We start from the raw sequence: 55530 nt of genomic DNA, 5'->3' as shown, positions 1-55530 counted from the left end.
GGTCCGCGGTCTGTCGTACGCCGACCTGAAGCACGGCCCGATCGCGGTCGTCGACGCGGACCTCGTCACCATCCTGGTCACCGCCAGCGAAGGGCCGGCCCTGCCCGGCATGACCGAGCTGGCCGGCATCGTCCGCGAGAAGGGCAGCAAGATCCTCGGCATCGGCGGCGACCCCACCTTCGCCTCCCGCTGCGACGTCAACCTGGCCGGCCCCGATCTCCCCGAGACCCTCGCGCCGCTGGCCCTCGTGATCCCCGCCCAACGAGCCATCGAGTCCCTGGCCCGCAAGCTCGGCCTCAACCCCGACGCCCCCCGAGGCCTCCGCAAGGTCACCCAGACCGACTGACCTACTCGCAACCCCAGCCCATAACTAGCGGCTCCGGAAGTCGCCGGACAAAGTGCTCATTCCGTGAGCACTTTGGCTGGAATCGTGGTGGTCATCAACCGGGAAGACCAAGGAAAGGCCACCGAGATGTTGCGAGGGTTTGCGACCGTCAGTTTCTACGCCGCCGACATGAGCGCCGTGCGGGAGTGGTACACGAAGGTGCTGGGGATCGAGCCGTACTTCGCGGTGCCGAACCAGGACGACCCGGCGTACCTCGAGTGGAGGTTCGGCGACTTCCAGTGTGAGCTCGGGATCATCGACGCGAAGTATGCGCACCACTCGGTCGCGAACGGGCCGGCCGGCGCGATCATCCACTGGCACGTCGACGACCTCGAGGGCACGCTCGACCGCCTCCTCGGTCTCGGCGCGACCCTGATCGAAGGCATCACCGAGCGAGGCGCGAACACCGGCTTCCGGACGGCGTCGGTCACCGACCCGTTCGGCAACGTCATCGGGATCATGAACAACCCGCATTACCTGGAGATCCTCGCCGACTTGCAGAGCTGAGTCCCAGCCCCGCCCCTCAAGACAGCTACCCGCAGCCACCTGCAGGTAGCTGTTTTCAGTACTCAGCACCCGGTCGCCACACGACCGCGGGTGGCCGGGCGGTGGCGGGGGGTTAGAGGTGGCCGCGGTGGGTTAGGGCGGTGGTGATTTGGGTGGCGGTGGATTGGAGGTGGGGGAGGACTTCGGTGCAGAGGGAGGTGGGGGTGGAGCGGGAGGCATGGGCGGAGACGTTGAGGGCGGCGATGGTGCGGCCGCGGGAGTTGTGGATCGGGGCGGCGATGGAGCGGAGGCCGAGCTCGAGCTCCTGGTCGACGAGGGCGTAGCCGTCAGTGCGGGCACGCGTGATGACATCGCGCAGCTCGTCGGGCGAGGTGATGGTCCGGTCAGTGAGCGGCTCGGGCTCGACGGACGACAGGTAGGCGGTCAGCTCGTCGTCGGGCAGACCTGCCAGGAGGACCCGGCCCATCGAGGTCGCGTACGCCGGTAGCCGCGCACCGACCCCGAGCGCGACCGTCATGATGCGGCTGGTCGGCACGCGGGCGACGTACACGATGTCCGGCAGGTCGAGGGTCGCGATGGAGCAGGACTCGCGCGTCGTCGCGCTGAGCTCCTCCATGAATGGGCCGGCGAGCTCGCCGAAGTCCAGCGATGACAGGTAGGCCCAGCCGAGCGCGAGCACGCGCGGTGTCAGCGAGAACCGCCGGCCGTCGCTGCTGACGTACCCGAGCTCCACCAGCGTGAGCAGGATCCGCCGCGCCGTTGCAGGCGTGATCCCGACGTCACGCGCCACCTCGCTGAGCGTCAGCGACGGCGCGTCCGCCGAGAACGCGCGGATCACCGCAAGACCGCGCTCCAGGCCTTGCAGGAACGTACCTGTGGACGCCTCACCGGCCATCGGCTAGCCTTTTCGTTGAAAGAAGAATTTTTCGCTCAGCGAAATCGTAGCGGAGCAGCGCATGCCAAGTCCAGTTCCACTCGGCGAAGCGATCGCCGCCCACGTGCACGACGGCGACACCGTGGCGCTCGAAGGCTTCACCCACCTGATCCCGTTCGCGGCCGCCCACGAGATCGCCCGGCAGGGCCGCCGGCACCTGACGCTCGTCCGGATGACGCCCGACCTCATCTACGACCAGCTGATCGGGCTGGGCGTCGCGGACGAGTTGGTGTTCTCGTACGGCGGCAACCCGGGCGTCGGCTCACTCCACCGACTCCGGGACGCGGTCGAGAAGCACTGGCCGCACCGGCTGGTCGTGCACGAGCACAGCCACGCCGGGCTCGCCAACGCGTACGTCGCCGGCGCGGCTCGACTGCCGTTCGCCGTACTGCGGGGATATCGCGGGACGGATCTGGAGGAGCAGCGGGACATCATCAGCCGGGTCACCTGCCCGTTCACGGGTGAGGAACTGGCCGCGGTGAAGGCGGTGAACCCCGACGTCGCCGTCATCCACGCGCAACTGGCGGACCGCGACGGCAACGTCATGCTCTGGGGCATCACCGGCGTCCAGCGTGAGGCCGTACTGGCGGCGAAGCGGGCAATCGTCACCGTCGAAGAGGTCGTGGCCGAGTTCCCGGAGCACACCGGCGCGGTCGTGCTGCCGAACTGGGTGCTGTCGGCCGTCAGCGTCGTACCGGGTGGAGCCTGGCCGTCGTACGCCGCCGGGTACTCCGTTCGCGACAACGACTTCTATCAGCAGTGGGACGCGATCTCCCGGGACCGTACGGCGTTCCTGGAGTGGGCGCGGGCCAATGGACTTCCGGCCGCGCAGGAGGTGGTTGCAAATGCCTGACAGCTGGGACAGCGCCGACATGATGAACGTGGCGGCTGCGCGGGAGTTGCTGGACGGCGACGTCTGCCTGGTGGGGGTCGGGCCGCCCAACCTCGCGGCGAACCTGGCTCGGCGGACGCATGCGCCCAGCTGCCGGCTGGTGTACGAGTCGGGTGCCATCGATGCGAAGCCGCGGCGGTTGCCGTTGTCGATCGGGGACGACGATCTGGCGGCGACGGCGACCGCGGTGGTGTCCGTGCCCGAAATGTTCAACTACTGGGTCGGCGCCGGGCGGATCGACGTCGGATTCCTCGGGGCGGCGCAGATCGACCGGTTCGGGAACATCAACACGACCGTGATCGGCGCGCACGAGAACCCCAAGACCCGGCTGCCGGGCGCGGGTGGTGCGCCGGAGATCGCGGCCGCGGCCGGGCGGGTGATCGTGATCGTGAAGCAGTCGCCGCGGACGTTCGTCGAGCAGGTCGACTTCGTGACGTCCGTCGGCTACGGGCCGACCGGGCGCGAGCGGCAGGCGCCCGGTGCCGGTCCCACGCTGGTCATCACCGATCACGGCGTACTCGAACCGGATCCGGAGACCAACGAGCTCACGCTCACCAGGCTGCATCCGGGGGTGACCGTCGAGCAGGCCCGCGCCGCGACCGGCTGGCCGCTCAAGGTTGCCGACAGCATCAAACAGGTCGATCCCCCGACCGACGTCGAGTTGGCCGCCCTGCGCCGGCTCCGCAACCGGGAGGAGCTCGATGCCTGAGACGGCGGATGGATTTGAGCACACGTTCCTGCCAGGGCGAGTGGTCCTCGGCGCCGGAGCGCTCGACCGAGTGGCCGCTGAGGTCGAGACGCTCGCAGTACGGCGGGTGTTGCTGATCGCCACCCGGTCGGCGCGGGACGCGGCGGACGTGGTCGAGGTCGAGCTGAAGGACCGCTTCGCCGGCCGGATCGACGGGGTCACGCAGCACGTGCCGACCGAGGTCGCCGAGAACGCCCGCGCCAAGGCACGAGAGGTCAACGCCGACGGGGTTGTCGCGATCGGCGGCGGATCGGCGATCGGGCTGGCCAAGGCGATCGCGTTGGCGACCGGAGCACCGATCGTGGCAGTTCCGACGACCTATGCAGGGTCGGAGATGACGCCGGTCTGGGGACTGACGTCGAGCGCAGGTAAAACCACCGGCACGGATCCGAAGGTGCTGCCACGTACCGTCGTCTACGACCCGGTCCTCACTCTGCACCTACCGAAGAACGTCACGGCCGCGAGCACAGCCAACGCGCTCGCCCACTGCGTCGAGGCGGTCTGGACGCCGAAGGCCGACCCGATCACCGAGACGCTCGCGGTCGAAGCAGCCCGCGCACTCACCACCGGACTCCGAGCAGTCCTCCAAGAACCAACCGACGTCGAGGCCCGAAGCAACCTCCTGTACGGCGCCTGCCTGGCCGGCCAGGCGTTCGCGAACTCGGGCTCGGACCTTCACCACAAGCTGTGTCACTACCTCGGCGGCACCTTCAACCTTCCGCACGCCGAGACCCACGCGGTAGTCCTCCCCCAGGTCACCAGAGCCAAGGCGCCGACCGTCCCCAGGGCGAAAGCCCGACTGGAAGAGGCCTTGCAGACAAGCGATCTGGCCACTGGCCTGTTCGACCTGTTCGCCGAGGCCGGTATCCCGACCAGCCTGAAGCAGCTCGGCCTCACCCAGGACCAGGCACAGGATGCCGCCAAGGCCTTCGACGCCGACGACATCGTCACCCGCGCCTGGGAGGGCACCAGGCCTGAAGGAGCAGTCAGATGAGATCCGCCTACATCCTGGACGCGGTCCGCACCCCGGTCGGCAAGCTCGGCGGCGCCCTCGCGTCCGCCCGCCCCGACGACCTCGCCGCCGCCACCCTCAAGGAGCTCGCGGCCCGCAAGCAGCTCGACCCGCAAGAGCTGGACGACATCTTCCTCGGCAACGCGAACGGCGCCGGCGAGGAGAACCGTGACGTCGCGCGCATGGCCGCGCTGCTCGCCGGCTTCCCCACCTCCGTTCCCGGTACGACGGTCAACCGCCTCTGCGGCTCCGGACTCGAAGCGGCGATCCAGGCGGCCCGGGCGATCGAGACGGACGACGCCGACCTGGTGATCGGCGGCGGCGTGGAGTCGATGAGCCGAGCGCCCTGGGTGCTGCCGAAGCCGGACCGCGCGTACCCGCACGGCAGTCTGACGGCCGAGTCGACGTCGCTCGGCTGGCGACTGGTCAACCCGAAGATGCCGAAGGACTGGACGATCTCGCTCGGCGAAGCGACCGAGCGGTTGGCGGAGAAGCACAACATCACCCGCGAAGCGCAGGACGTCTTCGCGCTCGAGAGTCACGAGAAGGCCGCCAAAGCGTGGGCCGCCGGGACCTTCGAGGCCGAGCTCGTGCCCTGGGACCGCCTTGACGTGGCCGGACCGCCGCTGACCAGGGACGAGTCGATCCGCGACGGCGGCACCCCCGAGACGATGGCCAGACTCAAGCCGGCGTTCCGACCCGATGGCACCGTGACTGCCGGCAACGCCTCGACGTTGAACGACGGCGCATCGGCTGTGCTGATCGGCAGTCGGCAAACAGCTGACCGGCTCGGCATCACGCCGATGGCGCGGATCGTCAGCAGGGCGGTCCACGCGGTCGATCCGCAGTACTTCGGGATCGGGCCGGTCGAGGCGTCCAACAAGGCTCTGCGGAAAGCAGGCATCGGCTGGGACGACCTGACGCTGGTCGAGCTCAACGAGGCCTATGCGGCCCAGAGCCTTGCGTGCCTGCAGCAATGGCCCGAGCTGGACCGCGACAAGGTGAACGTGAACGGCGGAGCGATCGCTCTCGGCCATCCGCTCGGCAGTTCCGGCACCCGCATTCTGACCACCCTCGCGCACGAGTTGGTCCGCCGCGGCGGTGGCTTCGGCCTGGCCACGCTGTGCATCGGCGTCGGCCAGGGCCTGGCGATGGTGATCGAAGCGTGAGGAGCAACCAGATGGACCTGCAAGGCGACGACCTGACCGAGGCGGTGGTCGCGAGCTTCGACCAGAGCGTCGATCCGCGCACCAAGACCGTGATGAGCGCGCTGGTGCGGCACCTGCACGCGTTCGCCCGGGAGGTGGAGCTGACCGAGGAGGAGTACTTCACCGCGATCGACTTCCTCACCCGGACCGGCCAGATCTCGACCGGCACCAGACAGGAGTTCGTGCTGCTGGCCGACGTACTCGGGTTGTCGATGCTGACCGTCGGCCTGGAGAACCGCAAGCCGCCGGAGGCCACCCAGTCGACCGTGTTCGGGCCGTTCTTCGTCGAAGGATCGCCGGAGGTCGAGCTCGGCGGCGACATCGCGAACGGCGCCCCCGGACAGCCCTGCCTGGTGAGTGGGCGCGTCCTGAACACCAAGGGCGAGCCGGTCGCCAAGGCGAAGGTGGAGACCTGGCAGGCCGACGAGGAAGGCTTCTACGACGTCCAGAAGGACCTCGACGGACCGCAGAACCGCGGCCACCTGGCGACCGATGCCGACGGCAACTACGCGTTCTGGGCGGTGAAGCCGGTCGCCTACCCGATCCCGGACGACGGCCCGGTCGGCGAGCTGCTCCGGGCCGGCGGCCGCGGGCCGATGCGGCCGGCCCACATCCACTTCATGGTCACCGCCCCCGGGTACGCCCGGCTGATCACCCACGTGTTCGCGGCCGGTGACGAGTACCTCGCGAACGACGCGGTGTTCGGCGTCAAGGACTCGCTGATCGCCGACTTCACCGAGCATCCGGCCGGCTCCCCCGCGCCGGACGGCACGACGCCCGACGAGCCCTACTTCACCGTCCACTACGACTTGGTGCTCGCCACCACCGAGGAGACGCAGTGATCACCACGGATGTCCTGATCGTCGGCAGTGGCCCGGCCGGCGGCGCCGCGTCGCTGTTCCTGTCCACGTACGGCGTCGACAACGTCGTCCTCACCCGGTACGGCTGGACCGCCAACACGCCGCGCGCGCACATCACCAACCAGCGCACGATCGAGCTGATGCGGGACATGGGCATCGAGGACAAGGTGATGGACAACGGCACCGAGCACGCGCTGATGGGTCAGACCGCGTTCTGCACCAGCCTCGCCGGCGAGGAGATCGGCCGGATCCGCACCTGGGGCACGCATCCGCGCCGGCTGGCCGACTACACCGAGGCGAGTCCGACGCTCCCCTGCGACCTGCCGCAGACGCTGTTCGAGCCGATTCTGCTCAGTACTGCGGCCAGCCGGGGAGCCCGACTGCGATTCAACACGGAGTATCTGAGCCTCGAGCAGGACGACGACGGTGTCACTGCGACGGTCCGCGATCGGCTGAGCGACACGACGTACCAGATCCGCGCCAAGTACCTGATCGGCGCGGACGGTGGCCGGAGCAAGGTGGCGCAGGACGTCGGCCTGCCGATGGCCGGCGCGATGGACATCGAGGGCTCGATGAACATCGTCTTCGAGGCCGACCTGTCCAGGTACGTCGCCCATCGCCCGAGCGTCCTGTACTGGGTGCTGCAACCGGGCGCGCAGATCGGCGGGATCGGCGCCGGGCTGATCCGGATGGTCCGGCCGTGGAACGAGTGGCTGATCGTCTGGGGGTACGACATCAACCAGCCGGCGCCCGTGGTCGACGAAGCGATGGCGACCGAGATCGTGCACAACCTGGTCGGCGACGACACCATCGACGTGAAGCTGAAGAGCACGTCGGTCTGGAGCGTCAACCACATGTACGCTGAGCAGGCGACGGTCGGCCGGGTGTTCTGCATGGGTGACGCGATCCACCGGCACCCGCCGAGCAACGGCCTCGGCTCGAACACCTCGATCCAGGACGCGTACAACCTGGCCTGGAAGCTCTCGCTGGTGCTCAAGGGGCACGCCTCACCGGGCCTGCTGACGACGTACGACGAGGAACGCGTGCCGATCGCCCGGCAGATCGTGGAGCGGGCGAACAAGAGCCGCACCCAGTTCGGCCAGATCTTCCGGGCCCTCGGGATGACGCCGGACGCGCCGGCCGGGCGGACGATCGAGTCTCGCAAGGACGACACCCCGGAGGGCGCCGCCCAGCGCGAGGAGCTGCGGACGGCGATCGAGCTGAAGGACTACGAGTTCAACGCCCACGGGGTCGAGCTCGGCCAGCGGTATCGGTCGGCTGCGGTGATCGCCGACGGTACGGCGGAACCGTCGTACGAGCGTGATCCGGAGCTGTACTACCACCCGACGACCTGGCCGGGCGCCCGGATTCCGCACTGCTGGCTGACCCGCGGCTCGGAGACCGTGAGCACCCTCGACGTCGTCGGCAAGGGCCGGTTCACGCTGCTCACCGGGATCGGCGGCGGCGCGTGGGTGAAAGCGGCACAGTCCGTCTCGGAGCGCCTCGGCGTACCGATCGAGCCGTTCGTGGTCGGCCCGGGTCACGAGTTGGACGACCTGTACGGCGACTGGGCCCGGGCGCGGGAGATCCCGGACGAGGGCTGTCTCCTGGTCCGCCCGGACGCGCACATCGCCTACCGCGCGTTCGACCTCCCCGAGGACGCCACCGACGTACTCGAACAGGTGATGAACACACTGCTAGGCGGCCTAGGCCGCTGAGGTTGCTTGGGCCTCCCGGAGGATTCGGTCGAGGATCGCCGCGATCTCGGCGGTCTCGGCGTCGAGCAGGGTGATCAGGGCCACCCGCGAGGTTTCCGTGCGCGCCTCCAGCGCCGCTGCGCTCAGGGCGCGCACGGTCCCGAGCTCATGGATCAGTTCGTCCCACAGAGAACTCATCAACTACCCCCTTTTCCCGTCACAAACCCAGTACGGCATGCACGATGCACGCCGCCCCGCCCGAGTTGGGGCTGACTTTGGTCGAGAAGCCTCACTTCCACCTCAACAACGTGGAACGAGCCGCCGGGATTACGGCTTCTGGTCGAAGGTGTGGCGGCGGATCCAGGCGTGCAGGGCGATCGCGGCGGCGGCACTGGCATTGATGGAGCGGGTGGAGCCGAACTGGGCGATGGACAGTACGGCGCTGCAGATCGCGTGCGCCTCGTCCGTCAGCCCCGGGCCTTCCTGGCCGAACAGCAGGATGCAGGCCGCCGGGAGCTCGTAGGTCTCCAGCGGGACCGAGCCGGGCAGGTTGTCGATGCCGATCACGGGCAGCCGATGCTCGGCGGCGTACGACGCGAGGTCCCCGAGGCGCGGGTGGTGCCTGACGTGCTGGTAGCGGTCGGTGACCATCGCGCCGCGGCGGTTCCACTTGCGGTTGCCGACAATATGGACCTCGGCGGCCAGGAAGGCGTTCGCAGTCCGGACGACCGAGCCGATGTTCAGGTCGTGCTGCCAGTTCTCGATCGCGACGTGGAACGGATTCCGCTGCGTGTCCAGGTCCGCGACGATCGCCTCGAGCGTCCAGTACCGGTACTTGTCGACCACGTTCCGTCGATCGCCGTGTGCGAGCAGTTCCGGGTCGAACCGTGGATCGTCAGGCAGATCGCCCTGCCACGGGCCCACGCCGACCTCGTTCGGGCCGACCATGTCGGATACCTTCCCCGCCCCACCGCCCCGGTCGTCTGCACCGATCAGGTCCCGCTTTGAGTCTCCAGGAAGCTCATGCACAGGTTGGGACGCTACCCTGTCCGCGTGCTTTCTCTTGTCGCGATGCTGATGCCGAACTGGATGGACCCGGAGTACCTGCTGACCTGGCTGGGTGACTGGTCCCTCTGGGGCACGGCTGCGGTCGTGTTCATCGAGTGCGGGTTGCTGTTCCCGATCCTGCCCGGTGACTCGCTGCTGTTCGCCGTCGGCCTGTTCATCGCGCACGGCACGATCGACGTGCCGCTGTGGCTGGCCTGCGTGATCCTGACCGTCGCGGCCTTCCTCGGCAACGTGTCCGGCTACTACATCGGCCGGGTGCTCGGCACCACGCTGTTCACCAACCCGAACGCGCGGTTCCTGAAGCCGAAGTACATCGAGGAGACGCACGCGTTCTTCGAGAAGTACGGCCCGCGGGCGCTGGTGCTGGCCCGGTTCGTCCCGATCGTGCGCACCTTCATCACGGTCGTGGCCGGCGCCGGCAAGATGGACCCGCGGAAGTTCTTCGTCTGGACCGGCGTCGGCGCCGTCCTCTGGGCCACCGGCCTGACCCTGCTCGGCCACGCCCTCGGCCAGGTCAAGTTCATCCACGAGCACCTCGAGTCGGCGATCCTGCTGATCGTCCTGGTCTCCGTGGTCCCGATGTTCGTCGAGTGGTTCCTCGCCAAGCGCCGCGCCCGCAACGCCCCCGCCGAGCCGGCCGCCGACGCCCCCAAGCACGCGGCGAACAACGTCAGCGAGTGATCTCGCGCCACCGCGCCAGACACAACTCCAGCGGCACCGACGGCACTCCCTGGCCAAGCGCCTCGAACGGCTCTCCGGCCAGTAGCCGCTGGACGTCGTCCGGCCTGATCCGGGCGTGCTTGCTGACGAACTGCCGCTCGGACACGTCGATCCGTACGTCGAGCTCCCTCAGCTGAGCCTGGATCCGCGAGACGCCGTAGAACTCGGGCTTCGCGCCCTTCTCCAGCCAGCGCCCGTACCCGAGCACCGTGGTCTCGATGGGCACCTCGCGCATGGCAGCGCTGACCAGGCCGAGCTCCTCGCGCAGCTCGCGCTCCATCCCGGCCGCCACAACGTCGGTCAGCCGATCGCGACCCTCGACGTCCAGCGGCTCCAGGCTCCCGGAACCGCTCGGGGCGACCAGGCCCGCGGACGATCGCGACCCGACGCCCTGGTGCACCAGCACCATCCAGCCGTCCGAGGTCAGCGCGACCGTGGAGACACCGACCTGGTTGCCGAGCTCCGTCGCGGTCAGCGGGATCAGCCGGCCGTCGTCGGCGATCAGGTGCCGGGTGATGTCCGCGACGGACCGCCCGAGCCGCCGGCTCATCCACTGGTGCCCGGCCAGGTAGTTCGACGCCATCATGTCGAAGTACCGGACCGGCTGCAGGTGGACGGCGCCGCCGGCCGGATCGGGATCCTCGCCGAGGCCGATGTTCAGTCCGTCGAACGGCGGAGCCGCCGTACGCGACCGCTGGGACCGGGCCAGCGCGATCACGGCCGGCTTGATCGCCGCCAGGTCGGGCGGAAGCGAGTACTGCCGCGGATCGAGCACGACCGGCCGGTCCAGGCTGCGGTCGACCGACGGGCTGGTGACCACGCGACCCTGCGAACAACGGACCAGCTGCCAGTCACCTTGCAGGACGACGTCCGGAATCGGCTGGTCGATCGTGTACAGGTCGTTGAGCTCCTTGCGTACGTCGATCCAGTCGCTGACCAGCGGGATCAGACCCAGCACGGCCAGCACGATCGCGATCACGCCGGTCCCGAGGCTGTCGACGCCCAGCGCAAGCACACCGGCCAACGACAACGCCGTACCGGCCATCACCGCCCAGTTCTTCGCCAGCAGCAGTCGCGCCCAGCCCCACGAGGCCGAGAACCGATGCCGCAACCACAGTCGCGTCCCGTGCCGGATCGGCTGAACCGGAGCAGAACCGGCCGTCTCGATGTCTCCCACGAGGCGCAATTATCAGGGCTGTCAGTGCGCGAAGGGGAAGTGGGGGTGGGACCAGACCCAGTCGGTGGTGAGGGTGGTCAAGAGGGCTACTTCGACTGCGGGGCGGAGGAGGGGGCCTACCACCTGGCCGGAGTCGAGTGAGCAGGCCACTCGGATCCGGTCTGCCGCCTGGTACCAGACCAGCGCCCCCCGTGGCGCCGCGCCCTCTTCGAGGAGGGCATGGTGGCCGAGCCAGCGCACCGCGTCGGCGGGATCGTGCCAGCCGCTGTCCTGGGCGTAGCCGAAGGCCATCCGCTGGAACTTGAGCGGCCAGTCCTGCCAGGCCGTCGATCCCACCCGCTCCAGCTGCCAGTTCAGTGCGGCCTCGGTGTCCCGCGGGTTCGCCACCCGCCGTTCCACGACAACCTCCCCCCAGGCCATAGCCAAGTTCCTTCCCCCGCGCCCCCGAACCCGCCGGCCTGTGTTGCCGTGGTGGGACAGATCCTGGTCGACGGGGATACACCCGCCGTACATTCAGCCGGCCGCGGTTGTGGTGTCGAAGGTGGCGAGCTCGCGCCGGCACTCGGCGGCGCGGATGTCGTTGCCGGCCTGCTGCCAGACCCGTGCGGCCCGGTCGAGCGTACGGCGGGCTGCGTCGAGGTTGCCCGTGGACAGGTACAGCTGCCCGAGGTGCTGCGCCGCCTGGCCCTCGACGCTGCGGTCGCCGAGCCGATGCCCGATGTCGATCGAGTCGAGCAGCATCTTCCGCGCGGCCGCCACCTCACCGCGTTCCATGAGCGTCTGCCCGAGGTCGGCCCGGGTGTACGCGGCGCAGTGGTCGTCGCCCATGCCGTTGAAGATCTTCAGCGCCACCCGCAGTTGCCGGACGGCCTCGTCGTACTTGCCCTGGCGCGCCCGCACTGCCGCGATCCGACGCCGTACCTTGGCCTCGCGGTGGCTGTCGACCCGTCGTACGGCGATCAGGAAAGCCTGGGCCAGGTAGCGCCCGGCCGTCACGGTGTCGTCGCGGGCCAGCCAGATGTTCGCGATCGCGGTCCGGGCCAGGGCTTCGGCGTTCGCGTTGCCGACCTCGACGAACGCCTCGACCGCGCTCTCGTACTGCGTGAGCGCTTCGTCCCGCCGGCCGCGTTCGCGCAGCCAGGTCCCGAGGCCGACCTTCGCGATGCCCTCGCCGAGCCGGTCGCCGACCTCGGTGGACAGCTGCGCGGCCCTATCGAGGTGTTGCCAGGCGGTGTCCCAGTCGTCCTGGTACAGCGCGAGCTGGCCGAGGTTGCGGTGCATGATCGACTCGCCTCGCCGGTCCCCGCAGGCGCTCGCGCTGAGCAGACCCTGCTGGTGCGACCCGTTCCAGTCGTCGAAGCCGGCCCGCATGTCCAGGTACGGCGCCCATGCCGAGGCGATCCGCCACGCCTGGTCGTGCAACCCGTTCTGCGCGGCCGCCCGGATCGCCGGCACGAACGTGCTGCGCTCGCTGTCGAACCACGCGATCGCGTCGGTCTCGGTGAACGGCGACGGGTCCGGTCCGGTCACCGGCCCGGTGTGCTCCAGGACGCCGAAGTACACGAAGGCGAGCGCGGCGTTGGCCCGGCGGATCTTGTTCAGGATCGCGTCCAGCACGGTCGTGACGTCCCGGACTGCCTGCGCCTTCTGCTCCTCGTCACCGACCCCGATCGCGTGCAGCCGGAGCAGGTCGTGGACCCGGTAGCGCGCCGTACCGCGGTGGTCGACCGAGCTGATCCGGACCAGGTTGACCTCGATCAGCCGGTCCAGACTGCGCCGTACGGCGGCCTCCGACGCGACCGCCTCGAGCGCACGAGCCGAGAACACCCCGACCGCGAAGTGGCCGATCAGCCGGTAGAGCCGGGCCTCCCCCGGGTTCAGCGCGTCGTAGCTGAGATCCGCACTGGTCCGTACGGCGAGCTCGCCGATGCTGAGCTCGTCGAGCCGGGACGTCTCGTCGCGCAACCGCCGGGCCAGCTCACGCGGACTCAGGTCCGGTCGCTGAGCCAGCCGGCTGCCGACGATCCGGATCGCCAGCGGCAGGTTCGCGCAGGCAGCCAGGATCTCCTCGGCCGCGGGCGACGTCCGGTCGACGCGGCCGGCGCCGGCCACCAGGTCGAGCAGCGCGGCCGCCTCGGCGTCGTCGAACGTGTCCAGCGGCATGCTGTCCGCACCGGCCAGGTCCATCAGCCGGTTCCGGCTGGTGACGACGACCGCGGACGCGCCGGTACCGGGCATCAGCGGCGTCACCTGACTCGCCGTGGCAACGTCGTCGAGGATGATCAGCACCCGGCGGCTGGCCAGCTCGGACCGCAGCATCGCCGACCGCCGCTCGGGGTCGGTGGGGATCGCGTAATCGGGCAGGTTGAGGCTGAGCAGCAGATCGGTGAGCGCTGCCGCCGGATCCCGCGGCTGCGTCGCGCCGTGCATGTCCAGGTAGATCTGCCCGTCCGGGAAGTACTCCCGGACCAGATGGCCGAGCCGAACGGCCAACGAGGTCTTCCCGGTCCCGGGAGCACCAGAGATGACCGCAATCGGCGGACGGACCGGGTCACGGCCACAGACCAGGTCGCGCAGCTGGTCCAGCTGGTCCTGGCGACCACTGAAGTCGGGCAGGTCGAGCGGGAGCTGACTCGGCGGTCGCTGCGGGTCGGTCAGCTCCGGCGCCGCCATCGGGCCTGGCTGTGTGGCGTCCGGCTGGCCGCGTTCCGTCGTACGCGCGGCTGGGATGCCGGGGTTGGGCCAGTTGGCGGAGCGGCCGTTCTGGGCGCGGGCACCGGCGGCCTCGAGCTCCGGACCGGGCTTGATGTCGAGCTCGTCCGCGAGAGTCTGCAGAGCCTTGGCGTACGCCGCCCGCGCTTCACCGACCCGTCCTGCGGCCAGGAGCGCGTCGACGAGTCGCCGCCAGAGTTGCTCGTCATACGGGTCGTCTGTGAGGCGTGCGCTGAGCAGGACGGCCGCACCACTCGCGTCGCCAAGCTCCAGGCGCAGATCCAGGAGCGAGTCGACCAGACCGCGGTGCTGCGCCTCCAGACGGGCCAGCGAGCCCTCCCACGCGGCCGGAATCGACAGGTCCTCGAGTGGACGGCCACGCCAGAGCGCGTAGGCCCGCGACAGCACCTGCATGGCCTGGCGGCCCTCACCGGCGTCGCGGAGGTGACCGCCCTCGGCCAGCAGCGACTCGAACAGGCTGGCGTCGAGCTCGTCGACACCGACCTCGATGCTGTAGCCGGCGGCCGACGTGTCGATCGGGGCGGGCAGCCCGGCATCCTGCAGGACACCACGCAGCGCCCGGACGTAGGTGCGGATGTTCGCCGTCGCAGAGCGCGGCGGAGTGTTCTCCCAGAGCGCGTCGGCGATCAGATCGGTCGAGACGAACCGGTTAGGGTGCAGCAGCAACGTTGCCAGCAGTTGCCGCGGCTTGGCCGCCCGGAGCGGCTGGCCCTGGACGTGGACGAGGCGCAGAGGTCCGAGGATTCCGTACCTCAGACTGTCCACTCGCCTGCCCTCTCCGCTCGAACCGGCCCATTTTGGCATCCCGCCGTACCCGCCGGAAAGGCCGATGTACGCCGGATGTATCTCAGTGCGGCACTGTTGACACAGGTACCGGGGGGAGGGCAGGCCCGGGTGTGACGACTGACCGCCGTCGCTCCCGGGTCCGGCACTGGGCGAGAGTTCGGGTTCGGGGGACCCGGACCACGGGGAACCGGTGCCTACCGGTCACCGGTGAACGGCGGCTGTCCGTCCTGCGGCGCGGGGGAACCCGCAGGCGGGCCGCCCACCGGTGGCTGGCCCTGGTACCCCGGCTGGCCCTGGTACCCCGGCTGGCCCGGCTGCTCGTAGCCCGGGAACTGCGGCTGCGCCTGGTAGTTGCCCTGGTCACCCGGAATCTGCGGGTGGATCTGGCCGGACGACTGCGGCCCTGGCTGCATCTGCGGCGGCGCCTGCTCACCGGCGACCGAGCCGATGGTGCCGAACGAGACCTGCGGGACCGAGCGCACCTGCTCGTCCTTGACCTCGAAGTAGCCGGCCTTCTCGAACTTGAAGCCGTTCGCGATCAGGTTCGACGGGAACGCCTCGACCCGGGTGTTGTAGTCGCCCACGTTGGCGTTGAAGAACCGCCGGCCGGCCGCGATCCGGTCCTCGGTGTCGGTCAGCTCGCGCTGCAGGTTGAGGAAGTTCTGGTTCGACTGCAGCTGCGGGTAGGCCTCGACCGAGACCATCAGCTGACGCAGCGCACCGGACAGCTCGCTCTCCGCCGCAGCCCGCTGCTCCGGCGGCGCGCCCTGCACGTTCACCGCCTGGGTGCGCAGCCGGGCGACCTCCTCGAACACGTGCCGCTCGTGCGCGGCGTACGCCCGGACCGTCTCGACCAGGTTCGGGATCAGGTCGTAGCGCCGGTGCAGCTCGACGTCGATCTGCCGCCAGGACTCCTGGATCAGGTTCCGCTGCTTGACGAACCGGTTGTACGACACGATCAGCGCGAGTCCCACAATCACGACGACCGCAACGATCGCGATGATGACGAAGGTCAGCATTCCCCTGCTCCCGAGTGTTGGCGATGCACAGGAGCGACTCTACGGCTGATCCGTGTCAGGAAGAGGGCGTCGCAGGGTTCTCAGACGCCCTCTATGTCTGCGGCGGCTGCGGAGCGCGCGGGTCCACGCCGGCGTAGTCGCGCCAGACGTACGGCGGGACCTGCTCGAGAACCTGCTGCAGCAGCGACAGCCGGTTCATCACCTCGGCCGGGTTGTGCGCGCCCTGGTCCCAGCCGACCAGGGAGTTGCCCTCCACCCGCCAGCCGATCTCGCCGCGGGCCAGCAGCAGCTCCATCATCCGCGGTGTCACCACCGCGTGCCCGAACCGCTCGTCGTCCGCCTTCACCCGGAACGCCCGGTTGAACTGGTCGCTCTCGAACTGGATGTCGCGGAACCCGAACGCGTTCGCCACCGCCCCGCCGAAGATCCCCTCGTGGGTGACCTCCAGGTGCGGCAGCACACCGGGCAGCTGGAGCACGACGACGCCGAACTTGTGCGTCGTCGTACGGCGATGGCCCTTCGAGTTCCTGGTGTGGGTCTGGTAGCTGTAGTCGAAGGCAACCATCTGGTGCCCGTTGAAGGCGCCGGACAGCACGTTCGTCGCGCGCCGGTTGTCACCGGCCTGGAACGGCGTGCCCGCCCACTGGTTGGCCAGCCCGTTGTTGGCCGGCACGTACGACCAGCCGTTCTGGCCGGCGAACGCGGCGAACTGCTCGCGGCGCTTCTTCGCCGCCATGTAGTTGAAGTAGAAGATCCCGGCACCGACGACGACGGCGATCAGGATCATCACGACCGGGTTGAGCTCCATCAGAGACCCAGGTCCTCGAGGCCGAACACCGAGCGGTACTCCAGGCCTTCCGACTCCACCTTCTCCTGCGCCCCGGTCGCCCGGTCCACGATCACCGCGACCGCGACCACCTCGGCGCCGGCCTCCCGCAGCGCCTCGACCGCAGTCAGCACCGAGCCGCCGGTGGTGGAGGTGTCCTCGACCGCGAGCACCCGGCGGCCCTTCACGTCCGGCCCTTCGATCCGCCGCTGCAGGCCGTGCGTCTTCTCGGCCTTGCGTACGACGAACGCGTCCAGGCGACGGCCCGTCTGGGCGGCCGCGTGCAGCATCGACATCGCGACCGGGTCGGCGCCGAGGGTCAGTCCGCCGACCGCGTCGTACTCGAGATCCTCGGTCAGCTCGAGCATCGCCGGGCCGATCAGCGGGGCCGCGGCGGCGTCCAGCGTGATCCGGCGCAGGTCGACGTAGTAGTCGGCTTCCTTCCCCGACGCCAAGGTCACCTTGCCGTGCACGACGGCCTTGGATTTCACCTGCTCCAGCAGCGCGTCCCGGTCGTAGCTCATGGCGCACAAGCCTAGATCACGGGGCAGTTCAGGCCTTCTTGCTCCCCGCATGGCGACAAGTATGCAGTTGAACTGCAAAGGCTGTGTACGACGTGTCGATGGACGCCGGTGGTTGCCCGGGACGACGATGTGGACGATCGTCGAAGGTGGAGGTGTGCCGTGAAGGCACTCGTGAAGGCCGAGGCCAAGCCCGGCCTGTGGTTGCAGGACGTGCCCGAGCCCAAGATCGAGGCCGACGAGGTGCTGATCAAGGTGCTCCGCACCGGGTTGTGCGGCACCGACCTGCACATCCAGAGCTGGGACCACTGGGCGCAGAAGAACGTGCCGGTGCCGATGGTGACCGGGCACGAGTTCGTCGGCGAGGTGGTCGAGATCGGCGTCGGTGTCCGCGACGTCGCTATCGGTGACCTGGTGAGCGGCGAGGGTCACCTGGTCTGCGGCCGCTGCCGCAACTGCCGGGCCGGCCGCCGCCACCTGTGCATCAAGACCCGCGGCCTCGGTGTGCACATCCCAGGCGCCTTCGCCGAGTACGTCGCTCTGCCCGCGAGCAACGCATGGGTGCACAAGGACCCGGTCGATCTGGATGTCGCCGCGATCTTCGACCCGTTCGGCAACGCCGTACACACCGCACTGTCGTTCCCGCTGGTCGGCGAGGACGTGCTGATCACCGGCGCCGGGCCGATCGGCGTGATGGCCGCCGCGGTCGCGCTGCACGCCGGCGCGCGCAACGTGGTGATCACCGACCTGTCGGAGTACCGGCTGGACCTGGCCCGCAAGATCGGCGTCACCCGCGCGGTCAACGTCGGCGAGGAGTCGATCGCCGACGCGCAGCAGGCCCTCGGCATGCGGGAGGGGTTCGACGTCGGGATGGAGATGTCCGGGCAGCCGGCCGCGCTGCGGGACATGCTCGCGAACATGACGCACGGCGGCCGGATCGCGATGCTCGGGCTGCCGTCGGACGAGATCGCGATCGACTGGAGCACGGTGGTGCTCAACATGCTGACCATCAAGGGCATCTACGGCCGGGAGATGTTCGAGACCTGGTACTCGATGTCGGTGATGCTGGAACGCGGCCTGGACCTGACCCCGGTGATCACCCACCGGTTCGGGTACGGCGACTTCGAGCACGCCTTCGAGGTCGCCCGGCAGGGGCAGTGCGGCAAGGTGATCATGGACTGGACTCGCGACACGTTGGAGGAGAAGCACTGATGTTCGGGCGGATGCGGGACGACCTGACGACGACCATCGGCGAGATCCGGGACGCCGGGCTGTACAAGTCCGAGCGGGTGATCACGTCACCGCAGCAGTCGCTGATCTCCGTTGCCACCGGCAATGAGGTACTGAACTTCTGCGCGAACAACTACCTCGGGCTGGCCGACCACCCCGAGGTGATCGCGGCTGCCCGGGCCGCCCTGGACCAGTGGGGCTTCGGGATGGCGTCGGTGCGGTTCATCTGCGGCACGCAGCAGATCCACAAGGACCTGGAAGGTGCCCTGAGCAACTTCCTCGGCAGTGAGGACACGATCCTCTACAGCTCCTGCTTCGACGCCAACGGCGGCCTGTTCGAAACGCTGCTCGGCGCCGAGGACGCGGTCATCTCCGACGAGCTGAACCACGCCAGCATCATCGACGGCATCCGGCTGTCCAAGGCGAAGCGCTACCGCTACAAGAACCGCGACATGGCCGACCTTGAGGCCCAGCTCAAGGACGCCGCCGACGCCCGCTACCGGCTGATCGCCACCGACGGCGTCTTCTCGATGGACGGGTACGTCGCCCCGCTCGACGAGATCTGCGACCTGGCCGAACGGTACGACGCCCTGGTCATGGTCGACGACTCGCACGCGGTCGGCTTCGTCGGCCCCGACGGCGCCGGCACCCCGTCGCTCTTCGGCGTCAAGGACCGCGTCGACGTCATCACCGGAACCCTCGGCAAGGCCCTCGGCGGCGCCTCCGGCGGCTACGTCTCCGGCCGCCGCGAGATCGTCGAGCTGCTCCGCCAGCGCTCCCGCCCCTACCTGTTCTCGAACTCCCTGGCCCCGTCGGTGACCGCCGCGTCCCTGAAGGCCCTCGAGCTCATCGGCGGTTCCAGCGACCTGCGCGACAAGCTCACCGCCAACACCAAGCTGTTCCGCACCAAGATGACCGAAGCCGGCTTCGACGTACTCCCCGGCGACCACCCCATCTCCCCCGTCATGATCGGCGACGCCGCCGAAGCCGGCCGCCTGGCTGACAAGCTGCTGGAGCTCGGCGTCTACGTGATCGGCTTCTCCTACCCCGTCGTACCGCACGGCAAGGCCCGGATCCGCGTCCAGCTCTCGGCCGCCCACTCCACCGAAGACGTCGAGCGCGCCATCGCCGCCTTCATCGAGGCCCGCGCGGCGCTCGCCGGGTAGACGTCACGCCAACGGGTCCGGTACTCCGAGGACCTGCTCGAGCTGGGCCGCGACCGCATCCAGGTCCTGGCCGATCGTGTCCGGGCTGCCGGATTCCAGCAGGCGCCGGATATCGGCCCGTGCCGCACGTACGGCGTCGCGCAGGGCGAGCGCCCGTTGTTGCGCGGACTCGTCCGGGGCCGTCGGCTCCAGAGCGGTCAGACGATCCTCGAGCGCGGTGATCCGGCTCTCCGTGATGTTCCAGCCGCCGGCGGCTTCTTCCGGCGACGGCTGCGAGCGGAGTTCCGGGATGAGCACGCGCGCGAACCATGCCACCTCTTCCTCGGCGGACGCGAGATCGGCTCGCCAGTCCCGGCGGTGGCTCGCCCTGACGAGAAGCGGAACGCCGACGGCGAGTGCGACCAGGATCGCCCCCAGCGTCCACCACAACCAGGTGGGTGTGCCGTCCGCCTCGGCCGACGTGGGCTGGACCGACGGCGAACTGGTCGGAGGCGGGCCTACCGGGGTTGCCGCCTCAGTCGGAGCGATGGTCTGCTCGGGATCCGAGGTCGGTTCCTGCGCAGGCTGCGTCGGCGACGGGGCCGCCTCGGTGCGGCTCGGTGGTGGCGCAGGCTGGGTCGGCGAGGGGGCTGCCTGGGGTACCGAAGACCGGGGGGACTCCGGTTCGGAGGTGGCCGTGGTCTCCTCGCGTTCCGGCGACCGGGTGCGCTCCGGCTCGGAAGTGGTCGTGGTCTCCTCGCGTTCCGGTTCGGAGGTGGCCGTGGTCTCCTCGCGTTCGGGCGACCGGGTGCGGGTGGGTTCGGCGGTGGCCGTCTCCTCGCGGTCCGGTGAGCGGGTGGGGTCCGGGAGCGTCGCCGTCGGCGACGCCACCGATCGCGTCGACGTCGGAGCCGGCCGGTCGGCCGATCCGGTGTCTCCGCAGGATCCGAGCAGCAGGACGGCCACCGCCAGACCAGCTGCTCGCACCATCAGCGGCACCGGAACGGCCTCCGTTCCCTGGTCACCCTCTGGCGCGTACTACTTGCCGTCTTCACTGCCGTCGCCGCCCGCGGCGCGGGCGTCGCGCTCGATCTCGGCGGTGTCGGCCTTCAGTTGCTTCGCCTCGGTCTTCTTCGCACGCTTCATCGCCCGCTCGACCTTGGCGCCCATGTCCGAGACGCCGACGACCACGAGCCCCGCTTGGCCGGCGTCGAGATGCTCGCCGAGCTCCTTGAGGTCGCCGCGGCTCATGCCCGCCGCCGCATGGCCTGCCACCGACCCCAGGACCGCACCGCCGGCCGTCGTGGCCGCGAGCAGTCCACCGCCGATCGCTGCGAACGGGAACAGCGCCACGACCAACCCGGTCGCCAGCCCTACGCCACCGCCGAGCACCCCTCCGGCCCGGGTGGGTGTCTCGTGCTTGCGGGCGATCTTCACCTTGCCGTCATCACGTCGCTCGATGACGGCCGCGTCGTACGCGTCGATCAGTCCGGCATCGGTGTGCAGCTTCTTGACGACCTCGTAGTCCGCTTCCGCGTCGCGCAGATCGTCGTAGACCCCGACGTAGGCGATAAATGTGTCGATCGCCATCTGAGTTTCCCCCTTGTCGGCTCGTCCTGTCCGAACGAACATCGCACCTCGGCCGCGCCCCGGCCTCATCCACCTGGGGCGATATTCGGACGCTCCGTCTAAGGTGATCCCGGTTCGTCCGGGTGAGGGAGCGTCATGCGTCGGGTGCTGGTTGCTGCTGGGGTTGTGGTGTTGTTGTGCGTCGCGGGCTGTGGTGAGGACCAGCCAGTTGCGGCTACGTCGTCGAGCGCGCCGAGTGTGGTGACGCCTACTGCGGTGCCGAGTGCTCCGGTGGCGAGTACTCCGCCGGCGACGGCCAAGCCTGCACGGTTGACGGTCGCCGCGGCAGGAGAGCGGTACCTGGCGGTGACTCGGCCGTACAACGTGGCGTTGGAGCGGTTCGAGAAGGCCGCCAACAGTGGGGCGTCGGTGGCGACGCTGCAGGCGCGGGCGCGGGCTGTTGCGGCGGCGAATCTCGCGGAGTCCAAGGCGCTGCGGTCGATCGCTTGGCCGACCAAGGTGTCGGCCCAGATCCAGGCGCTCGCGCGTGCCGACGCAGCCGCCCGGCCGCACTGGCTGCGGGTGGCGGCGGCGGACAGCCTCTCGGAGATGGCCCGCAACGTGAAGCTCGCCTCTGCGGAGAGCGGCAAGGCGCCGGCCGCCGAGATCCGCCGGCTCCTCGGCCTGCCGAAGTACGACGAGAAGGACTACAGCTGACTTTGTCGGTGCTGCCGGGCAGGATTCCTGCATGGCGGTTCTGAGTGCGAAGGCAGTCAATCGGGCGACGCTTGCGCGGCAGCTGTTGGCGGAGCGGTCCGACGTGTCCGCGGCCGAGGCTGTCGGGCGGCTGGTGGGGATGCAGGGGCAGGAGCCCAAGCATCCGTACGTCGGGTTGTGGTCCCGGGTCGACGGGTTCGCCGAGGAGGACCTGGATCGGGCGGTCGAGGATCGCTCAGTGGTGCGAGCGACGTTGTTCCGCGGCACGCTGCATCTGGTGACCGCCGAGGACTACCTGCGGTTCAGGACCACCCTGGCGCCGGTGCTCGAGGCGGGGTTGAAGATGCTCAAGGAGCGCGGCGAAGGGCTCGAGCCGGACAAGGTCGTGAAGGCCGCGCGGAAGTTGCTGGCCAAGGAGCCGCTGACGTTCACCGAGGTGCGGGACGCGTTGCAGAAGGAGTTCCCGGCGGTGAACGAGCGGGCGCTCGGGTTCTGCACGCGGATGATGGTGCCGCTGGTGATCCACCCGACCGGCACCCGCTGGAGCTGGCCCGCGAACGCGCGCTTCACCCCGGCCGAGGAGTGGATCGGCGGGAAGCTGCACCCGAAGCCCGAGGCGGAGGAGCTCGTCGTCCGCTACCTGGAGGCGTTCGGCCCGGCGACACCCGCGGACTTCCAGACCTGGTCCGGCCTGCCGAAGGCGAAGCCGCTGTTCGACGGCCTCGAGCTCGAGGAGTTAACCGACGAGGCCGGCAAGACGCTGTACGACGTACCGGACGGGCCGCGGCCGGATCCCGACACGCCGGCGCCGGTCCGGTTCCTCCCGGAGTTCGACAACCTGCTGCTCGCGCACGCCAAGCGGGAGCGGATCATCGCCGACGAGCACAAGCCGGCGGTGTTCACCAAGAACCTCCGGGTCAAGGCGACGTACACCGTGGACGGCCTGGTCGCGGGCCTGTGGACGGCCGTGGCGAAGCGTGGTGCGGCGACTCTCACGCTCACGCCGTTCGGGCGGACGACGAAGAAGACGCTGGCCGAGCTGGAGCGCGAGGGAGCAGGGCTGCTGCGGTTCCTGGAGCCGGATGCGAAGACCCATGAGGTGGTTACGGCCGGTTGATGAGGTAGTTGTCACACGTCGGATGACTGGGCCGGAACCCCTCGGCCCGGTGGAATGGACAGATGAGCACAGTCCCCACCACCACCCTGGACAACGGCGTCGAGATCCCGCAGCTGGGCCTGGGGGTCTGGCAGATCGAGGACGACCTCGTCACCGACGTCGTGTCCGCCGCGTTCGAGACCGGCTACCGGCACATCGACACGGCCGCGATCTACGGCAACGAGGCCGGCGTCGGGCGGGCGATCGCCGCGTCCGGCCTGCCCCGCGACGACCTCTTCATCACCACCAAGCTGTGGAACAGCGACCAGGGCTACGACACCACCCTGGCGGCGTTCGACAAGAGCCTGGAGCGGCTCGGCCTCGAGTACGTCGACCTGTACCTGATCCACTGGCAGTCGCTGAAGAAGGACAAGTACGTCGACACCTGGAAGGCGTTCGAGCAGCTGTACGCCGACAAGCGGATCCGCGCGATCGGGGTGTCGAACTTCCACGAGCCGGCGCTGCGGCGGCTGTTCGAGGAGACCACGATCCGGCCGGCGGTGAACCAGATCGAGCTGCACCCGGCGCTGCCGCAGGACGAGCTACGCGCGTTCAACGCGGAGAACGACATCGTCACGCAGGCCTGGAGCCCGCTCGCGCAGGGCGAGTTGCTCGGTCAGCCGGCCCTGAAGACGCTGGCCGACAAGCACGGCAAGACGCCGGCCCAGGTCGTCATCCGCTGGCACCTGCAGCTCGGCAACGTGGTGATCCCGAAGTCGAAGACGCCGAGCCGGATCCAGGAGAACTTCGAGGTCTTCGACTTCCAGCTCGACAACGACGACATGGCCGCGATCGCCGACCTCGAGACCGGCGTCCGCACCGGCGGCGACCCGGACACCTTCGGCTGAGGCGTGCCCGAGGCGAGCTAGGCCAGCTCCAGGAAGCGGGCCAGGACCGGGGAACGGTTGTCCGGCGACCAGGCGATGGACAGTTGCCAGGGTGGTAGGTCGTCGGACAACTCGCGGTAGACGACCGCGTCCGGGTTCGACGGCGGGGTCGGTCCGATCAGCAGCGAGACCCCGAGTCCGGCAGCCACCAGCGACACGATCGTCTGCACGTCGGCCGCCTCCTGCTCGATCCGCGGAGTGAACCCGGCCGCGCGGCAGTAGCCGACGATCGAGTCGTGGACGACGGGTCCGCTCAACCGGGTGTAGAAGACGAACGGGTCCTCCGCGAGCTCCGCGAGCCGGATCCGCTTCCGCCGTACCAGCCGATGTCTTGCCGGAAGTACGGCGACCAGCGAGTCGTTCGACACCACCCGCGTCAGCAGGCCGTCCATCCTCCCGGCCGTGGCCCGGGCACCTTCCGGGGTCGTCGGACGCATCAGCCCGACGTCGATCCGGCCGTCCCGCAACGCCTCGGTCTGCCGGATCGTCGTCACGCTCTCCAGATCCAGCACGACCTCCGGGTACGCCTGCCGGAACGTGCCCAGCAACCGCGGCAGCACCTCGAACGTCGCCGACTGCACGAACCGCAGGCGCAAGGTCCCCAGCTCACCCCGCTGCGTCCGCTGCGCGGTCCGCACCGCCTCGTCGGACCGCCGGAGCAGGTCCTGCGCATCGGCCAGGAAACTCTCGCCGGCCGCGGTCAGCACGAACCGGCGCTTGACCCGGGCGAACAACTCGACGCCCAGGTCCCGCTCCAGCGCGGCGATCTGCCGGCTGAGTGACGGCTGGGTCAGGTGCAGCCGTACGGCGGCCCGGCCGACGTTCATCTCCTCGGCCACCACCACGAACGATCTGAGCTGGCGGAGTTCCATACCTCCGATCATGCACCAGACACATCAACTCTGCGAGCAGATTTCATTGGACGCATGAAGGAGTGAGTTCTTACCGTCGAAGGGACGAAAGGAAACACCGTGATCTACGTCCCCTACAACGTGCTCAAGACCATCCACGAAGAGACCCACTCGGCGTTCCCGAACGCCCCGGTGATCCCGCAGGCGCCGCAGCGTCCGCGCCGGCACCCGATCCGCGCCGTACGGCGTGCGCTGCGGGGCCGGGCCGTGCAGCCGCGTCCCACGCTGGCGCTGGTGACCGGTGCCGATCACGAGCTGTGCGAAGCTGAGCTTCGTGATCGAGGTTCGAAGGTTGCGGGTGCTGCGCGCGCTTGCTGATCACGGCACCGTGACCGCGGCCGCCGAGGTGCTGCACCTGACGCCCTCGGCGGTCTCGCAGCAACTGGCAGCCCTGGAGACCGAGGTCGGCCAGGAACTGCTCGAACGCCGCGGCCGACGCGTCGCGATAACCTCGGCCGGGCGCCTGCTGCTCGCCCACACCGACACGATCCTCGCGGAGGTCGAGCGGGCCGAGGAGGCGATGCGGCTGCACGCGAACGGCGCGACCGGCGAGGTCCGGGTCACCGCGTTCGCGACGGCGATCACCTTGCTGGTCGCGCCCACCCTGGCCCGCCTGCGCGAGACCAACCCCGGCCTCGACCTCGTCGTCCGTGATGCCGAAGGCCACCAGGGCGTCACCCAGCTGCTCGACGGCGACGCCGACATCGCCATCGCCGTCGAGCACCGCGGTTCCCCCCGCGCGGACGACCAGCGCCTGGTCCGGATCCCCTTGTACGCCGAGCCGTTCGTCGCCGTACTGCCGCCGTCCCACCCGGCTGCCGCGGCCGACGTGATCGAGTTGCCGATGCTCGCCGGGGACGACTGGGTGATGCCGTCGCCCGGCAACCCGATCCGCGATGTCGTCCTGCTGGCCTGCGAACAGGCCGGCTTCCAGCCTCGCGTCGTCCATCAGTCCGACGACTTCCGCGCCGTCGCCGCCCTGGTCGCGGCCGGGGGTGGCGTCTCCCTCGTCCCCCGGCTCGCCGTCCCTGCGCAGGCGGTCGTCCGGCCGTTGACCGAGCCCGTGCCCACCCGCCGCGTCTACGCCGCCGTGCGCTCGAGCCGGGCCGATCACCCGCTCGTCACCGCGACTCTCGCCGTACTGACCGAGGTCGCCGAGAAGCTGTGATCCGGCTCAGCTGAGCCGGTCGGCCGCCGTACGGGCCAGCTTCTCGAAGTTGGACGCCTTCACCCCGTCGCCCATCTCGCGGAAGGCGAGCACCGAGACGACGGCGCCGTCGCGGGTGACGGCGTACGGGAAGCCGCCCGGCTCGCTGCCCGGGTCGGACGGGAGCGGGCAGTCGTACCAGCGCAGGATGACGGTCGCGTCGCCGACCGGCAGCGTCCGGTTCTCGGTCAGCTCGCGGGCGTGCGTCGGCGCGGGATCGAGCGCCTTGCAGGACTTGATCGTCGCGACGATCTTCGCCGCTTCGGCACCGCGGACGGCGTCTCCGCCGGCTCCGGAAGCGACCGCTCCGCCGACGGCGGCGTCGTCGTGACCCTCACCGTCGACTGCCCGGCCAGGGCCGAGTTGGTTGGAACTCAGTTGGCGATCACCACCGTGCGGCGGATCACCGACTCGTCGGCGACGGCCTGCAGGAGGTAGGTGGCGACGTCGGCGCGGGTCATGCTGAAGCCGCCGCGGACGGTGCCTTCGGTGTTGCTGCGGATCCGGCCCTTCGGCGCGGCGTTGGTCAGCCGGGGCGGGCACACGATCGTCCAGTCCAGGTCGGCCGGCTGGACCAGCTCCTCCATCCGCCGGGAGTCGGTGAGCGAGTCCTTCAGGACCCGGCCGAGGATCGGCTTCACGACGTACTTCGTGAACGGATCGTCTCCGGTGGTGTGGATCGCGGCGGCGCTGACCACGAGCAAACGCCGTACGCCGGTCTGACCCATCGCCTCGACCATGCTGCGGGTCCCGTCCGCACAGACAGTCGTCGGCCCACGCCCACGCGGCCCCAGCGCCGACAGTACGGCGTCCTGCCCGGAGATCACCGAAGCGATGGCGGCCGGGTCCATCACCTCCGCACTCACCACCTCGAGCGCACCGCCGTGCGCTCCAACCCCCGCCGGCACCTGCACGTCGACCGTCGAGCCTTCCCGCACGACCGCAGTCACCTCATGCCCAGCCGCCAGCGCCTGCCGCACCAACTCGGTTCCGATCCGGCCCGACGCCCCGAACACCACGAGTTTCATCGTCTCCGCCTCCAGGTTAGTAAACACTCACTAACCATGGTTAGTGAACACTCACCAACCTGTCAAGGTAGGCTGCCTGCAGGCGAGAGGAGGTCCGGTGGGCACCAGGGACGACATCCTGGACGCGGCCGCGGAGGTGATGCGGACGCAGGGCTACGCGCGCGCGACGACCAAGTCGATCGCGCAGGTCGCGGGCTACTCCGAGGCTGCGCTCTACAAGCACTTCGCCGACAAGACCGCGATCGTGCTCGCAGTGTTCAACGAACGGCTTCCCGATCTGGCGGAGTCGCTGATGGCACTCATCACCAGCGCCGGCAGCGGCACGGTGCGCAGCAACCTGACCCTGCTGGCCCGCACCGCGATCGACTTCTACGCGGAGAGCTTCCCGATCATGGTCTCGCTGTTCTCCTCCCGGGACCTGCTCGCCACCCACCGGGTCCGGATGCACGAGCTGAACGCCGGTCCGCACAAGGCGCAGGAGGGCCTGGTCGCCTATCTCCGAGCGGAGCAGAAGCTCGGCCGCGTCCGCCGTACCGCCGACCTCTCAGCCGCCGCGGCATTGCTCTTCGGCTCCTGCTTCCAACGCGGCTTCGAGATCAACTTCACCGGCGCCAACCCGACCGAGGCCGAGCTCGACACCTTCGCAACCGCCCTCGCCAAGACCCTCTACGAGTCCCTCCGTCCGGCAAGATAACGGCGGCGGCCGTCGAGGCCTACGGTGGAGATGCGGGCGATGAGGGTGCGGGGGACGTAGCGGGCCGCGACGGTGAGGAGTTTGTAGCGGCGGGTCGGGATCGAGATCGCCTTGCCGCGCATCAGGTCCTGCCAGGCGGCGTCGACCATGTCGGCCGCGTCCAGCCACATGAACGACGGGATGACCGACTTGTCCATCCCCATCCGGTCGTGGAACTCGGTGTGCACCAGCCCCGGGCACAGCGCCATCACCGCGACACCCTTCGAGTGCAGCTCGGTCGCCAGCCCGGCGGAGAACGTCGTCACCCACGCCTTGTGCGCGTTGTAACTGCCCCGCTGCAGGAACCCGGCGATCGACGACACGTTGATCACCGCACCCGACCCGCGCTCGATCATCGGCAGTACGGCGGCATGCGTCAGCCGCAGCACCACCCGGACCAGCAGGTCGAACTGCTTCTCCTCGACCTCGACGGGGTTCGCCCAGAACGGCTTCTTCTGCCCGAACCCGGCGTTGTTGACCAGCACCTCGATCGGCCCGGACCGGAACCGCTCCTCCACCTTGGCCAGGTCGTCCGGGTCGGTGAGGTCGGCCGGCAGCACCTCGCAGGCGACGCCGTGCAGCCGGGTGAGCTCGGAGGCCGTCTCCTTCAGCCGCGCCTCGTCCCGCGACACCAGCACCAGGTCGTAGCCCTCCAGCGCCAGCTTGTCCGCGAACGCCCGGCCGATCCCGGTCGCCGGCCCGGTGATGAGCGCAGTCGCCACGTTCTCGCATCCTCCCGTCGATGACAGTTCCCAGTCTGTCACTACTCTGGACGGGTGCTGGCGGACATCGACACCTGGGTGCTGGATCTCGACAACACGCTCTACCCGGCGGGCTCGGCGCTGGCCGAGCAGGTCACGCACGGCATCCTGTCGTCGGTGGCCGAGTTCTACGGCACCGACGTGGCCGGCGCCCGGCGGATCCAGGCCGAGCTGGTCGCGCAGTACGGCACGTCGCTGCGCGGCGCGATGACGACGCGGGACATCGACCCGCACGAGTTCCTCAGCTTCGAGCGGCGGATCGACTACACCGTGCTCAGCCCGGACCCGACCCTCGCCAAGGCGCTCAGCGCGCTCCCGGGACGCCGGTACGTCTACACGAACGGCTCGTCGTACCACGCCGAGCAGGCGCTCCGGCAGCTCGGCCTGACCGCCTGCTTCGACGGCATATTCGACATCCTCGCCGGCGACCTGATCCCGAAGCCGTACGAGGAGAGCTTCGACGCCTTTCTGGCCCGCTTCACCGTCGATCCGGGGCGCGCCGCCATGTTCGACGATCTCCCGGTCAACCTCGAGGTTCCGCGGGCCCGGGGCATGGCGACGATCCTGGTCGACGGTGCGGTCGGTACGCCGTACGAGGAGATCAGCCCGCGGCACTGGCGGGTCAGCGAGTTGGCGGCCTTCCTTCACTCCTTGACGGCGCCCGCGGTCAGGCCCTCCACGATGTAGCGGCTGGCGACGGCGAACAGGATCATCGTCGGCACGATGCTCAGTACGGCGGCCGCCGACATCGAGCCCCAGTCGATGTTGTAACTGCTGATGAACCCGTTCAGCGCCGCCGGGATCGTCTTGTTGCTGTCGCTGTTCAGCAGCGTCACCGACAGGAACAGCTCGTTCCAGCAGTTCACGAAGTTGAAGATGTACGACGCCGCGATCCCCGGCGTCATCACCGGCACCAGCACCCGGAACAACGCGGACAGCCGCGAGCACCCGTCTACCATCGCGGCCTCCTCCAGCGAGGCCGGCACGTTCTCGAAGAACCCGCGCAGCATCACGGTGCACAGCGGGATCGACATCGCGACGTACACCAGGACCAGGCCCCAGCGGTTGTCGACCAGGTACATCCGGGTCATCAGGATGTAGAGCGAGCCGAGCGCGATGAACCCGGGGATCATCTGCGTCACCAGGAACGCGCCCATCACCGCGCCCTTGGAGACGAACTCGAACCGCGCCAGCACGTACGCCGACAGCAGTGAGACCACCGTGGCCAGCGCGGCGGCGACCGTGGACACGATCAGGCTGTTGCCGACGAAGACCCCGAAGTTCGACGTGCCGAACAGGCCGCGGTAGTTCTCCAGCGACCAGGCGCTCGGCCAGTACCTCAACGGGTAGGCGAAGATCGTGCCCGGGTCCTTGAACGACGTGATCAGGATCCAGTACAGCGGGAACACCGTGAAGAGCAGGCAGATCCCGAGCCCGCCGAACTTCACGATCCGGCCGGCCAGGGTTTCGGAGCGGATCATCTGAGTGCCTTCCTGGGCCGGATCGCCATCAGGTAGAAGACGGCGAACAGCAGCAGCACGAACACGACCATCACGCCCATCGCCGAGGCGCGTCCGTAGTCACCCTCCTGGGTCACCTGGATCATGTACGACGTCACGATGTGCGTCTCGTTCGCGGGGCCGCCGCCGGTCATGCCGAAGATCAGCTCGGGTGAGTTGAAGATCCAGATCACCCGCAGCAGCACGGTCAGCGCCAGCGTCGTCCGGATCGACGGAATGGTGATGCTGAACAGCGTCCGGACCTTGCCGGCGCCGTCGATCGCGGCCGCCTCGTACAACTCCTCCGGCACCGACTGCAGGGCCGCGAGGATCATGATCGCGAAGAACGTCACGCCGTACCAGACGTTCGCGACGATGACCGCGAACATCGCGTACCGGGCGTCGGCCAGCCACGGCACCGGGGTGTCGATCAGGTGCGTCTTCATCAGCAGGTCGTTGACCACGCCGAACTCGCCGTTGAACATCCAGCGGAACAGGATGCCGATCAGGAACCCGGACACCGCCCACGGGAAGAACACCAGCGCCTGGTACGTCCCGCGGAACCGGAACTTCCGGCGCAGCCAGAGCGCCATCGTGAAGCCGATCAGGAACTGCGGGACCAGCGAGCCGACCACCCAGACGACTGAGTTCTGCACCGTGCCGCGGAACATCTCGTCGTCCAGCAGCGTCCGGAAGTTGTCCAGGCCGACCCACGACGTGTCCGAAAGGTCGTTCAGGTTGTAGTTCCGGAACGCCATCTGGATCCCGCTCAGCAGCGGGTAGTAGGTGAACAACCCGACGAACACCAGCGCGGGCAGCATGAAGGCGAACAGCACCAGCGCGGTCCGCCCGGTGAACCGCTTCCTGCTGACCGGCCGCCTGGTCGCGGGTGGCTGCACAGCCGGCCGGTCAGTTTCCGTCAAAGCCATCTGCTCAGTTCCCGGCCCACTTCTTCGTCCAGTACTCGTCCCAGCTCTTCAGGATCTCGGCCGGCTGGGCCTTCCCGGTGATCAGCTTCTGTACGTCGGCATCGGCCTTGTTGCCCCACTCCGTCGACCACGGCACGCCGCGCGGCTGCGTCACCACGACGTAGGTGTCCGGCGACTCGTTCATCGCCACGTACGACGCCCATGGGCCGTCCTTGAAGAACGGGTCGTCGGCCGCCGACTTCAGGATCGGCACCAGGCTGTTCTCCTTCGAGAACGTCATCGCGGAGTCGCCGGAGGTCAGGAACTTCACCAGTTCGACCGCCTCCTTCTTGTGCGTGCTGCCCTGCGCGACACCCCAGCCTGCGTTCGCCAGCGGTTGAGCCGCCTTCCCGGTCGGTCCGACGGGCAGCGGCGCCGTACCCCACTGGTCTTCTTTGATCGTCTTGGACTGCTTGACGGTCGCAATGACTTCGGGGTCCTGCAGCAGGAAGCCCGTCGTACCGGAGGTGAAGCCCTGCACCATCTCCGGGTAGCCCCAGCTGACCGAGGACGGCGGGGCAGCGTTCTTGAACAGGTCGACGTACAGGTTGAGCGCGTCGACCGCCTTCGGCGACGAGAAGATCGTCTTGCCGTTGGTCAGCTTGAACGCGTTGTCCCGGTTGATGTCGTCGATCACGTAGCCGGAGATGACCGCGATCGCGTTGCCGCCGGCGCCGAGGCCACCGCGGAACGAGTACCCGTAGACGTTCTTGGACGGGTTGTTGATCTTCTTCGCCTGCTCGACCAGCTCGGCCCAGCTCTTCGGCGCGCCGCCGAACCCGGCCTGCTGGACCAGGTCCTTGCGGTAGAACAGCGACAGGCCGTAGAAGCCGTACGGGACCATGTACGACTTGCCGCCCTCCTGGGCGACCTTGAGCGCGTTCGGGGTGAGTGCCTGCAGGCCGTCCCAGCCCTTCAGGTCGGGCGCCATGTCGTAGATCCACTTGTTGGTCGAGAACGGCCCGACCGTGGTGTCCCGCACCTCGAGTACGTCGACACCCTTGCCGGACTGCAGCATCTGCTGGATCTTTTGGTCCGCCTGGTTGGTCGGCGGCGAGATCAGCTGCACCTTGATCCCGGAGTTCTTCGCCTCGAAGTCGGCGATCAGCTTCTTCAGCAGCGTGGTCCGGGTCGGGTTGGTCAGGCTCTCGACCATCTGCAGCGTGACCTGGCCGTCGGCCTTCTCGGCGGGGCCGGGACCGCAGGCGGTGAGCAGCAGCGCGGCGGCCGTCGCCGCGGCGGCGAGCGGTGCGAACATCGTGCGTGGCCGGTGGGGCATGGCACGTCTCCTCAGGGGATGTGGGCCAGGGGATGACTGGAGGGCATCAGATGATTTTGGCCTGACATCTGATGAATCGGTCGACCGTTCCTGCACCCTAGCGACCGGCACGCGGGAACGACAAGATGTTGGCGAGAATGTGACCACGAGTGGTCTGAGGACTTACTCTTTTAGGTGGAGACCCGAGGAGGTGGCAGATGGCAGCCACGGACAAGGCCCTGGCCGGCCTGCGCCAGATGATCGCGTCCGGCGAGCTCGGGCCGGGCGCCAAGTTCCCGCCGGAGCCCGAGCTGTGCGACCACCTCGGCGTGTCCCGCAGCTCGCTGCGCGAGGCGGTCCGGTCGCTGGCCGCGCTCGGCGTGATCGAGTCCCGGCACGGCTCCGGGACGTACGTGTCGGCGCTCGACCCGGCCGAGATCATCAGCCGGTTCTCACTCTCGGTCGAGCTGATCCCGCTCGAGGGCGTGCTCGAGCTGATGGAGGTACGGCGAGTGCTCGAGGCGCACGCCACCGCGGCGGCCGCCGCCCGCCAGGACCCGGACCTGGAACGGCGACTGAGCGACATCCTGGACAAGCTGGAGGCGACCACGGACGCCACCGAGATCCAGATCCTGGATGCCGAGTTCCACGGCGCGATCTGCACGGCCGGCGGCAACCCGACCGTCACCGCCCTGACCGGCGTGATCCGGGGTCGCGGCGGCCACTACCGCATCTTCGAGCCGGGCGCGGACTTCGACGCGATCAAGCAGACCAGCGACCGCGGCCACCGCGCGATCCTGGCCGCCATCGCCCGTCGGGACCCGGCGGCCGCAGCCACCGCCGCCTCCGCCCACATCGCCCAGACCGAGCTCTGGCTCCGAGCCCTCCGCCCCGAACCACAGGTCGAACCCACGAGCTGACTGGCACGAATTTTCTCAAGACTGTCGAGATCTTGCGCAGTGCTGTCCCTCTGCATAACCTCCAGGCGCCGGTTGTTCGTCTGGAGGGGATCCGCCAATGTCCCGATCACGCCTACGTGCCGTCGCCGTCGTCCTGACCACCGCCTTGCTCGGAGCCGTTCTCGTCACCCCCGCTGAGGCAAGTCGCCCGGCCCCACGGATCACCCGCGCCGGACTCGATCCCGCCTTGGTCGCCGGTCGCGGCGCGGACGCCGCCTTCGTCGAGCAGGAAGCCGAGAACGCCTTCCACACCGGCGAGAAGCTCGGCCCGAGTCGCGAGGCCTACACGCTCCCCGCCGAGGCTTCCGGACGGACCGCCGTACGACTGACCTCGACGCAGTACGTCGAGTTCACGCTGACCGAGCCGGCCAACGCCTTGACCCTGCGCTACAGCATCCCGGACGCGCCCGCCGGCGGCGGGATCCAGGCTCCGCTCGACGTGACCGTGAACGGCAAGCACCGGCAGACGATGACGCTGACATCGGAGTACGCCTGGCTGTACGGCATGTATCCGTTCTCGAACGACCCGAACGTCGACCCGATCCCCGGCTGGTGGAAGCCCGAGCCGGACCCGGTCGCGAAGCCGTTCCGGCCGAACCACTTCTACGACGAGCAACGCCTGCTGCTCGGCCGGACCTACCAGGCCGGCGACCGGGTCCGGTTCGCCGTACCGCGGAACACGCCCGCCGCCTGGTACGTGCTCGACCTCGCCGACTTCGAACTGGTCGGCGCACCGAAGCACCAACCGCGGAAGTCGCTGTCGGTGCAGTGGTTCGGCGCCGACCCGACCGGGCGGCGCGACGCCGCGCCCGCGATCGAGCGGACGATCGCCGCGGCCAAGAAGATCGGGTGGTCGGTGTTCATCCCGCCGGGCACGTACCAGGTCAACCGGCACATCGTGGTCGACCAGGTGACCGTCCGCGGCGCCGGCAACTGGTGGACGATCATCAGGGGCAAGGTCCTGCCGCTGCCCGAGCCCGCGCCGGACAAGTCGGTGCACAGCGCACCCGGCTTCTACGGCAAGTACGCCGCGGACGGCGGCAGCACCCGCGTCCACCTGGCCGACTTCGCGATCGAGAGCGACGTCCGGGAACGGATCGACACCGACCAGGTGAACGGGATCGGCGGCGCCATCGGCGGTGGCTCGGTCATCGAAGGCCTCTACCTGCACCGCACCAAGGTCGGCATCTGGCTGGACGGCCCGATGGACGGGCTGCTGATCCGGAACAACATCATCACCGACGCGATCGCCGACGGGATGAACCTGCACCTCGGCGTCTCGAACGTCCGGGCGACGAACAACTTCGTCCGCAACAGCGGGGACGACGGGCTCGCGATGTGGTCGGAGGCCAACCCGGACGGCCTGGTCAACCACGACAACGTCTACGACCACAACACCGTCCAGACGCCGGTCCTGGCGAACAACATCGCCATCTACGGCGGTCGCGACAACGCCGTCACCGACAATCTCGTCGCCGATCCGATCCGCGAGGGCTCCACTCTGCATGCGGGCTCGCGGTTCAACTCGACGCCGTTCGAGGGGACGCTGACGTTCGCCCGCAACACCACCGTGCGCGGCGGACCGCGGGACCTGAACTGGGACCTCGGTCTCGGCGCGATCTGGCTGTACGCGCTGCAGTCCACGATGTCCGGGCGGATCGAGATCCGGGACAGCGCGTTCCTGGACTCGACGTACAACGCGATGCTGTTCGTCGTCGACTGGCCGGTGAAGGACACCTACGCGATCGAGAACGTTGCGGTGAGCAACATCAAGGTGGACGGCACCGGGACCAACGTGGTCAACGCCCGGGTCGGCGGCTGGGCGACCTTCGAGAACGTCGACGCCCGCAACGTCGGCGCGCCGTTCGTCAACAACTGCGGCACGTTCCAGTTCGACGGCACGCCCGAGTTCGAGGTACGCCTGCTGTCTGGCAACGACGGCGGCTGGACCGGCGCGACCTGGTGCGAGGACCGTCCGGCCGTCGTACCGCCCCCGCCGCCTGCTCCCTGGAACTGATGGTGTCGCGCTAGTGTCGGGGGCATGCGCGGACACGCTCAGCGGTTGACGGGGCTCGGGACGACGATCTTTGCGGAGATGTCGGCCCGGGCGGTGGCGACGAACTCGGTCAACCTCGGGCAGGGGTTTCCGGACCGGGACGGGCCCGACTCGCTGCTCGAGGACGCGATCAGCGCGATCCGGGCCGGCGCGAACCAGTACCCGCCGGGCCGCGGCGTACCGGCGTTGCGGCAAGCGATCGCCGATCACCAGAAGCGGTTCTACGACCTGTCGTACGACCCTGACACGCAGATCCTGGTGACCACGGGCGCGACCGAGGCCGTCGCCGCCGCGCTGCTCGCGTACGTCGAGCCGGGTGACGAGGTGATCGCTCTCGAGCCGTACTACGACTCCTACGCCGCCGGCATCGCCTTCGCCGGCGGCCGCCGCGTCCCGGTCACGCTGCGCGCGCCGGACTTCCGCCTCGACCTCGACGAGCTGCGGGCCGCGGTCACCGCGCGTACGAAGGTCCTGCTGATCAACTCGCCGCACAACCCGACCGGCACCGTCCTCACCGACGACGAACTGCGCGGCATCAGCAGCATCGCGATCGAGCACGACCTGGTGGTCATCACCGACGAGGTCTACGAACACCTCGCGTACGACGGACTCCAGCACCGCCCGCTGGCGTCGTACGACGGAATGGCCGAACGCACCGTGTCGATCAGCAGCGCCGGCAAGACGTTCGCCGTCACCGGCTGGAAGATCGGCTGGGTCACCGCGAGCCCCGACGTGGTGACCGCAGTGACCACTGCCAAGCAGTTCCTCACCTTCACCTCCGGCGCGCCGTTCCAGCCCGCCGTCGCCGGTGCGCTTGCCCTAGGCAACGAGTATTTCGACGGCCTGCGCGCCGACCTGCAGTCCCGCCGCGACCTGCTCTGCGACGGCCTCGAGGAGCTCGGCTTCGGCGTCCACCGCCCGCAAGGCACCTACTTCGTCACCACCGACATCCGCCCCCTCGGCCACACCGACGGCATCGACTTCTGCCGCATGCTCCCCGAACGCACCGGTGTCGTAGCCATCCCCCACCAGGTCTTCTACGACAACACCGCCTCCGGCCGCCCCCTGGTCCGCTGGGCCTTCTGCAAACAACCCGAAATCCTCCAAGAAGCCCTAACCCGCCTCCAAAAACTCTGACGGCCCGGTGTGTGGATGGCGCAGGACAGCCGCCGGTTGCTTGTGGCATACTTGCGGTAGCTCGCCAGGTGCTGCTTGGCGAGAAGTGAAGCTGGGATTCCCACCGGATGATGGGGCCCAGCTTTCGCGCTTTCTAGCGGACCGCGATGTGATGGACGACGACCATCTCGGACAACGCCAGCAGCCACCTCGGCTCCCCAAGGTTGGCCGCCGTCACGGCGCCTGCGACCGCATCCGGCAGCCAGAGCATCGGTTCCTGCAGTGGTCGCGCGAACTCGACCGAGGTTCCCCTCGACAACAGGCTCTTGTCGCGGGCACTGTCGACCAGGCTGCGATCCCGATTGTCCTGTGACGGCGCACGCGACTCGAGGCAGATCTCGCTGACGCCAAGCTGATCCAGCTCGTAGAACAGACGCTCGAGGCAGCAACGCCTGGCACGCTCCTGCTTCAGCCGGTGCACAGGCGAGCCGACCACGACGATGGCCACGACCCCCAGCCCGGCGACGGTCTCGGCGATCAGATCCCTCCGCTTGGCGGACTCAGCCACCCAGTGGAGCCGTACGGCGCTCATCGATTGCGCCTTCGTCCATCCACAGGGTTGACGGGGCAGATGGTTCGGGGCGTGGGGTTTCTGCTACTTCGGCAGGAAGTGGGCGAGGGTTTGGGGGTCTCTGGCTATTGCTGTGGTGTTGTCGTCGGCGGTGACGCGACGCCGGCTTCGTCGAGGGCCTTGGTGGCGGCTCGGCATTTCGAGCAGGCGGGGTTGATCCAGATCTCCACGGAGTGCAGTCCTTCGGTCAGCGGTGGTGGAACCAGAGCTTGGTGGGTTGCTGGAGCATCAGGACCAGCAGCGTCGCGTGGATGGCGAGGCCGAGGATGCTGTTGGGAAGGGCCATCAGGCCGCCGGCGATGCCGGTCGCGGCGACGGCGATGAGCATGTAGCGCGCCCAAGCGCGGCGTTTGCGGATGTAGACGGCCGGGAGGATGTACGCGACCGCGCAGACCAGGATGACCGCGACGACCAGGCCCTTCGCGTCCTTGGAGCCGGCGACGACCTCGGCGACCTGCTCGCCTGCGGAGGTGAGCGTCAGGCCGCCAAGGAGGACGCACAGGGCACCGAGGCCCAGCGAGATCACCGAGGCGATGGTCACCTGCTTCGGCGGGCCTGGTTGCTGAGCGTAAGGACTCTGTCCAGCGCCGTACGACGGCTGCGGTCCGGGAGCGGGCGGACCTCCGGGTGTGCCGAAGACGCCCTGGTACGGACCGGGGCGGTCGTCGCCGGCGTTGTTGCCCTGCTGCTCGGTCATGCCTCGAAGAGTTCCTTCCACCAGATCAACTCCGATCCTCGCAGATCGGCCAAACCTCACCACTCAGAACGCGGTGACGACCCGGATGTCGAGTGGGGAAGGCCCCCGAGCTGCGCAGGTCATCGGCGGTCAGCCCCGCGCCGGGGACGCGGGCCGCAGGGGCAACCGGACCTACAGCCAACTGATGTCGGGCCCAGGCCTGTCGCGCTGCTTGGAGCCGATCCGTTGACGGAGGAACGTCAGCACGTGCTGTAGCTGCACGAACGTCGTGCGGCACTCGCTCGAGGGCTACGCCTCGGCATCAGGCTCCACGTCCGCGTCTTCTACGGACAAGAACCGCTCCAGCTCGCAAGGCGACGGATCACAGTCGAACAGTCTCTTGCGTTCTGGCCCACGCCAGCGACTTGACGTTGCTCGGGGCAAGCTTGCTCCGAGTCCTTCGACGCAGCGTTGAGCACCTGAGCACACTCCGCTGAGTACATTGATCGATCCGGCTGATACGTCCGCGCGACCGCCCCGCGTCCTTGACAATCCCCCGCGCTGGTGGTGCCGTCGAAGCAGGATTCGCCATGCTCACAAGCGATCCGGGGGGACACGTCGGCCGTCGGCTGCGCCCTCCCCGATCGGAGAGGGGAGCACAGATGAGCAAGAAGCGACTATCCATGGTGGGGGCGGGCCTGATCGCTCTGCTGCTGGCCACCGCAAGCCTCCTGCAGCCGTCGGCGGCGCAGGAACCACCACCGCCGATCGCGACGGAGATCCTGAGTCCGCGGTCGGTATTCACGGACAACGTAGATCTGAAGTTCAAGGTGAAGCTGTCCGGCCAGTCGACCAAGGTCGTGAACCTGAAGGATCCATCGCGGACCGTGACAGCGAAGTTCACCATCCAGCCTGGTGCGAGGTTCCCCTGGCACACTCACTACGGTCCCGTGATCGTCAACGTCGTCGCGGGGGAGCTGGTCTACGTCGATTCGGAAGACTGCGTCGAGCGTCCGTACCCCGCGGGGACCGCGTTCGTCGACCTCGGCCACGGTCACGTTCACACCGCGTTCAACCGCACTGGCGGGGTGACCGTGCTGATGGGCACGTTCTTCGAAGCACCAGCGGAGGGATCGCTGCTGATCCCTGCGGAGCCCGGCTGCTGAACGCATGCGCGATGCCCAGCGCGACGGAGAGCACGTCGCGCTGGGCTCTGATCCCGCGCGTCCGGGACAGTTCGCCGTTTCCTCGCCGTGCTGTCCGCGATGACGCGCGTTGTTGACCGGTGCCAGCCCTATATTCGGGGCCATGTCACAGAAACGGGTCGCCGCGCTGGGCCTGCTCATGGCCCTTGTGGTGGGGCTGACCGGCTGCAGCGCTGACGCGGAAACGAGCGAGTCGGTCGAGCCATCGGCGGCGCCGACATCGGTCCCGTCGCCAACTGCGACGTACGATTCGCCCAGTCCCTCTGTCAAACCGCTCGGTCCGATCACACCGAGCGGTCAGCCCACGGCGACGGTCCCACCATCACCACTGCCCGCCGTCGGTGCCGCGTGCCTGCAGCCGTCCGACCGGGCACGCCGCGTAGTCATTCCAACGAGTTCCGGCGCACAGCTCACCGCTGCCTTGCTGGGTGGTGGGCGGCGCGGTGTGGTCCTTGTCCATCAATCCGACGGGGACCTGTGCCAGTGGCTTCCCTACGCCCGAGAACTGGCCCGCGCCGGCTACCTCGTACTCGACCTCGACCTGACGACATCTGGCTACGTGCAGTACGAAGGCGTGCAAGCCAATCCGCTCGGTCTGTCCGTCTCGGCGGCTGCAGGCTATCTACGCAAGCAGGGTGCGGCCGCGGTCGTCCTCGTCGGCGCCTCGATGGGCGCGAACGCGTCACTGGCCGCCGCTGCCATCACCACACCCCGCGTCGCCGCAGTGGTCAGCCTGTCTTCCCCGGCGGAGTACAACGGTATCGACGCCCGCACCGCGGCAGGCATGCTCCGCGTGCCGGTGCTCTATGGCGCAGCAGCAGACGACGGTGAGTTCGGCACGGCCGGAAGACTGTTGCATGCGGCAACCAAATCGCAGAAAGCGCTCCACATCGTGCCCGGCGCTTTGCACGGTGTCGCCCTGATCGGCCAGGACGGCGATCCGACCCTACGGCGTGCCGTCGGCGCTTTCATCGCCACGCACACGCGCTGAGATCCCCGTGCCCGCGAACGATCCACTCGTACTGTAGCTCGGTCGTCCCGGAATCTCAGAACGCAACGGCCGGGCCCGGTCGGGGAACCGGGCCCGGCTGCGCCTGCCGACGGTGTCAGGCGCGGGCTACCTCGAGAGCGTCCTTGGCCTCGTTGAGAATCACCTGGACGGTGTCGCCGTCCCGGATCTCGCCGGCCAGCAGGCCGCGGGCCAGTTCGTCGCCGATCGCGGACTGCACGAGGCGGCGGAGGGGCCGGGCACCGTAGACCGGGTCGTAGCCGGTCATCGCGAGCCACTCCATCGCGCCGTCCTCGACGTCGAGCGTGATCCGGCGGTCGGTCAGCCGGCGCTGCAGCGCGGTGATCTGCAGGGCGACGATCTGGGTCAGCTCCTCGCTGCCCAGCGCGTCGAACAGCACGATCTCGTCCAGCCGGTTGATGAACTCCGGCTTGAACGACTGCCGCACGACCGCCATCACCTGGTCCCGCTTCACCTTGTCGTCCAGCGCCATATCGGCCAGGTACGCCGAGCCGAGGTTGCTGGTCAGGATCAGGATCACGTTGCGGAAGTCGACCGTACGACCCTGGCCGTCGGTCAGCCGCCCGTCGTCCAGCACCTGCAGCAGGATGTCGAAGACCTCGGGGTGCGCCTTCTCCACCTCGTCGAGCAGGATCACCGAGTACGGGCGCCGCCGGACGGCCTCGGTCAGCTGGCCACCCTCCTCGTACCCGACGTAGCCGGGCGGGGCGCCGACGAGCCGCGAGACGCTGTGCTTCTCGCCGTACTCGGACATGTCGATGCGGACCATGGCGCGCTCGTCGTCGAACAGGAAGTCCGCGAGAGCCTTCGCCAGCTCGGTCTTGCCGACACCGGTCGGGCCGAGGAACAGGAAGCTGCCGGTCGGCCGGTCCGGGTCGGAGATCCCGGCGCGAGCCCGGCGTACGGCGTCACTGACAGCCTTGACCGCCTCGCGCTGGCCGATCAGCCGGCGACCCAGCTCGTCCTCCATCCGGAGCAGCTTGCCGGTCTCGCCCTCGAGCAGCCGGCCGGTCGGGATACCGGTCCACATCGCGATCACCTCGGCGATCTCGGTCGGGCCGACCTCCTCGTTGACCATCGCGTCGGGACCCTCGGTGACCTCCGGCTCGGCGTCGGCCGCCTCCAGCTCCTTGGTGAGCTGCGGGATCTCGCCGTACAGGATCCGGGCCGCGGTCTCCAGGTCGCCGTCGCGCTGGGCGCGCTCGGCCTGGCCGCGCAACTCGTCGATCCGCTCCTTGATCTCACCGACCCGATTCAGGCCGGACTTCTCCCGCTCCCAGCGGGCCTCCAGCGCGCGCAGCTCCTCCTCGCGGTCGGCCAGATCGGCGCGCAGTCGCTCGAGCCGCTCCTGGCTGGACGGGTCCTCCTCGCGGGACAGCGCGAGCTCCTCCATCTTCAGCCGGTCGACGGTACGGCGCAGCGAGTCGATCTCGACCGGGGACGAGTCGATCTCCATCCGCAGCCGGGACGCGGCCTCGTCGACCAGGTCGATCGCCTTGTCCGGCAGCTGGCGACCGGTGATGTAGCGGTGGGACAGCGACGCGGCGGCGACCAGCGCGCTGTCGGAGATGGCGACCTTGTGGTGCGCCTCGTAGCGCTCCTTCAGGCCGCGCAGGATGGCGATCGAGTCCTCGACCGACGGCTCGCCGACGAACACCTGCTGGAAGCGGCGCTCCAGCGCCGGGTCCTTCTCGATGCGGGTCCGGTACTCGTCCAGAGTGGTCGCGCCGATCATCCGCAGCTCGCCGCGGGCCAGCATCGGCTTCAGCATGTTGCCCGCGTCCATCGAGCTGTCACCGGTGGCGCCGGCGCCGACGACGGTGTGCAGCTCGTCGATGAACGTGATGACCTGGCCGTCCGACTCCTTGATCTCGGTCAGCACGGCCTTCAGCCGCTCCTCGAACTCACCGCGGTACTTCGCGCCAGCGACCATCGCGCCGAGGTCGAGGCTGATCAGCCGCCGGCCGCGCAGCGACTCGGGCACGTCACCGGCCACGATCCGCTGGGCCAGCCCCTCGACGACGGCGGTCTTGCCGACGCCGGGCTCACCGATCAGAACCGGGTTGTTCTTGGTACGACGGGACAGCACCTGGACCACCCGCCGGATCTCGGAGTCCCGGCCGATCACCGGGTCGAGCTTGCCGTCCTTGGCCCGCTCGGTCAGGTCGACGCCGTACTTCTCGAGGGTCTTGGTGGTGCCCTCGGCCTCCGGGGAGGTGATCCGGCGGTTGCCGCGCATCTTGTCGAACGACTGCAGCAGCGCGTCGGCGGTCACGCCGAGCGCGGTCTTCGCGTTGCCCTCGACGGTCGCGAGCGAGATCAGCAGGTGCTCGGTGGAGACGTACTCGTCCCCGAGCCCGAGGGCCCGCTGCTCCGCCTGGTTCAGCACGTCGGTGGTCTTCGGCGACAGGCTCGGCGCCTGCACGCTGCCGCCGCTCGCCTTAGGCAGCCGGCGCAGGAACTCGGCGGTCCGCCGGCGTACGGCGTCGACGTCGGCGCCGGCCGCCTCGAGCAGGCCGACGGTGGTCCCCTCCGGCTGCGCGAGCAGCGCGGACAGTAGGTGAATGGGCTCCACGGTCGGGTTGCCCGCCGCGGAGGTCTGACGGATCGCGACCGACAGGGTCTCCCGGGCCAGCGTCGTCAACCGCTGAACGTCCATCTGGTTCCAGCCTTTCAAGCTCAGCCAACAGCAATCACTGGGTACAACCTATCCAAACTTGAGTCCATTCCACTCAACTTTGGAAAATCCTGGGGAGATCTCAGGGTTCACCTGGACAAACAGAACGGCTGGGGCGGCGTCGAGCTGCCCCAGCCGTCACAGACTGTCAGTACTGGTACGCGCCCGCGTCCCAGTGAGTTACGCCGGAGATACAGCGGCGTCGCAGGTATCCTTCAGCCAACCACCCTGGTAGTCAACCGCTCACTTTTTCGGTGAACTCCGAGGCCCGGATCCGGTACACCTGCAGCGTCAGGTCGTAGTACTTGTCCGTCTCCCCGACCCACTCCATACCCAGTCGGCCGGCGGTGGCGATCGCGCGCTTGTTGTTCGGCCGGGCGACCGCGAACATCTCGTCCACGTCGCCCTCCTTGAACGCCCAGCGCATCAGCGCATGGCTGGCCTCGGTCGCGTATCCGTTGCCCCAGGCACTGGGCCGCAGTTGCCAGCCGATCTCGAGGTCCTCCTCGTACGGCGGGAGCAGCCGGATCAGCAGGCCACCGACGACCTCGCCGTCCTCGCGGCGGGAGACCGCCCAGCGGCCGGCCGGCGGGACGAAGTTCGGCTGGGCCTCGATCCAGGCCTGCAGGATCGCGCGCATCGTGGCCGAATCGGTGACCTGGTCGATGGCCGGTGAGAGCCAGGGGGCCACGTCAGGAGAGCCGTAGATCTCGAGCGCGGCTTGTGCGTCGTCTTCTTCCCAGTCCCGGATCAGCAACCGGTCCGTCTGCAGGGTGAGCGTCACCCTGCCAGAGTAGGTCGGCGAGTGTGGCCAGACGAGAGAACCGCAGGGCGGTCCGGGGGAGGACCACCCTGCGGGGGCCGAAGGGCGCCCGGGGGGAGGGCGCGCCTTCGGCGGTGGAGACATCGGGGGGACGACGTCTCCACTGACCGGAGGCTCCGAAGGGGGAGTCGGACGCCTCCGGATTCATGGGCTCGAAAAGTCCGAACCCTGGTTTCGGTGAGCTCAGCACAACTGCCTGAGCCCAGGCTTTCTCAGCGGGGGCCCAGCTCCAAGGGCTGGGTCCTGATCCAGCGTGTCGTGGTCTGCTGCCGGCCCATGGCGATCACGTCGCCGGCCGGACCGGCCGAGAACACCCGGCTTCCGGTCGTCTGCCGGGACGCGCCGACACCGCGCTGGACTTCTGCCAGCAGCTGGTTGACCCGCTTGCGCAGATCCTCCACTTCGGACTGTAGCGCGAGGATGTGCCGAATTCCCGCCAGGTTCACACCCTCTTCCTGGGACAGGTGCTGCACGTACCTCAGCTTCGCCACGTCGTACGCCGAGTACCGCCGGCCGCGGCCGGACGCCCGGCTCGGCGTGACCAATCCGAGCCGGTCGTACTGGCGCAACGTCTGCGGGTGCATGCCGGCCAGCTGGGCCGCCACCGAGATCACGTAGATCGGGGTGCGGTCGTCCCAGGTCGGCACCTGGCTGAACGGGATGCCCATCACGAGCTCCCGAACAACCCGGCCCGCAGGTCAGGCTGGTCCGACGCGGAGCTGAACTCCTGCAGCTTGGCGCGCTGCTCGTCGCTCAGCTCGTGCGGAACCTGCACATCGAGGGTGAGCAGCAGGTCGCCCTTGGTGCCGTCCCGCCGGACCGATCCCTTGCCACGGACGCGCAGCTTGCTGCCGTTCGCCGTACCGGCGGGGATCCGGACCGTGACGGGCAGGCCGTCCAGGGTCGGCACCTTGATCTCGGCGCCCAGCGCGGCCTCGGTGAAGCTCACCGGGACGTTCAGCGTCAGGTGCTCGCCCTGACGGCCGAAGATCCGGTGCGGCTTCACGTGCACGGTGACGTAGAGGTCGCCCGCGGGGCCACCTCGTTCGCCGGCCGCGCCCTTGCCCTTCAGCCGGATCCGCTGACCGTCCTGCACGCCCGCCGGGATGCGGACCTGCATGGTCTTGCTCGACTGGCCGCGGCCGGAGCCGTGGCAGGTCTCGCACGGCTCGTCGACGACCAGGCCGCGGCCCTTGCACTCGGTGCACGGCTCGGTCATGGCGAACACGCCGCCCTGGACCGAGGTCTGCATGCCCGTGCCCTCGCACTTCAGGCAGACCTTGGGCACCGTCCCGTACTTCGCGCCGGTGCCACGGCAGGTCTTGCACGGCGCGTCGCTGGTCATCCGGAGCGCCACGGTGACACCGTTCACGGCCTCGGCGAACTCGATCGTCGCCTCGGTCTCGATGTCCGCGCCGCGCCGCGGGCGGGCCGTCGACGTGGTGGTCGTGGTCCGGCCACCACCGCCGAACATGCCGCCCAGGATGTCGCCCAGGCCGCCACCGGCCCCGCCGCCGGAGCCACTGCGGTTGAACAGGTCGCCGACGTCGAAGTTGAACCCGCCGCCCGAACCACCGCTGCCCGGCATCCGGAAGCCGCCGCTGCCGAACAGCCGGCGCGCCTCGTCGTACTCCTTGCGCTTCTTGGCGTCGCCGACGACGTCGTATGCCTCGGAGACCTCCTTGAACTTGGCCTCCGCGGTCGCGTCACCGGCGTTGGAGTCCGGGTGGTACTTGCGCGCCAGCTTGCGATAGGCCTTCTTGATCTCGTCGGCCTCGGCGGTCTTGGAGACGCCGAGAACCTTGTAGAAGTCCTTCTCGAGCCAGTCCTTCGTGCTCATCCGACGCCTCCCCTCCCGTCGTGTCGCTCACTCCGCAGACGTGTCTGCGGACTTGTCGTCATCTGTGTTCTCCACCGGTACGCCGTCCTGCGCAGCGTCGGCCGGGAGCTGCTCGGTCGGCTCCGAGACGGCCACCCGGGCCGGACGCAGGACCCGCTCGCCGAGCCGGTACCCCGGCTGCATGACCATCGTCGCGGTCGGGCCGTCCACCTCGTCGGAGTAGTTGTGCAGCAGGGCCTCGTGGATGCGCGGGTCGAAGGGGTCGCCCTTCTCGCCGTACTTCACCAAGCCGAGCTTCTCGGTGACCCGCTCGAGCGACTCCGAGACCGCCTTGAAGGCGCCCTCCAGCTCACCCGCCTCGCGGGCCCGGCCGATGTCGTCCAGGATCCCGAGCAGCTCGGTCAGCACCGAGCCGATCACGAGCTCCCGGGACGCCTCCCGGTCGCGGTCCACCCGGCGCTTGTAGTTGACGTACTCGGCCTGCAGCCGCTGCAGGTCCGCCGTACGCTCGGCCAGCGCCTCGGTCAGCAGAGCCTCCTGCGCGGACGGGCCGATCAGGTCCGACGGGTCCCTCGGCGGCTGCGCGCCCGGGGTGCCCGGCATGCCCGGTGCGGCGCCGGCCGCGGGAGCGTCCGACAGGGACGGCTTCCGCAGCTCGCCGGTGTCCGGGTCGAGCCGGCGCTTGTCCCGGACGACGGGGTCACCGTCGCCGAACTCGCTGCCAGTCGGTCGATCCGTCACTTGTCCTCCGTCTTGTCCTGCGGCCGGTCCTCGTCCACGATCTCGGCGTCGACCACGTCGTCGTCGTTGCTCGTGGAGCTGTCGGAGGTCGAGGTGCTCTCGTCGGCGGAGCCGGAGCCGGCGGCCTGGGCGTTCGCGTACATCGCCGCGCCCATCTTCTGGCTGGACTGGGCGAGCTTCTCCGAGGCGGCCTTGATCACCTCGGCGTCGTCACCCTCGAGCGCCTTCTTCAGCTCGGCGACGCCGTCCTTGACCTCGGTCTTGACGTCGTCGGGGACCTTGTCCTCGTTCTCGGACAGGAACTTCTCGGTCTGGTAGACGAGGCTCTCGGCCTGGTTGCGGTTCTCGACCGCCTCCCGGCGCTTGTGGTCCTCCTCGGCGTACTGCTCGGCGTCGCGGACCATCCGGTCGATGTCGTCCTTCGGCAGCGCGGAACCGCCGGTGACGGTCATCCGCTGCTCCTTGCCGGTGGCCAGGTCCTTGGCGTTCACGTGCACGATGCCGTTCGCGTCGATGTCGAAGGTGACCTCGATCTGCGGCACGTTCCGCGGCGCCGGCGGCAGGCCGGTCAGCTCGAAGTTGCCCAGCGACTTGTTGTCCCGGGCCATCTCGCGCTCGCCCTGGTAGACCTGGATCATCACCGACGGCTGGTTGTCCTCGGCCGTGGTGAAGATCTCCGAGCCCTTGGTCGGGATCGTGGTGTTGCGCTCGATGATCTTGGTGAACACGCCGCCCTTGGTCTCGATGCCGAGGCTCAGCGGGGTCACGTCGAGCAGCAGGACGTCCTTGACCTCACCCTTCAGCACACCGGCCTGCAGGGAGGCCCCGACCGCGACGACCTCGTCCGGGTTCACGCCCTTGAACGCGTCCTTGCCGCCGGTCAGCTCCTTGACCAGGTCGGCCACCGCGGGCATCCGGGTCGAGCCGCCGACCAGGATGACGTGGTCGATCTTCGCCACGTCGATGCCGGCGTCCTTGATGACGGCCTTGAACGGGGCGCGGGCGCGCTCCAGCAGGTCGTTGGTCATCTTCTGGAACTCGGCCCGGGAGAGCTTCTCCTCCAGGTGCAGCGGGCCGGACTCGGTCAGGCTCAGGTACGGCAGGTGGATGGTCGTCTCGGCCGCGGCCGACAACTCGATCTTGGCCTTCTCGGCGGCCTCGGTGAGCCGCTGCATGGCCATTTTGTCACCGGACAGATCGGTGCCGTTCTTGTTCTTGAACTGCGTCACCAGCCACTGGACGATCCGGCTGTCCCAGTCGTCACCGCCGAGGTGGTTGTCACCGCTGGTCGCCTTCACCTCGAAGACGCCGTCGCCGATCTCCAGCAGGGACACATCGAACGTGCCACCACCGAGGTCGAAGACCAGGATGGTCTGCTCGTGACCTTTGTCCAAGCCGTACGCGAGCGCGGCCGCGGTCGGCTCGTTGACGATCCGGTGCACCTTCAGGCCGGCGATCTCACCGGCTTCCTTGGTCGCCTGGCGCTGGGCGTCGGTGAAGTACGCCGGCGTGGTGATGACCGCGTCGGTGACCTGCTCCCCGAGGTACGCCTCGGCGTCCCGCTTCAGCTTCTGCAGCACGAAGGCGCTGATCTGCTGCGCGGAGAACTTCTTACCGTCGATGTCCACGCTCCAGTTCTCGCCCATATGGCGCTTGACGGAGCGGATGGTGCGGTCGACGTTCGTGGTGGCCTGGCGCTTTGCCACCTCGCCGACCAGGACCTCGCCGTTCTTGGCGAAGGCCACCACCGAGGGCGTCGTGCGCGCTCCCTCGGCGTTGGGGATGACGGTGGGCTCGCCACCTTCCAGTACGGCGATGACGGAGTTCGTCGTACCGAGATCGATACCGACCGCGCGGGCCATGTGCTTACCTCCACGAAGTTGAGTGATGCGGACTCAATGTTGCCGTTCTGCCGCCCGGGTTTCAAATCCGTGACTGAACAAACTTGAGTACACCTGACTCAACATGGCATACGGCCGGGCCATTCCCAACCTCGACCCCCTGATTTCGGGGTCCAGGCCAGGGTGTGCCCAGGGCGACCCCTGCCGCGGCAAAGGCTTTCCGTGGGAGGGTGTAACCGTGAAGCTCCGCCCCATGACCTCCGCTGACGACACCGCGGTTCTCGCCCTGAACGCCGCCGCGGAGGGCCTGGTCGAGCCTCTCGGTCCGGACCGCCTGGACTGGCTGCGGCTGATCGCCGCACACGCCGCCGTGATCGACCTCGACGGCGAGGTGGCCGGGTTCGTCCTGACCTTCGCCCCCGGGTCCGCGCACGACGGCCTCGAGTTCCAGTGGTTCACCGAGACGTACGCCGACCGCTTCCTGCACCTGGACCGGATCGTGGTCGCCGAGCAGCACCGCCGTACCGGTATCGCGACCGCCGTCTACCGCGCGGTCGAGCGGTCCGCCAGGCCGTTCGACCGGCTGGTGTGCGGCATCAGGTCCGACCCGCCGGACATCGCCGGCCTCGCCTTCCACGCCGGTCGCGACTTCGTCGAGGTCGGCAAGCTCCGCCGCCCCGACGGGACCACCACGGCGCTCTGCTCGAAGGAGCTCGCCACCGACTAAATCGGGTGCGGGGCCGTCGAGGACCGGTCACCCTGGAGCCATGACCATCCAGGAGCGGTTGCGCGAGACCTTCGTCTGGCGGACGGATCGCAGCGTCTGAAGCAGCTACGCCGACGTCACCGGCTGGTGGCGCGACGCTGAGGTACTGCGTGATCTGGGCCCTGCGCTGGCCCGCCTGTACGACGTCACTCCGACGGTCGTGGTCGGTCCGGTGTCACGCGGGTCGATGCTCGGCGCGCTGACGGCGGCCGCACTGGGAGTCGGCTTCGTCGAGATCCGGAAGGACTGCGGCCCGGCAACGGACAGCGATCGCTGGATACAGCGGACGACCGGCCCGGACTACCAGGACCGACACGTCGTGTTCGGCTTCCGCCACGGCCTGGTCAAGTCCGGCGACCACGTCCTGATGGTCGACGACTGGGCAGACACCGGCGCCACCGCACTGGTAGCCCGCGCCCTCATCCAAGACTGCGGTGCCCACTGGATCGGCGCCGCCTGCATAGTCGACGCCCTAACCAACCCCCACCTACGCCACGACCTCCCCCTACGCGCCCTACTCGACGTACGGCGGTTGTAGCCCCGGACCGCCAGGCCATCACATTGACCAGCGGCCACCGCAGCCAAGCGCAAACTCTCGCGCGGATGCTGCGTTGTGATGGCCTGGCGGTCCGCCTGTGGATGACGCTCGGCGGATCCGGCCCGGCTTCGGCCATCATCTCGGCATGTCCGAGGTCCTCGACGTACTGCACCGGCGCGCGGGTACGGCGACGTTCGCGGAGCTTCGCGCCGTCGTCTCGGGTCGTGCCATCCGGGGAGCTCTGGCCGACGGCGCGATCCGGCGGATCGCCAAGGGCGTCTACGCCATTCCGCCGGATGCGGATCCGCTGGCCGCCGCACGTGCCCAGGGTGGGGTGGTGTCACACCTGAGCGCCGCCGTACTGCACGGCTTCGCGGCGCTCGAGTTGCCGAACAAGCCCCAGATCACCGTTCCGCGCGGTCAGCACCGCCGACTGAGCCCGATCGACTGTGACCTGCATTGGGCGGACGACGTCCCATCCGACGGCTGGTGCACCGGCAAGCTCCGAACGGTGCTGGACTGCGCACGCACTCTCGAGTTCGCCGCAGCCGTCACCGTCGCGGACTCGGCGCTGCGGCATGGCGCCGTGGATCGCTCCCAGCTGATGGTCGCGGCGGCTGAGCTCAGCGGTCCTGGCTCCCGGCGCGCCCGCCGAGTCGCGGCCGCCGCCGACGGCCGGGCGGAGTCGGCGTTGGAGTCCGCCCTCCGTTCCCTCCTGATCGAGGCGGGCATCGAAGGCTTCGAGCCTCAGGTCGTCGTTCAGGACGACCGCTTCTCCGCCCGGATCGATCTCGGCCACCGCGAGCTGCTGATTGCTCTGGAGGCGGACAGCTTCGCCCATCACGGCACGCGGCAGGCGCTCACCCGTGACTGCCGCCGGCACGTGAACCTCACCGTCCGCGGCTGGCGTCTGCTCCGCTTCTCGTGGGAGGACGTGATGTTCGACCCTCCGTGGGTGGTGGAGGTGGTTCGGCGGGCAGTGGCCGGATCTCCAGGCCATCACAATTCACGAAAGACAGCCGGCGTGAGTCGGCGTGGGCGACTGCTGCGACGATTGTGATGGCCTGGAGATCCGGCCCTCACCCCAGCCGCCCGCCCACGATCGTCTGGGTTACGAGCGGGACGCCCGGGCGGTAGGCGAGGTGGATGTAGGAGGGGGCGTCGAGGACGGCTAGGTCGGCGCGGGCGCCGGGGGTCAGGTGGCCGATGTCGGTGCGGCGGAGGGAGGCGGCGCCGCCGGCGGTTGCGGACCAGACGGCCTCGGCTGGGGTCATGTGCATCTCGCGGACGGCCAAGGCGATGCAGAAGGGCAAGGACGAGGAGTAGCCGGAGCCCGGGTTGCAGTCGGTGGCCAGGGCTACGGTCACTCCGGCGTCGATCAACCGCCGAGCATCCGGGTACGGCGACCGCGTGGAGAACTCGACCGCCGGAAGCAGCCCCGCGACGACCCCGGTCGAGGCGAGGCCGTCGATGTCGGCGTCGGTGAGGTAAGTGCAATGGTCCGCGGCCGCGGCGCCAACCTCGCAGGCCAACTGGACTCCCGGACCCTCGCCGAGCTGGTTGGCGTGGACCCGAGCCTGCAAGCCTTTCGCCTGTCCCGCGGTCAGGATCGCCCGCGCCTGGTCGCCGTCGAAGGCGCCGCGCTCGACGAACACGTCGACCCACTTCGCGTACTGCGCCGTTGCCTCGAGCATCGGCCCGGTCACGAGTGACACGTAGCCGGCCGGATCCTCGGCGTACTCAGCCGGTACGACGTGTGCCCCCAGATAAGTGGTCTCGTCGGTGAACTGACCGGCGATCTGCAACCCGCGCGCCTCGTCGGCGACCGTCAGCCCGTAGCCCGACTTGATCTCGACCGTCGTCGTGCCCTGCCGGCGCATCTCGGTCACCAGCCGCGCCACGTTGGCGGTCAGCACCTCGTCCGTGGCCTGCCGGGTCGCCGCGACCGTCGTCCGGATCCCGCCCGCGGAGTACGGCGTACCGGTCATCCGGGCGGCGAACTCCTCGGCCCGGTCGCCGGCGAACACCAGGTGCGCGTGCGAGTCGACGAAGCCCGGGATCACCGCCCGGCCACCCAGGTCGACAGCCTGATCGGCGGCCGGAGCCTCGCGCCGAGCACCCACCCAAGCGACCTTGCCGCCCTCGACCACCAGCGCCGCGTCCCGCACCTCGCCGAGCAGGTCGCCCCGCGCCGGGTCGTTGGTCACCAGCGAACCGATACCGGTCAGCAGCAGCGAGCTCATTCGGTCACCGCCTCGATCGCCGCCGCCAGCTCACCGGCCACGTCCAGCTTCAGGTGATTGCCCTGCGCAACTATCTGGCGTCCACCCACCACGACGTCGGTCACATCAGCCGCCGAGGCGGCGAAAACGGCTGTCTCCACAGTGTTTCCGGTCCCCGCCGTACGCACGCTGTCCAGCCGTACGGCGACCAGGTCCGCCCGAGCGCCGACCTCGATCACCCCCGCGTCCTCGAAGCCGAGCGACCGGTGCCCGTCGGCAGTCGCCGCCTTGAGGAGCTCGGCGGCGGACCAGTGGCCGCGCTCGTGGGAGGCGAGCCGCTCGTCGAGCTCCACCGCGCGCATCTCCTCGAACAGGTCGATCACCGCGTGGCTGTCCGACCCGAGCGTCAACGGCGACCCGGCGTCACGCAACGCCGACGACGGTCCGATGCCGTCGGCAAGGTCGCGCTCGGTGGTCGGGCAGAAGCACGAGTACGTCGCCGAGTTGCCGAGCAGACCCACATCGACGTCGGTGAGGTGGGTCGCGTGGACAGCGCTCGTCCGGCCGCTGAGGAAGCCGGTCTCGTCGAGGACCTGGGCCGGCGTACGACCGTAGGCGTCCAGGCAGGCAGCGTTCTCGCCGACTTGCTCGGACAGGTGGATGTGCAGGGGTGCGTCGGGCAGGGCGGCGGCGACTGCGCCGAGTTGCTCGTGCGGCACACCTCGGATCGAGTGCGCCGCCGTACCGATTACTACGTCGTCGGCGCCGGCCAGCAGCGAGACCCGGGAGGCCCAGGCTGCGGCGTCGCCGTCGCTGAAGCGTTGCTGGATGGAGTTGAGCGGCTGGTCGATCCCGCCGGCGACGTAACACGTGTCCAGCAGGGTGATCCGAAGGCCGGTGTCGCGGGCGGCGGCGATCAGCGCCGTACCCATGGCGTTCGGGTCGTCGTAGTGGCGTCCGCCCGGAGCGTGGTGCAGGTAGTGGAACTCGCCGACGGCGGTGATCCCGGCCAGCACCATCTCGCCGTACACGGCGCGGGCGAGGCGGTAGTACGACTCGGGGGTGAGCATCGACGCGACGGCGTACATCTGCTCGCGCCAGGTCCAGAACGTGCCGCGCTCGGTCTGCGTGCGGCCGCGCAGGGCGCGGTGGAAGGCGTGGCTGTGGCAGTTCGCGAGGCCGGGCAGCACGAGTCCGTTCAGCCGGATCGCGTCGCCCGGGTCCGCGTCGGCCTCGACCGCGGTGAAGCGTCCGTCGGCGATCGTCACCAGCACCCGCTCGGCGACCCCGGACGGCAGCAGGGCGCGCGAGCACCAGTACGACGTCACTTCGCGAGATCCTTCAGTACGGCGGCCAGCGCGTCCACGCCGGCCAGGCAGTCGTCCATCTCGGCGTGCTCGGCCGGCGAGTGCGAGATGCCGGTCGGGTTGCGCACGAACAGCATCGCGGTCGGGATCCCGGCGGCCGAGAACACGCCGGCGTCGTGGCCGGCGCCGGTCGGCAGGACGGGGGCGCCGTCGAGTACGTCGACGAGGCGGTCGCGCAGACCGGCCGGGAAGTCGACGATCGGCGACACGGACTCGGGGACGACCTCGAGCGTCGTACCGTCTCGTTCTGCTCTTTCCGTCGCTTGCTTGGTGATTGCCGCGAGCAACGACTCCAGAGTGGCCTGGTCGGCGGCCCGGGCGTCGAGCCAGGCGGTGACCTGCGACGGTACGGCGTTGGTGCCGTTGGGCTCGACGGAGAGCCGGCCGAAGGTCGCGCGGGCTCCGGCCAGGCGGGCCTGTTTGTTGGCGGCCAGCGCGGTCATCGCATAGGTGAGCATCGGGTCGTGCCGGTCCTCCATCAGCGTGGTGCCGGCGTGGTTGGCCTCACCGCCGAACGTGAACCGGTACCGCCCGTGCGGCCAGATCGAGCTCGCCACCCCGACCGGAGCGGTCAGCCCGCGCCCCTGCTCGACGTGCAACTCGACGAACGTTCCCATCTTCTGCAGCAACGGCGACGGCCCGACTCCTGCCGGATCAATCCCCGCCTCCTCCAACGCTGCCGCCAACGTCACCCCGGCCCGATCCGTCAACGCCAGTGCGCGCTCCGGCGGCAACACTCCCGCCGCCACCCGGGACCCCAGACAAGGCATCCCGAACCGCGACCCTTCTTCCTCCACGAACGCACCCACCCCGATCGGCACCGAAGGCACAAACCCCTCAGCCCGCAACCGATCAACAGCAGCAAGCGCGCTCACAACCCCCAACGGCCCATCAAAAGCACCCCCATCGATCACCGAGTCGAGGTGACTCCCGGTCACCACGCCAGACTCACCAGGGGGACCCCACCACGCGATGAGGTTGCCGATGCCGTCCGATTCGAGGGTCAGGTTGCGGGCGGCGCACTGGTCGGTGAACCAGTGCGTCGCCTCGCGTTCGGTGGGGGTCCAGCCGCCTCGGTGGTAGCCGCCGGTGTCGGGGCTGCGGCCGATGGCGGACTGGGACGCCCACAGGGATTCGAAGCTCAAGACAGCGGGTTCTTCGACAGCCAGTCCTTGGCGACCGCGTTCGGCGACTCCTTGCCGACGTCGATCCGCTTCACCATGTCGGTCAGCGCCTCCGTGGTCAGCTTGGCCGAGACCGCGTTCAGCGCGGCCGCGACGTCGTCCGACTTGTGGTCGGTGCGGATCAGCGGAACGATGTTGTTCGGCGGCAGGATGTTCTCCGGGTCCTCCAGCTGGACCAGGTTGTTGTCCTTGATCAGCGCCTGGGTGGTGAAGAAGTTCGACACCTGGATCTGGTCGTCCAGCAGCGCCTTCAGGCTCAGCGGACCACCGGCGTCCAGCGTCTTGTACTCCTTGCCGAACTCGACGCCGTACTTCTCCTTCAGGCCCTTCAGCCCGGCGTCGCGCACCTTGAACTCGGAGCTACCGCCCGCGGCCATGTCCTTGGCGACGTCCTTCAGGTCGCCGAGCGACTTCAGGCTGTACTTGTCCGCGGTCGCCTTGGTCACCACGATGGTGTCCTCGTCGGCGGCCGGCGACTTCTCCAGCACCTCCAGCCCGGACGGCAGGGACGCCTTCAGGGCGTCGTACGTCGCCTGGTCCTCGGTCTCGGTGGCGTCGGTCTTGAAGTAGTGCAGCGCGGCGCCGGTGTACTCCGGCAGCAGGTCGACCGAGCCGTCCTTGATCGCGGCCATGTAGGTCTCGCGGTTGCCGATGTTCGGCTTCTGCTTGACCTCGATGCCCTTCGCTGCCAGCGCCTGGCCGTAGATCTCCGCGAGCAGCTGGCTCTCGGAGAAGTCGGCGGACCCGACGGTGAGGCTGGTGACCTTCTCCGGCGCGGGCGAGGAACCCGCGTCGCTGTCGCCCAGCTGATCGCCCCCACCCCCACAGCCGGCCAGGCCGAGCACGGCCACCCCGGCGATCGCAGTACGGATGAGCGTGGATCTCAACACGAGAGCCTCCAGTGTCTCGTCAGCCACCGGCCGCTGCCGGCGGATGTTTCGATGGGGCGGATGATCTTTGGCAAGTTCATCAGGTACGTCGGACAGTTCAGTCGGTCTTGAGCCCGTCGGACACGGCGACCCGGCCGAAAAGGGCGAACATCACGTCGAGCAGGATGGCGAGCAGGGCGACCAGCAGGGCGCCGGTGAACATCTGCGGGAAGTCGCGGAGCTTCAGCCCGTCGACCACGTAGCGACCGAGGCCGCCGAGGGACACGAGCGCGGCGATCGTCGCGGTCGAGACGATCTGCAGCGTCGCGCCGCGCAGGCCGGAGATGATCAGCGGCATCGCGATCGGGATCTCCACCTTGGTCAGGATCTCGCGTCCGGTCATGCCCATCCCCCGGGCGGCGTCGATCGTGGCCGGATCGACACCGGACAGACCGGCGTACGTCGAGGCCAGGATCGGCGGGATTCCGAGCGCGACCAGCGCGATCAGGACCGGCAGGAAGCCGATCTGGTCGGTCAGCAGCACCGCGATCATCAGCAGTCCGAGGCTCGGTAGCGCCCGGGCCGCGTTGCCCAGGTTGATCGCCAGGAAGGCCCCGCGCCGGGTGTGGCCGATCCGCAGCCCCACCGGCAACGCGATCGCCGCGGACAGCCCGAGAGCGGCAAACGTGTACCAGATGTGCTCGAGGATCCGGGCCCAGATCCCTTCCGGACCGGACCAGTTGAAGGGGTCGCTCAGGTATTCCCACATGTCAGGCCACCTCCACCGGCGGTGCGGCGATCACGCGGGACCACGGTGTGAGGATCCG

58 protein-coding genes (2 of these 58 cut by a window edge) are annotated in these 55530 nt (G+C 69.1%); 27 read left to right on the top strand and 31 right to left on the bottom strand.

Annotated elements, in window-relative coordinates:
• Together AB0H36_RS01955 and AB0H36_RS01950 are read left to right on the top strand one after the other, a co-directional pair.
• On the top strand, positions 1–346 hold the end of the coding sequence (locus AB0H36_RS01955; protein WP_360514856.1) for an SIS domain-containing protein. Its footprint begins 674 nt before the window's first position; only the last 346 of its 1020 coding nucleotides appear in the window; its start codon lies beyond the left edge, outside the window; it ends in the stop codon at positions 344–346.
• 63 nt (positions 347–409) lie between these two features.
• Positions 410–892, top strand: a complete 483-nt coding sequence (locus AB0H36_RS01950) for a VOC family protein (protein WP_360514853.1) — start codon at positions 410–412, stop codon at positions 890–892.
• 112 nt (positions 893–1004) lie between these two features.
• On the opposite strand, the gene AB0H36_RS01945 is transcribed toward AB0H36_RS01950, so the two are convergent.
• Positions 1005–1787, bottom strand: a complete 783-nt coding sequence (locus AB0H36_RS01945) for an IclR family transcriptional regulator C-terminal domain-containing protein (RefSeq protein ID WP_360514850.1) — start codon at positions 1785–1787, stop codon at positions 1005–1007.
• Positions 1788–1848: 61 nt separating this feature from the next.
• On the opposite strand from AB0H36_RS01945, the gene AB0H36_RS01940 reads away from it, so the two are divergent.
• From AB0H36_RS01940 to AB0H36_RS01915, 6 genes are read left to right on the top strand one after another with little or no spacing between them, the layout of a single operon-like run.
• A complete protein-coding gene (locus AB0H36_RS01940) occupies positions 1849–2679 on the top strand; it encodes a CoA-transferase (RefSeq protein ID WP_360514847.1) in 831 nt (276 codons plus the stop codon).
• Positions 2672–3427 carry a CoA-transferase gene (locus AB0H36_RS01935; protein ID WP_360514844.1) on the top strand — a complete coding sequence of 252 codons (756 nt, stop codon included), beginning with the start codon at positions 2672–2674 and terminating at the stop codon, positions 3425–3427. Before AB0H36_RS01940 ends, AB0H36_RS01935 begins: the two co-directional genes overlap by 8 nt.
• Positions 3420–4460 (top strand): maleylacetate reductase, encoded by a 1041-nt coding sequence (locus tag AB0H36_RS01930; protein ID WP_360514841.1) that lies wholly within the window; start codon positions 3420–3422, stop codon positions 4458–4460. The genes AB0H36_RS01935 and AB0H36_RS01930 overlap by 8 nt, the downstream gene beginning before the upstream one ends.
• Complete coding sequence (locus AB0H36_RS01925; RefSeq protein WP_360514838.1) at positions 4457–5647, top strand: thiolase family protein; 1191 nt, start codon at positions 4457–4459, stop codon at positions 5645–5647. The genes AB0H36_RS01930 and AB0H36_RS01925 overlap by 4 nt, the downstream gene beginning before the upstream one ends.
• Positions 5648–5658: 11 nt before the next feature.
• Entirely contained in the window at positions 5659–6528 is an 870-nt protein-coding gene (locus tag AB0H36_RS01920; protein ID WP_360514835.1) for an intradiol ring-cleavage dioxygenase, read from the top strand.
• Positions 6525–8264: an FAD-dependent monooxygenase gene (locus AB0H36_RS01915; protein ID WP_360514832.1), complete on the top strand. Its 1740-nt coding sequence runs from the start codon at positions 6525–6527 to the stop codon at positions 8262–8264. The genes AB0H36_RS01920 and AB0H36_RS01915 overlap by 4 nt, the downstream gene beginning before the upstream one ends.
• On the opposite strand, the gene AB0H36_RS01910 is transcribed toward AB0H36_RS01915, so the two are convergent.
• Positions 8253–8441, bottom strand: a complete 189-nt coding sequence (locus AB0H36_RS01910; RefSeq protein WP_360514828.1) for a hypothetical protein — start codon at positions 8439–8441, stop codon at positions 8253–8255. The genes AB0H36_RS01915 and AB0H36_RS01910 overlap by 12 nt on opposite strands.
• A 129-nt stretch (positions 8442–8570) precedes the next feature.
• Positions 8571–9191, bottom strand: coding sequence for a TrmH family RNA methyltransferase (locus AB0H36_RS01905; protein ID WP_360514825.1), 621 nt, complete (start codon positions 9189–9191; stop codon positions 8571–8573).
• Between the two features lie 105 nt (positions 9192–9296).
• Here AB0H36_RS01905 and AB0H36_RS01900 point away from each other — a divergent pair, with 105 nt between their 5' ends.
• Positions 9297–9992 (top strand): VTT domain-containing protein, encoded by a 696-nt coding sequence (locus AB0H36_RS01900; protein ID WP_360514822.1) that lies wholly within the window; start codon positions 9297–9299, stop codon positions 9990–9992.
• Here AB0H36_RS01900 and AB0H36_RS01895 read toward each other — a convergent pair.
• The 6 genes from AB0H36_RS01895 to pyrE form a co-directional block, all read right to left on the bottom strand.
• Positions 9982–11208 carry a hypothetical protein gene (locus tag AB0H36_RS01895; RefSeq protein ID WP_360514819.1) on the bottom strand — a complete coding sequence of 409 codons (1227 nt, stop codon included), beginning with the start codon at positions 11206–11208 and terminating at the stop codon, positions 9982–9984. The two genes, AB0H36_RS01900 and AB0H36_RS01895, sit on opposite strands and share 11 nt — an antisense overlap.
• A 21-nt stretch (positions 11209–11229) precedes the next feature.
• A complete protein-coding gene (locus AB0H36_RS01890; protein WP_360514816.1) occupies positions 11230–11628 on the bottom strand; it encodes a hypothetical protein in 399 nt (132 codons plus the stop codon).
• Between the two features lie 93 nt (positions 11629–11721).
• Positions 11722–14706, bottom strand: a complete 2985-nt coding sequence (locus AB0H36_RS01885) for a BTAD domain-containing putative transcriptional regulator (protein ID WP_360514813.1) — start codon at positions 14704–14706, stop codon at positions 11722–11724.
• A gap of 215 nt (positions 14707–14921) precedes the next feature.
• Positions 14922–15746 carry a LemA family protein gene (locus AB0H36_RS01880; protein WP_360514810.1) on the bottom strand — a complete coding sequence of 275 codons (825 nt, stop codon included), beginning with the start codon at positions 15744–15746 and terminating at the stop codon, positions 14922–14924.
• 91 nt (positions 15747–15837) lie between these two features.
• Positions 15838–16554 (bottom strand): hypothetical protein, encoded by a 717-nt coding sequence (locus AB0H36_RS01875; RefSeq protein WP_360514807.1) that lies wholly within the window; start codon positions 16552–16554, stop codon positions 15838–15840.
• The gene (pyrE, locus tag AB0H36_RS01870) at positions 16554–17096 is read right to left on the bottom strand and encodes an orotate phosphoribosyltransferase (protein WP_360514804.1); all 543 of its coding nucleotides are present in this window, start codon (positions 17094–17096) and stop codon (positions 16554–16556) included. Before pyrE ends, AB0H36_RS01875 begins: the two co-directional genes overlap by 1 nt.
• Positions 17097–17255: 159 nt before the next feature.
• On the opposite strand from pyrE, the gene tdh reads away from it, so the two are divergent.
• Positions 17256–18305 (top strand): L-threonine 3-dehydrogenase, encoded by a 1050-nt coding sequence (tdh, locus tag AB0H36_RS01865; RefSeq protein ID WP_360514801.1) that lies wholly within the window; start codon positions 17256–17258, stop codon positions 18303–18305.
• Positions 18305–19489, top strand: coding sequence for a glycine C-acetyltransferase (locus AB0H36_RS01860; protein ID WP_360514798.1), 1185 nt, complete (start codon positions 18305–18307; stop codon positions 19487–19489). Before tdh ends, AB0H36_RS01860 begins: the two co-directional genes overlap by 1 nt.
• Before the next feature lie 3 nt (positions 19490–19492).
• Here the strand turns inward: AB0H36_RS01860 and AB0H36_RS01855 are convergent, their stop codons facing one another.
• Both AB0H36_RS01855 and AB0H36_RS01850 read right to left on the bottom strand, forming a co-directional pair.
• The gene (locus AB0H36_RS01855; protein ID WP_360514795.1) at positions 19493–20458 is read right to left on the bottom strand and encodes a hypothetical protein; all 966 of its coding nucleotides are present in this window, start codon (positions 20456–20458) and stop codon (positions 19493–19495) included.
• Between the two features lie 48 nt (positions 20459–20506).
• Positions 20507–21058: a hypothetical protein gene (locus AB0H36_RS01850; protein ID WP_360514792.1), complete on the bottom strand. Its 552-nt coding sequence runs from the start codon at positions 21056–21058 to the stop codon at positions 20507–20509.
• Between the two features lie 135 nt (positions 21059–21193).
• Here AB0H36_RS01850 and AB0H36_RS01845 point away from each other — a divergent pair, with 135 nt between their 5' ends.
• The 3 genes from AB0H36_RS01845 (at position 21194) to AB0H36_RS01835 (ending at position 23758) form a co-directional block, all read left to right on the top strand.
• Positions 21194–21754, top strand: coding sequence for a hypothetical protein (locus AB0H36_RS01845; protein ID WP_360514789.1), 561 nt, complete (start codon positions 21194–21196; stop codon positions 21752–21754).
• A gap of 31 nt (positions 21755–21785) precedes the next feature.
• Positions 21786–22871 (top strand): winged helix DNA-binding domain-containing protein, encoded by a 1086-nt coding sequence (locus tag AB0H36_RS01840; RefSeq protein ID WP_360514786.1) that lies wholly within the window; start codon positions 21786–21788, stop codon positions 22869–22871.
• A gap of 62 nt (positions 22872–22933) precedes the next feature.
• The gene (locus tag AB0H36_RS01835; RefSeq protein ID WP_360514783.1) at positions 22934–23758 is read left to right on the top strand and encodes an aldo/keto reductase; all 825 of its coding nucleotides are present in this window, start codon (positions 22934–22936) and stop codon (positions 23756–23758) included.
• 17 nt (positions 23759–23775) lie between these two features.
• On the opposite strand, the gene AB0H36_RS01830 is transcribed toward AB0H36_RS01835, so the two are convergent.
• Positions 23776–24669: a LysR family transcriptional regulator gene (locus AB0H36_RS01830; protein WP_360514780.1), complete on the bottom strand. Its 894-nt coding sequence runs from the start codon at positions 24667–24669 to the stop codon at positions 23776–23778.
• A gap of 99 nt (positions 24670–24768) precedes the next feature.
• On the opposite strand from AB0H36_RS01830, the gene AB0H36_RS01825 reads away from it, so the two are divergent.
• Genes AB0H36_RS01825 through AB0H36_RS01815 form a run of 3 tightly spaced genes read left to right on the top strand, consistent with a single transcriptional unit; the run spans position 24769 to position 26246 of the window.
• Positions 24769–25026 carry a hypothetical protein gene (locus AB0H36_RS01825; protein WP_360514777.1) on the top strand — a complete coding sequence of 86 codons (258 nt, stop codon included), beginning with the start codon at positions 24769–24771 and terminating at the stop codon, positions 25024–25026.
• Entirely contained in the window at positions 24983–25876 is an 894-nt protein-coding gene (locus AB0H36_RS01820) for a LysR family transcriptional regulator (RefSeq protein ID WP_360514774.1), read from the top strand. The genes AB0H36_RS01825 and AB0H36_RS01820 overlap by 44 nt, the downstream gene beginning before the upstream one ends.
• 49 nt (positions 25877–25925) lie before the next feature.
• On the top strand, positions 25926–26246 hold the full coding sequence (locus tag AB0H36_RS01815) for a hypothetical protein (RefSeq protein ID WP_360514771.1): 321 nt from the start codon (positions 25926–25928) through the stop codon (positions 26244–26246).
• Positions 26247–26289: 43 nt separating this feature from the next.
• Here the strand turns inward: AB0H36_RS01815 and AB0H36_RS01810 are convergent, their stop codons facing one another.
• Positions 26290–26970 (bottom strand): NAD(P)H-binding protein, encoded by a 681-nt coding sequence (locus AB0H36_RS01810; protein WP_360514768.1) that lies wholly within the window; start codon positions 26968–26970, stop codon positions 26290–26292.
• A 70-nt stretch (positions 26971–27040) separates the two neighbouring features.
• On the opposite strand from AB0H36_RS01810, the gene AB0H36_RS01805 reads away from it, so the two are divergent.
• Entirely contained in the window at positions 27041–27637 is a 597-nt protein-coding gene (locus AB0H36_RS01805; RefSeq protein WP_360514765.1) for a helix-turn-helix domain-containing protein, read from the top strand.
• Here AB0H36_RS01805 and AB0H36_RS01800 read toward each other — a convergent pair.
• Positions 27610–28398, bottom strand: a complete 789-nt coding sequence (locus AB0H36_RS01800; RefSeq protein ID WP_360514762.1) for an SDR family oxidoreductase — start codon at positions 28396–28398, stop codon at positions 27610–27612. The two genes, AB0H36_RS01805 and AB0H36_RS01800, sit on opposite strands and share 28 nt — an antisense overlap.
• A gap of 54 nt (positions 28399–28452) precedes the next feature.
• Between AB0H36_RS01800 and AB0H36_RS01795 the strand changes: the two genes are divergently transcribed.
• Positions 28453–29124, top strand: coding sequence for a pyrimidine 5'-nucleotidase (locus AB0H36_RS01795; RefSeq protein WP_360514759.1), 672 nt, complete (start codon positions 28453–28455; stop codon positions 29122–29124).
• Here the strand turns inward: AB0H36_RS01795 and AB0H36_RS01790 are convergent.
• The 3 genes from AB0H36_RS01790 to AB0H36_RS01780 are packed head-to-tail and all read right to left on the bottom strand — an operon-like array spanning position 29082 to position 32183.
• Complete coding sequence (locus AB0H36_RS01790) at positions 29082–29918, bottom strand: carbohydrate ABC transporter permease (RefSeq protein ID WP_360514756.1); 837 nt, start codon at positions 29916–29918, stop codon at positions 29082–29084. The genes AB0H36_RS01795 and AB0H36_RS01790 overlap by 43 nt on opposite strands.
• A complete protein-coding gene (locus tag AB0H36_RS01785) occupies positions 29915–30865 on the bottom strand; it encodes a sugar ABC transporter permease (protein WP_360514753.1) in 951 nt (316 codons plus the stop codon). The genes AB0H36_RS01790 and AB0H36_RS01785 overlap by 4 nt, the downstream gene beginning before the upstream one ends.
• A 4-nt stretch (positions 30866–30869) precedes the next feature.
• Positions 30870–32183 (bottom strand): sugar ABC transporter substrate-binding protein, encoded by a 1314-nt coding sequence (locus AB0H36_RS01780; protein WP_360514750.1) that lies wholly within the window; start codon positions 32181–32183, stop codon positions 30870–30872.
• A 197-nt stretch (positions 32184–32380) separates the two neighbouring features.
• On the opposite strand from AB0H36_RS01780, the gene AB0H36_RS01775 reads away from it, so the two are divergent.
• The 3 genes from AB0H36_RS01775 to AB0H36_RS01765 all read left to right on the top strand — a co-directional run bounded on the left by AB0H36_RS01775 (position 32381) and on the right by AB0H36_RS01765 (position 36314).
• Positions 32381–33082, top strand: coding sequence for an FCD domain-containing protein (locus AB0H36_RS01775; protein WP_360514747.1), 702 nt, complete (start codon positions 32381–32383; stop codon positions 33080–33082).
• Positions 33083–33179: 97 nt separating this feature from the next.
• Positions 33180–35138 (top strand): glycosyl hydrolase family 28-related protein, encoded by a 1959-nt coding sequence (locus AB0H36_RS01770; RefSeq protein ID WP_360514744.1) that lies wholly within the window; start codon positions 33180–33182, stop codon positions 35136–35138.
• Positions 35139–35162: 24 nt separating this feature from the next.
• Positions 35163–36314, top strand: coding sequence for a pyridoxal phosphate-dependent aminotransferase (locus AB0H36_RS01765; RefSeq protein WP_360514741.1), 1152 nt, complete (start codon positions 35163–35165; stop codon positions 36312–36314).
• Between the two features lie 133 nt (positions 36315–36447).
• Here the strand turns inward: AB0H36_RS01765 and AB0H36_RS01760 are convergent, their stop codons facing one another.
• Both AB0H36_RS01760 and AB0H36_RS01755 read right to left on the bottom strand, forming a co-directional pair.
• A complete protein-coding gene (locus AB0H36_RS01760; RefSeq protein ID WP_360514738.1) occupies positions 36448–36885 on the bottom strand; it encodes a hypothetical protein in 438 nt (145 codons plus the stop codon).
• Between the two features lie 226 nt (positions 36886–37111).
• Positions 37112–37621, bottom strand: coding sequence for a hypothetical protein (locus AB0H36_RS01755; protein WP_360514735.1), 510 nt, complete (start codon positions 37619–37621; stop codon positions 37112–37114).
• 641 nt (positions 37622–38262) lie between these two features.
• Here AB0H36_RS01755 and AB0H36_RS01750 point away from each other — a divergent pair.
• On the top strand, positions 38263–38766 hold the full coding sequence (locus AB0H36_RS01750; RefSeq protein ID WP_360514732.1) for a hypothetical protein: 504 nt from the start codon (positions 38263–38265) through the stop codon (positions 38764–38766).
• 142 nt (positions 38767–38908) lie between these two features.
• A complete protein-coding gene (locus AB0H36_RS01745; protein ID WP_360514729.1) occupies positions 38909–39796 on the top strand; it encodes a hypothetical protein in 888 nt (295 codons plus the stop codon).
• A 115-nt stretch (positions 39797–39911) separates the two neighbouring features.
• Here the strand turns inward: AB0H36_RS01745 and clpB are convergent, their stop codons facing one another.
• From clpB to dnaK, 6 genes are all read right to left on the bottom strand, one after another.
• The gene (gene clpB / locus AB0H36_RS01740) at positions 39912–42494 is read right to left on the bottom strand and encodes an ATP-dependent chaperone ClpB (RefSeq protein WP_360514726.1); all 2583 of its coding nucleotides are present in this window, start codon (positions 42492–42494) and stop codon (positions 39912–39914) included.
• Between the two features lie 253 nt (positions 42495–42747).
• Positions 42748–43296 (bottom strand): GNAT family N-acetyltransferase, encoded by a 549-nt coding sequence (locus AB0H36_RS01735; RefSeq protein WP_360514723.1) that lies wholly within the window; start codon positions 43294–43296, stop codon positions 42748–42750.
• 251 nt (positions 43297–43547) lie between these two features.
• Entirely contained in the window at positions 43548–44003 is a 456-nt protein-coding gene (locus AB0H36_RS01730; RefSeq protein ID WP_360514720.1) for a helix-turn-helix transcriptional regulator, read from the bottom strand.
• Positions 44003–45175 (bottom strand): molecular chaperone DnaJ, encoded by a 1173-nt coding sequence (dnaJ, locus tag AB0H36_RS01725; protein ID WP_360514718.1) that lies wholly within the window; start codon positions 45173–45175, stop codon positions 44003–44005. Before dnaJ ends, AB0H36_RS01730 begins: the two co-directional genes overlap by 1 nt.
• 27 nt (positions 45176–45202) lie before the next feature.
• Positions 45203–45916, bottom strand: coding sequence for a nucleotide exchange factor GrpE (grpE, locus tag AB0H36_RS01720; RefSeq protein ID WP_360514715.1), 714 nt, complete (start codon positions 45914–45916; stop codon positions 45203–45205).
• Positions 45913–47778, bottom strand: a complete 1866-nt coding sequence (gene dnaK, locus AB0H36_RS01715; RefSeq protein WP_360514711.1) for a molecular chaperone DnaK — start codon at positions 47776–47778, stop codon at positions 45913–45915. The genes grpE and dnaK overlap by 4 nt, the downstream gene beginning before the upstream one ends.
• A gap of 232 nt (positions 47779–48010) precedes the next feature.
• On the opposite strand from dnaK, the gene AB0H36_RS01710 reads away from it, so the two are divergent.
• From AB0H36_RS01710 to AB0H36_RS01700, 3 genes are all read left to right on the top strand, one after another.
• Complete coding sequence (locus AB0H36_RS01710; protein ID WP_360514708.1) at positions 48011–48484, top strand: GNAT family N-acetyltransferase; 474 nt, start codon at positions 48011–48013, stop codon at positions 48482–48484.
• A gap of 145 nt (positions 48485–48629) precedes the next feature.
• Positions 48630–49061, top strand: a complete 432-nt coding sequence (locus AB0H36_RS01705; protein ID WP_360515120.1) for a phosphoribosyltransferase — start codon at positions 48630–48632, stop codon at positions 49059–49061.
• Between the two features lie 145 nt (positions 49062–49206).
• Positions 49207–50121 carry a DUF559 domain-containing protein gene (locus tag AB0H36_RS01700; RefSeq protein WP_360514705.1) on the top strand — a complete coding sequence of 305 codons (915 nt, stop codon included), beginning with the start codon at positions 49207–49209 and terminating at the stop codon, positions 50119–50121.
• Positions 50122–50140: 19 nt separating this feature from the next.
• On the opposite strand, the gene hutI is transcribed toward AB0H36_RS01700, so the two are convergent.
• The 6 genes from hutI to AB0H36_RS01670 all read right to left on the bottom strand — a co-directional run.
• Positions 50141–51304, bottom strand: coding sequence for an imidazolonepropionase (gene hutI / locus AB0H36_RS01695; RefSeq protein ID WP_360514702.1), 1164 nt, complete (start codon positions 51302–51304; stop codon positions 50141–50143).
• On the bottom strand, positions 51301–52611 hold the full coding sequence (locus AB0H36_RS01690; protein WP_360514699.1) for a formimidoylglutamate deiminase: 1311 nt from the start codon (positions 52609–52611) through the stop codon (positions 51301–51303). Before AB0H36_RS01690 ends, hutI begins: the two co-directional genes overlap by 4 nt.
• The gene (locus AB0H36_RS01685) at positions 52608–53795 is read right to left on the bottom strand and encodes an allantoate amidohydrolase (RefSeq protein ID WP_360514696.1); all 1188 of its coding nucleotides are present in this window, start codon (positions 53793–53795) and stop codon (positions 52608–52610) included. The genes AB0H36_RS01690 and AB0H36_RS01685 overlap by 4 nt, the downstream gene beginning before the upstream one ends.
• Positions 53792–54724: an ABC transporter substrate-binding protein gene (locus AB0H36_RS01680; RefSeq protein ID WP_360514693.1), complete on the bottom strand. Its 933-nt coding sequence runs from the start codon at positions 54722–54724 to the stop codon at positions 53792–53794. The genes AB0H36_RS01685 and AB0H36_RS01680 overlap by 4 nt, the downstream gene beginning before the upstream one ends.
• A 97-nt stretch (positions 54725–54821) precedes the next feature.
• The gene (locus AB0H36_RS01675; protein WP_360514690.1) at positions 54822–55472 is read right to left on the bottom strand and encodes an ABC transporter permease; all 651 of its coding nucleotides are present in this window, start codon (positions 55470–55472) and stop codon (positions 54822–54824) included.
• 1 nt (position 55473) lies between these two features.
• Positions 55474–55530: the 3' portion of an ABC transporter permease gene (locus AB0H36_RS01670; protein ID WP_360514687.1), read on the bottom strand. It continues 603 nt past the right edge of the window; 57 of the gene's 660 nt are visible here — the last part of the coding sequence; its start codon lies beyond the right edge, outside the window — the gene reads right to left on this strand; it ends in the stop codon at positions 55474–55476.

Origin of the sequence: Kribbella sp. NPDC050820 (assembly GCF_040653975.1) — a bacterium.
Classification (GTDB): domain Bacteria; phylum Actinomycetota; class Actinomycetes; order Propionibacteriales; family Kribbellaceae; genus Kribbella.
This window is presented reverse-complemented; position numbering and strand designations above follow the sequence as displayed.

Excerpts from the sequence above, each read along its gene's own strand:
- AB0H36_RS01945 (WP_360514850.1), bottom strand. The coding sequence starts at position 1,787 with ATGGCCGGTGAGGCGTCCACAGGTACGTTCCTGCAAGGCCTGGAGCGC.
- AB0H36_RS01940 (WP_360514847.1), top strand. The coding sequence starts at position 1,849 with ATGCCAAGTCCAGTTCCACTCGGCGAAGCGATCGCCGCCCACGTGCAC.
- AB0H36_RS01935 (WP_360514844.1), top strand. The coding sequence starts at position 2,672 with ATGCCTGACAGCTGGGACAGCGCCGACATGATGAACGTGGCGGCTGCG.
- AB0H36_RS01930 (WP_360514841.1), top strand. The coding sequence starts at position 3,420 with ATGCCTGAGACGGCGGATGGATTTGAGCACACGTTCCTGCCAGGGCGA.
- AB0H36_RS01925 (WP_360514838.1), top strand. The coding sequence starts at position 4,457 with ATGAGATCCGCCTACATCCTGGACGCGGTCCGCACCCCGGTCGGCAAG.
- AB0H36_RS01920 (WP_360514835.1), top strand. The coding sequence starts at position 5,659 with ATGGACCTGCAAGGCGACGACCTGACCGAGGCGGTGGTCGCGAGCTTC.
- AB0H36_RS01910 (WP_360514828.1), bottom strand. The coding sequence starts at position 8,441 with ATGAGTTCTCTGTGGGACGAACTGATCCATGAGCTCGGGACCGTGCGC.
- AB0H36_RS01905 (WP_360514825.1), bottom strand. The coding sequence starts at position 9,191 with ATGGTCGGCCCGAACGAGGTCGGCGTGGGCCCGTGGCAGGGCGATCTG.
- AB0H36_RS01890 (WP_360514816.1), bottom strand. The coding sequence starts at position 11,628 with ATGGCCTGGGGGGAGGTTGTCGTGGAACGGCGGGTGGCGAACCCGCGG.
- AB0H36_RS01880 (WP_360514810.1), bottom strand. The coding sequence starts at position 15,746 with ATGCTGACCTTCGTCATCATCGCGATCGTTGCGGTCGTCGTGATTGTG.
- AB0H36_RS01875 (WP_360514807.1), bottom strand. The coding sequence starts at position 16,554 with ATGGAGCTCAACCCGGTCGTGATGATCCTGATCGCCGTCGTCGTCGGT.
- pyrE (WP_360514804.1), bottom strand. The coding sequence starts at position 17,096 with ATGAGCTACGACCGGGACGCGCTGCTGGAGCAGGTGAAATCCAAGGCC.
- AB0H36_RS01860 (WP_360514798.1), top strand. The coding sequence starts at position 18,305 with ATGTTCGGGCGGATGCGGGACGACCTGACGACGACCATCGGCGAGATC.
- AB0H36_RS01855 (WP_360514795.1), bottom strand. The coding sequence starts at position 20,458 with ATGGTGCGAGCAGCTGGTCTGGCGGTGGCCGTCCTGCTGCTCGGATCC.
- AB0H36_RS01850 (WP_360514792.1), bottom strand. The coding sequence starts at position 21,058 with ATGGCGATCGACACATTTATCGCCTACGTCGGGGTCTACGACGATCTG.
- AB0H36_RS01845 (WP_360514789.1), top strand. The coding sequence starts at position 21,194 with ATGCGTCGGGTGCTGGTTGCTGCTGGGGTTGTGGTGTTGTTGTGCGTC.
- AB0H36_RS01840 (WP_360514786.1), top strand. The coding sequence starts at position 21,786 with ATGGCGGTTCTGAGTGCGAAGGCAGTCAATCGGGCGACGCTTGCGCGG.
- AB0H36_RS01835 (WP_360514783.1), top strand. The coding sequence starts at position 22,934 with ATGAGCACAGTCCCCACCACCACCCTGGACAACGGCGTCGAGATCCCG.
- AB0H36_RS01830 (WP_360514780.1), bottom strand. The coding sequence starts at position 24,669 with ATGGAACTCCGCCAGCTCAGATCGTTCGTGGTGGTGGCCGAGGAGATG.
- AB0H36_RS01790 (WP_360514756.1), bottom strand. The coding sequence starts at position 29,918 with ATGATCCGCTCCGAAACCCTGGCCGGCCGGATCGTGAAGTTCGGCGGG.
- AB0H36_RS01785 (WP_360514753.1), bottom strand. The coding sequence starts at position 30,865 with ATGGCTTTGACGGAAACTGACCGGCCGGCTGTGCAGCCACCCGCGACC.
- AB0H36_RS01780 (WP_360514750.1), bottom strand. The coding sequence starts at position 32,183 with ATGCCCCACCGGCCACGCACGATGTTCGCACCGCTCGCCGCCGCGGCG.
- AB0H36_RS01775 (WP_360514747.1), top strand. The coding sequence starts at position 32,381 with ATGGCAGCCACGGACAAGGCCCTGGCCGGCCTGCGCCAGATGATCGCG.
- AB0H36_RS01770 (WP_360514744.1), top strand. The coding sequence starts at position 33,180 with ATGTCCCGATCACGCCTACGTGCCGTCGCCGTCGTCCTGACCACCGCC.
- AB0H36_RS01765 (WP_360514741.1), top strand. The coding sequence starts at position 35,163 with ATGCGCGGACACGCTCAGCGGTTGACGGGGCTCGGGACGACGATCTTT.
- AB0H36_RS01760 (WP_360514738.1), bottom strand. The coding sequence starts at position 36,885 with ATGAGCGCCGTACGGCTCCACTGGGTGGCTGAGTCCGCCAAGCGGAGG.
- AB0H36_RS01755 (WP_360514735.1), bottom strand. The coding sequence starts at position 37,621 with ATGACCGAGCAGCAGGGCAACAACGCCGGCGACGACCGCCCCGGTCCG.
- AB0H36_RS01750 (WP_360514732.1), top strand. The coding sequence starts at position 38,263 with ATGAGCAAGAAGCGACTATCCATGGTGGGGGCGGGCCTGATCGCTCTG.
- AB0H36_RS01745 (WP_360514729.1), top strand. The coding sequence starts at position 38,909 with ATGTCACAGAAACGGGTCGCCGCGCTGGGCCTGCTCATGGCCCTTGTG.
- clpB (WP_360514726.1), bottom strand. The coding sequence starts at position 42,494 with ATGGACGTTCAGCGGTTGACGACGCTGGCCCGGGAGACCCTGTCGGTC.
- AB0H36_RS01730 (WP_360514720.1), bottom strand. The coding sequence starts at position 44,003 with ATGGGCATCCCGTTCAGCCAGGTGCCGACCTGGGACGACCGCACCCCG.
- dnaJ (WP_360514718.1), bottom strand. The coding sequence starts at position 45,175 with ATGAGCACGAAGGACTGGCTCGAGAAGGACTTCTACAAGGTTCTCGGC.
- dnaK (WP_360514711.1), bottom strand. The coding sequence starts at position 47,778 with ATGGCCCGCGCGGTCGGTATCGATCTCGGTACGACGAACTCCGTCATC.
- AB0H36_RS01710 (WP_360514708.1), top strand. The coding sequence starts at position 48,011 with ATGACCTCCGCTGACGACACCGCGGTTCTCGCCCTGAACGCCGCCGCG.
- AB0H36_RS01700 (WP_360514705.1), top strand. The coding sequence starts at position 49,207 with ATGTCCGAGGTCCTCGACGTACTGCACCGGCGCGCGGGTACGGCGACG.
- hutI (WP_360514702.1), bottom strand. The coding sequence starts at position 51,304 with ATGAGCTCGCTGCTGCTGACCGGTATCGGTTCGCTGGTGACCAACGAC.
- AB0H36_RS01675 (WP_360514690.1), bottom strand. The coding sequence starts at position 55,472 with ATGTGGGAATACCTGAGCGACCCCTTCAACTGGTCCGGTCCGGAAGGG.